Origin of the sequence: Yersinia rohdei ATCC 43380 (assembly GCF_000173775.1) — a bacterium.
Taxonomy (GTDB): domain Bacteria; phylum Pseudomonadota; class Gammaproteobacteria; order Enterobacterales; family Enterobacteriaceae; genus Yersinia; species Yersinia rohdei.
Map to the genome: position 1 here is coordinate 1 of NZ_ACCD01000033.1, position 42,350 is coordinate 42,350.

A 42,350-nucleotide genomic window follows, 5' to 3' on the forward strand; every position below is an offset into this window, starting at 1 on the left:
TCACCCGAATCACTTACTTGAGTAAGCTCATCGGGATGAATTTGCTGGCTGCCTACCCGCAACTCCAATTACTTTGGGCGTAATTTGGCTGCAATAGGGCGGGAGTATTAGTATTGCCAGTTCAGGTTAAAGCCGACGGTCACCGAGTCAGTTTTGAAACCATCGGGTTTCGACAAGGGTTTACCGGCAAACAGGTCATATTGGGTATGGAATACCTGGCCACGGACACCGACGACACTGCCCGCCAAGTGCTGACCCAGTAAATAAGGGTCGCTACGACCGCCGACTTCGCCATAATCCACGCCGACATACAGTTCATGCCCCGGTAGCGGGGTATACCAGCCGAAATCATTGCGCACTGTCCAGCCGCGGTCGGCATTGAGGGTGCGCTCACCATCAAACCCGCGCACCGTCCAGCGGCCACCAATAGAGAACTGATCCTGTGGCGTTAGCGGGGTATTGGAGGCCTGACGTTGGTATTGCAGGTTGTAATGGAAGTTTTGTTTTTGAATGACAAAAGGAATATCCAGCTGCGCATTCAACCGTAGAATTTTGCTCAGCGCGGTGGCCTCGCCAAAATATTCTTCCTGTGCGGGCATCGCGCCAAACCAGCGAGTGCCGCGCTGGTAACTGATACCCGCATCCAGTGTGGCTTGTGAGATAAAATGGCGATGTTGCAGCCCAACGCGCCAGGCTGAGGTGCGGCGGCGCTGTACTTCTACTTCAGTATCATTGATATAGTTTTTCGACGAGCGGGTCAGCACATCATAGGTGAGGGTGGTTTTCTGGCTGGCATTGCGGTGTAACAGGCGGCTGAGTTGCAGTGAGACATTTTCACTGTCTCCACGATAGCTGTAGTCGCCATTCAGGCCAGCGATGGTTTGGTGATAGTCATAACTGCTGGCGGTCAGCCCCAGAGTCCAATAACCGAACGGCAGCGAGTAATGGCCAGTCAGGTTATTGGTGCCTTTCTCTCCGCGACTTTTTAATGAGCCACCGGCAGAGACATAAAATAGGTCACTTAGGGATAACGGATTATCCAGAAATAAGGTCGCGCCGCCTTGATAGCGGCCAGTGCTGCGGGTGCCGGAGTCATCGAGAGAGGCCGCCAGCCGCCACATTTTGCTCTGCTGCCAGCGCAGGGCGATATCGGTTTCACCGGGCGCATCCCCTGGGATCAATTCCATACTGGCTTGTACCGTGGGAACCCGCTGTAAATTCTCCAGTCCTTGCTCAATATCACGTAAATCCAACAGGTTACCGGGGCGGGCGGGGAAGGCGCTGAACAACGTGACATGGTGGTCACTGTCTGGCGTCAACTTTACATCGCGAATTTTCCCAGGGACGATTTGCAGGGCTAATGTGCCGCTTTTTAAATCTTGTTGCGGGGCCAGAACACGGGTGGTGACATAGCCATGATCAATTAGACGATTTTGCAATTGGCTCATCAGCAGGTTAATCCCTTTACCGCCCAGACACTGGCCCTGAGCCTGGTCAGCAATGCGCTGGAGCGGTAACCAATGGGGTAATGGCGCATGCCCACTGAGTGTTATTTGATTAATAGTGAAGCAGGGGGTTTCTACCGGAAAGGTGATACGGCCCACAGACGCCGGTGGTGGAGATAAACGCACATCAGGTGTCGGTGGAGCCAGCTGTTCTTCCAGTGCCCGTTGCCGTTCCTGTTGATGAATAGTTTGCTGTTGAGTCGGTATTATTTCCGCGCTATAACTTACCGGTGAAATAACCAGTAGCGGAAATGATAAACCTATAATAAATCGAGAATAACCGGAACGCAGCACAGAACATATCCTTATATGCCCTGTAGGGGCAGATAATATTATAATAAAATTATTTTGGGCATTATGCCTGCGGTAAGGTTATTTTCAACATGTTTTTTAATTCTTATTAAAATATGGGAATAATACTTTTGTTTGTATGAAATATCGTACGGGAAGGGGTTTGTTGTGGGAAATATCTTATATTTATATTATTTTCCAAGTATTAAATAAAAGTAAGATGTTGATAATTATTGCCATAAGTAATATGCCCCTCACCGGAGGGGCGGAAAATATTAGAACTTAAGACGAAAGCCAATATTAGCTGTTATCGGTGTTTCAATTTTGGAACCATTGAGATAATCCACTTCAGCAAAAATGGAGGAGTTTCTGGCTACTCTGGCATCAATACCCACACCATATTTACCGACATTACCGGAAAAGTTATTATCGAAGCCAATACCATTAATTGCTACAGCATTGTTTTTTATAAACTCACGGGCAATAGCCAGTTTAATATAAGGTTTAACTGCTATTTGATTCAGGGTATAAGAGGCCGCCAATATTGTACCTAACTCAGCTTGCGCACTGTCCGCTTTCGCTACATCGGCGGTCATACCATTACTGAGAGTATAATTTACGCTACCAATACGTGAATAACTCACTTTGCCATAGGGTTCCAGTGCCAGATTAGAATAAACAGGCAGCTGGTAACCACTTTCGACCGAAGCGGTAAGCGCATTCTGGCTGTATTCCGTCTGTGCGTTTTGAACACTTAACTCATTATTAAAACGGTTAGCTTTCAATACGCTATCAATATAAAAGCCACTTTTATCCAGATAGGTCAGATACAGACCGCCGCTGTAACTGCGAATATCACCCTTTGTCTCGGCGCGGTGAGTGGCTTTGACATCAGATGAACTGTAGCCCGTAAATGCCCCAACCAGTACATTACCCCGGCTCAATCCCAGTTGCTTATCTGCCCCAATTTCCATACCACTTAAGGTATTCTTGAAAGCGGTATTTATATGGTCAGACAACCGGCTATCATCGGTAAGATAACGAGCCCAAACACCGACGCTGCCATCAATATCTGTTTTTAATTCCCCTTGACGTTGGCGCAATGTACTTAATTCCACGTTCAGAATATGCCGTGGTGCCGCCGCCATATTCAGCACCCCTTGTGCGGCAGAACTGAGTACTGGAGCGGCTATATCTTGTGTTATTCCGGGGAGGTCAGCGACATTGTTGGCCAAATACCAATCAGTGCTACCATTGGTTTCTTCGCTGTATAATCTGTATTGGTAGACACCTAAATCCACCACGCCGCCAGCATTCAGTAAACTGAATTGGGCATTACCACTATTCACATGCACTAATGCCAGGCTGCTGGCAGATTGCGGTTCTTTACCGCTGTCCTTGACTGTAATACCAAAGCGGCCGCTAGCCTGCTGAGAGACATTAATAAAATCCCCGGCATTGCTGGCAAGCTGGGTTGTCATGCCAAAATTACCCTGACCAGACAGATTTTCTATCTCCAGCCGGTTAAATTGCCCAGCGGAAGAATAGGACATCAAATTAATATCCCCCCCTTGCAGAGTTACATTATTGATTCGGGTAACCAGTACTGGCCCCATGGTTTCAGGGGCCGGGATCATGGAATTAGATATTCCTATCCATGAAGGGCCAATTTCGACCAGGCCCGCCACATTGAGGTTTTCAATCATCACATTGGCAGGCTGTACCGGGTTATGGGTGGTCACGTCGGTGGTATATAAATCATTATTGGTAATAAAAAGTTCCGCCCCCGCCGCGATATTGAGGTAGCCTTTAGACTGGCTATTGAGTCCCAGACTCATATGTCCGCCCGCATTAATCTGGCTATTTATCACGGTGCCCGCCATTTTAACCTCAAGCAACCCGCCCTGATTAACAACAGTGTCGGTCGCCAAAGCCCCCTCAACCTGCATCCAGCCAGCATAATCAACGGTCGTGTTATTGGCTGTGCCAGCACTGATGAGCTTATTGACAGTAATCCTGGATCTTGACATTACTCCATTAATATCACGGCCATAAACCCGCCCATTATTAATCACCCCACCGTCACGCACTGTCTGGTTGCCACTCGTGATAACTTCATTGTCGACGGTTATTCCCACAACATTCGGTGTATAAGCCAATACCTGAGCAGGTAAAGTGAATAAAGATAGACTGATAGCACCGGCCAATAATGTTTTGTCCATAAAACCTCAAGAATATTAAACGTAATGAAATGATGTAATATCGCTCATTGCCAAAAAAGATATACCGTCCTTGGAACGGTTTTAAAATTATGTTTATCAGTAGTGAGTTACATTGGGGATAAATACACAAGCACTTGGTTTACTAAGTATTAAGGGGGATATGCCTAAAGGTAATAATGCATATTTGTGTTTTATCCTGATAAAAATAGCACAGTTACTCTATGGGGTATAATAGGGCGAGAGCTGTTTTTGAGATATTGGTCGGCAAAAAAATAAACAGTGTTAATTATTAGCAAGAATAGTCTTATTATTTATTGAGACTATTCTTGAGTGGGTGGCACGTCTATTTGATCACAATAAGTGGGGTAATACAGAGGGTGGTAATTAATACTGTCAATATCTAGTGAAAACGGCAATGTTATAACCGAATAAGCGCGCTGTTTTCTTCATTCGACAAAACCGCTTTCCTGCAAGCTCAGTATTTATATTGATTCGATAATAAAGCCGCGCTGACAACTGATCCAGTTCAGCATTTAGGTTCGATTGTCTCGCTCTTATCTGGTATCCCAGTACTGGGTGAGAGTAACCGGCCGCTTGTATTCTGATAAGTATTGCCGGTCGGTGACAGCCATTATGGGCTTAGGATATTAAGTAACACTAATGCCAGTAGCACGTAGCTCAGCATTTTACTGTGGTTGTTGGCAGAGGATGGCAGAATATAACCAGAAATTAAGAAACCCCCAAATAGGGGGGTAACGGGTGTTAATGTAACTTGTTCTTAACTGCCACACTCAATATAAGTGGCGCTGTTAGTTTATTAGTTTTTTGCAGTCTGTCCTGCTGTGTTGGTGTTTTGGCCTTGGCTGATAGAATAGGTACCTTGATAGCTGTCATGGTCACCGATATTTGCCATTGAAACTGTTGGAGCTAAGATTGCTGCGATCAGTGCGAGTGCTGCGATGGTGGTTTTCATAATAAATTCTCTGTTGTTTGTTTATGTGAAAGCAGGTTGCTTTCGATAAGAGAAATGTTACTCCGATCACATAATTTGAATATCGAAGAGAATTGCTGATCTTGGTCAAAAAATATGAACAATATTCGCTATTAGTAAAAGATCTGAAATCGCCCGCCTGATTAGGCCATTACACTGATACGTGGCAGAATGTAAAAAAACAATGACAGCTATTTCACCTGAGATGACAAGTACCTAAATATGGATCGCTCCCGCTTATTGAAATTTCTCCTGCCTTACCTGTGGCCTAAAAATAACCTAAAACTACGTTATTACTTGATTGCTGCCGTCATATTTATGGTGGCATCTAAGGTCAGTACAACATTTGTCCCGCTCGCCTATAAGGCTATGGTTGACACATTAAGCAGCGATAGCGCCAAGATGATGGCGATTCCAATCGGATTTATTGTTGCTTATGGGGTAGCGAGAATTAGCGCCTCTTTATTTGAAGAGCTGCGCAACGTCATGTTTATACATATCAGCCAAAATGCAACTCGGTTGCTCGGCTTGCGCGTATTTAAACAATTGCATGAGCTTAGTTTGCGTTTTCATTTAGACCGACAAACGGGCGGATTATCTTTATCTATTGAGCGTGGAACACAAGCGGTAGCTACAGTTCTTTCGCGTTTGCTGTTTTCGATCTTCCCCATTTTATTTGAGATAACTTTAGTCTCTTTAATTATGTGGCACTTGTTAGATGGCTGGTTTGCACTAGCCATTCTGGTGACAGTGGCATGTTATATCCTGTTTACCGTAATAGCTGTGAGTTGGCGAATCCGTTTTCGGCGAGCGCTAAATCAAGCCAATGCGGATGCCAATACCAAATCTATCGACAGCTTGATAAATTATGAAACGGTAAAGTATTTTGGTAATGAGGAGTTTGAAGCACAGCGCTTCAATACCTCTCGGCAACTCTATGAATATGCAGCGATAAAAAATCAATTCAGTTTTACTGCACTAAGTCTGGGGCAAACAGCAATTATCTCTGTTGGGCTGGTTGTTATGATGGCTATGGCGGCGAAAGGGATCACGCAAGGTCATATGACCATCGGTGATTTTGTGTTGGTAAACGCCTATCTTCTCCAGTTGTATCAGCCGCTCAATTTCTTTGGGTTTATTTATTCAGAGATCCGGCAGGCATTAATTGATATGGAGAACATGCTCGACTTATTGATGGTTAAGAAAGAAATTACAGATTGTCCTGATGCTCCATCATTACATCTCACTCAAGGTGAAGTACATTTTGATTCAGTCAGTTTTGGTTATGATCCGCGTAGGCCTATTTTAAATAAAGTGAGCTTTACTATTCCTGCGGGTAAAACTGTGGCGGTAGTCGGTGCCTCGGGTGCCGGTAAATCGACACTTGCTCGTCTACTGTTTCGTTTTTACGATGTGACCGGTGGCGCGATTTATATTGATGGTCAGGATATCCGCAATGTAACTCAGTCGAGTCTGCGCGCAGCTATTGGTATTGTGCCGCAAGATACCGTGCTATTTAACGATACGCTGCGTTATAACATTGCCTATGGTAGAACTTCTTCCAGTTTTTCCGAGATAGAGCGCGCCGCAAAGCTTGCACATATTCATGATTTTATCATGAGCTTGCCCGACGGCTATGACACCAGGGTAGGGGAGCGAGGGCTTAAGTTATCCGGTGGCGAGAAACAGCGGGTAGCAATTGCACGTACTATTTTGAAGAACCCAGCCATTTTAGTTTTTGATGAGGCTACCAGTGCATTGGATACACATACTGAACGTGAAATTCAAGCACACCTGCGGGAAGTCAGCCGCGACCATACCACATTGGTAATTGCTCATCGTTTATCCACCATCATTGATGCTGATGAAATTCTCGTGATGGAAGCAGGTGAGATTGTTGAACGTGGCCGTCATGAGACATTATTATTGAGCAATGGCAGATATTCAGCCATGTGGAAAAATCAATATCATGAAGAAGAGCAACCCGTTGAGTGACGTGCTGCCCAAGCAGCTATTCAAAGGAATGCATCATAATAAAAGTGCATTCCTTACGCTGGTATTGGTTTATTTGCGGTACTAATTGTCTGAAGTGCGTTGTCGCGCAGTGGGTATCCAAAGCAGCTTGGTCTGGCCACTCCTCAATAAAAATAAAGTGGCCAGGATCTTTATGGTCGATAAATAAATCATAGGAAATACAAAGCGGTTCAAGTTTTGTTTGCGCCACTAACTCTTTATAAAGTGGCATAACATCACTGACATGCTCCGGTTTTATAAAATCTTGAGCAATAACTTTTAGCATAAATTTAGCTACCCTTAAGCTCCGGTAAAGTGATTGTAAGCAAATACCGCCAGCGCTATAGCTATCATAACTATTGTTATTTTTCTCATTTTGTCCGTTCTCGTTATATCGCTATCTTTTCCAATGTACAGGGTTATCACTGGCCTGAAACATGAAATCTATTAGGGATGTATGGTTAATGTTTGATTGGTTGCTAAAGAAGATAACGGAAAGTCAGCTAAAAAACACCGTCAGTAACAAAATATCTGTGAAGATCTAACTCTAATGAAATCAACAACAGACTTAAATTTGGGTTTTCCTGCAGTAATTAATCCTGTACAAGTTGATTTTTGTCGCTACTTTAAGATAATAACTTGTGTTATTGTTTTTATCGTGCTAAGCCGCATGAGGAGGTTAACATGTCAGCACTTGAGAAGCTTGTTTCAGTCTATTGCCATACCAGCCTGGACTTTGTGGCATCCACGGTTGCTTTTATGGAAAACCAAAAAAAGAAAATTAATGTTGATCAAATTGAAGCCAAACTGTCGCCGGATGAATGCAATTTCTTCCGGGATAGATTAGCTCATTATAGAGATATCTATCGGCCATTATAATTTGGTGGTTAGCGTATCAACATTATTAATTAAGTAAGCCGCCGAAGAGCGGCTTACTCTATCTTGATGTATTTCCATGTGAAAATACAAAATTAAAACAATTATCTTCAGGGCTTTTGGGTTGCAATAATCACACTTGATGCTTTAAATAACGCAGTGACTTCACTCCCTATCGATAAAGCCATTTCTTCCAGACTTTCATTGGTAATCACAGAGATAAGTGCCAGCCCATTTTTAGTAACTACTTGAACTGTAGAGTTTATTGCACCTTCTGTGATGGCATCTACTTTACCGATAAATTGGTTACGAGCAGAGAAATTCAAACCACAATCCAATGAGGCTAAAATAACCCAAGGCGCTTTTATCAACGCGATTGCGGGTTTACCGACTGCCAGCCCCAATGCTTTGCAGCTAGTTTTGGTAATAACAGTGGTGAGCTTTTCGCCACCGTTTAAAGATAGGACTACCTCATCATTGACCGAGCCTTCAACAATGGAATGTACTGTTCCAGCTAATTGATTTCGTGCGGAGATAGACATCTTATTCCCTCATGACTATGTCATATTGAATTAGAGTCAGCTAAGACACCGACTCGAAATGTTATTTGACCAAATACCCGCATCGGAGTACAGGCATGACTTATGTGGATCACATAATAAAAATGCACATGTGCAACTGGTCACAATATGCCTCTTATTTTTACTGACCGACTGCCTTTGTTGCTCATAAAACGTTCAAATCAGCTAAGATTAAAATAGGCAATTCACTGAAGGTGGGGCCTATATGTATCATAAAATTAATGGAAACGAATACCGACGAATCTTTGTTGTTGGTGATCTTCATGGCTGCTATAAAAAGCTGATGGATGTTTTAATTCGTGTGCAATTTGAGCGTTCTACTGATCTCGTTGTTTCTGTGGGAGATCTTGCTGATCGAGGTTCACAGAATATTGAATGCTATGAGCTGCTGAATGCATATTGGTTTCATGCTGTTCGTGGCAATCATGAACAAATGGCCATTGATGTGCTGGCTGGAGGGGAGTTTGATACGTGGATAGCCAACGGTGGACGGTGGTTTTTCTCACTAGATGAATGCAAAAAACGTCAGGTTGAACAGTTAATTAAGCTAGCGGAAAAGCTGCCGTTGGTCATTGAGGTCAATACTGATAACGGGAAATATGTTATCGCTCATGCCGATTACCCATCTGATGAATATGTATACGGAAAAACAGTTAATCAGCAATTAGTCTTATGGAATCGCAAACGTCTGAATGCGGCCATGAAGGGCGAAAGCCAGGAGATTACCGGAGCAGATAAATGTATTTTCGGTCATACGCCATTGGTAAGACCGTCGTTATTTAAGAATCAGCTTTATATCGACACCGGTGCGGTGTTTGGTAACAGGCTGACTCTGATTCAGATTCAATAATACAAATTATTCCTAACCCCTTTCAATATATAGGATTATGGATTGTTAGCATAACTTGACCAGTTTGCTCAAGTTATTGAATAATTTAAATTACTTTTATACATCTGTATGTGTTCAGAAGCCTATCTATCAAAACGAAATAAAGCGCGAAGTATACTTATTCAGTAATAGGATTCGAGATAACAAGACGGAAGCCGCGAATACTGATAACAGTAGCGTAAACCTCAGAGTAACATCTGATAAGTTATATGCGCTGGAAATAAAGTAGAAAATTCCATCATGTAGGATATAAACCCCGATCATCGATGGGCTGATATAGGCTAATAATTTTTTTATCCATTCATGTTTAGTGTCAAAATTATCAAATATCACAAATAAACATAAACTCAGTATTAAAACATGCAAGTTATCTAGAAAATAGCTAGCATTCACTGTTTTATACACATAAATCGACATAAAACTTTCGTAGTAATACATGGAAATTGCTGTTGGGAGAAGAAGTATTTTGGCTACTAAACGGACTCTCGGTATTTTTGTTATTTTTTGACAAACCTTTGAGTAGAGGAATCTACCGGCCATATAATAGAAAATCCAAGTCCATAGTCTAAAGTATTGAGGGAAATCAATTAGATATGGCCTTTCACTGAATGCACTGAAGAGGTCGATAGAAATGGAGAATATGACCAAACATGAGAGTGTTATCAGTGTTGTTCTGTTATTTTTTAACACCTTAGATATTATAGGGTTAATTAGGTAGATAATGGCAATGCTGAATAAAAGCCAACTTTGCAGGAAGTATCCCCGCTTGAAGCCATCTTCATTGATAAAGTAGAAGAGTACGTTCCAGAAGATAATAATACTTATTATTGATTTTAGTTTTCTTAAGATATCTTTTTGATCTATTTCATCATTTGAGTCTATGTAGCCAATGATCATAAAGAATAATGGGGTGGCGATAATGGATAAAAAATACAAAACACTCATTACTTCACCACCTAAAAAACACTGTTCAGTACAGGTTTTACTGGCAGAGTAAAAAGTAACGGCAGAAAAACAACTTAATGTTTTGAGGGCATGTAAACCGACATTTCTCATAGAGTTGTCTGACTTAGGAAAAGGTTAGATAAGACACGCAGTGTTATATGGCTTTGGGAGAGCATCTGAACTTTCCTATTAGGTTACTAATTATTATATATTTTTACATACAATCTCAATACTGTCACGTTCGGTACATTTAACGATGAATAAAGTATCAGGAAATATCTTGTAAATAAAAGGACGATTCCTACACTTTTTGGTAATGGCTTCCTATTTATCTCACTCTTTCCCTGTGGTCTACTTAAATGTAGGGTGGGAGCTCCGCTATCTTTATAATTATTAATACTTTTTTTATCATAAAGAGATATGAGTGAACAATTCATAGGGTGCTAAAGCACTAACGGGTGTGGCCAATATGATAAGTTGTATGATAGTTGATAACGATAAATATCAAACATTAGGTATGGTAGCTATCGTAAAAAAGATATTCAGATCCTTAGGGGTTAACAAAGAGATTAAATTCTATCGGAAAGCTTTTTATTCTGCCAATGTCATTTTTATTGGAGTCGATGAGTTCAGTTTCTTTGACGCGCTAAAACGTCTTGATAAAACACCTCCAGAAGCCGATGTTTTCTTGATTTGCGATGCCAGACTAAATAGCTTTTTACAGGGCATACCTCGATTCAGTAATGTGACCATGATTTTCAGAGAAGATTCTGTCGATACCGCCACGAACAAGATTACTTCGGTGCTTAAACGCAAGCTCCGTGGGCTTAAAGATAATTTAGCCGAGTGTAAAGCCGCTAAGATATTGAGCCAGGAATCATCTGAGCGGCAGTATTTAACGCCAAATGAAAATATTGTGCTGAAGTTATTTAATGAAGGTTTTTCGGGCGGTGATATTGCCAAAATTTTGAAAAAAAGTGAAAAGACAGTGAGTGGGCAAAAACGCTCAGCTATGAAAAAATTGGGTGCCAGAACGGATGTTGAGTTAATTAAAATGTTTATGTTCAGATAGTTAATATAAAAAATGAACTGGATTTTTTGGTTACTTTTTTCGTCTACACCAGAGAATATCAAAGGGATTTTTTGTGCTAGCGGGCAGGGATGCTAGCAATCAACACTGCGGGGAAGAGGCCCGGACAGCCCCAAGTTTATCTGGGGCTGTTTATTGGCAGCGATATCAAATAGCTTCAGTAACAACAGAATTAGTATTAAATGCTTTTTAGCTTCGCTAATGTGCTGTCGATATCAACTTCATGATCAGAAAATGTGTAAGTGACATTTTGGAATGTGGTAATTGACAACATTCTCAATGGCACAGTTTTCTCTGAAATATCTTCTTCCTGTGGTCGGATTTTATTCATCAGTAAATTTACTGAGAGTACCGTATTGGCTTTATCAACTTCAGCCTGTGCAGGAACTTCTTTAGTAAAGGTATTAAATGATTTGATGCTAGTGAGTTTGATTCTCTCATTGGCAATGAATATATACTTGCTCTCAATTGCCACTTTCACCGCAAAAGCTGATAACCCTTTAGTATTGGTTGTTGGTTCGAAGGTAACTTCCGCACCTTTTTTGATCATCTCGGGATTAGCAACTTTAATAACGTGAAAATAACGGTTATCTCCGTTCTCATCGGTGATAAAACCAAAGCCTTTATCTTCAAAAAAAGTTGTTATTCTACCGTTCATCATGCATCTCATATTTGCGTATCCAATAGATAAGTATAATACAGGGGAATCGCTTGCAGATACAGTCTGGCGGTTTTGTGACGTTTTTTCGCCACAGTATCGCTGGGGGGTAAAACGAGAAAACATGGGTTTATGTGCTATAAATTGAGCGGTAAAGGTGGGTTTTTCACTTTTTCTCTATTTTTTGTGATCTCTGCCGTGGACAAAAAACGGTTCTATTGCTGTACTGTATCTGACACACATTTTGTGTCCAACATTCACGTAAAGGTAAGTTTGATGTCTAAGATTAAAGGTAGCGTTAAGTGGTTCAATGAAGCTAAAGGCTTTGGTTTCATCACCCCTGAAGATGGCAGTAAGGACGTTTTCGTTCATTTCTCAGCCATCGCTAGCAATGGTTTCAAAACGCTTGCTGAAGGCCAGCGTGTAGAGTTTGAAATCACGAGCGGTGCCAAAGGGCCATCTGCTGCTAATGTTATCGCTATCTAAGTAGCCCATATTTCTTAAAACCCGCCTAATGGGCGGGTTTTTTATTGCTAGCATTGAATTAGCGCCAGAAAGAATGTGGGCTAAAAGAGATATGTTTTTAAGAAAGTGAGAGTGATAAGCAGGCAAAAAAACACTGTCAGCCACTCGATTCGGGTCTTAGGTAAACTAAACATCGAGCCTTTTTCGTGCATCAGTCACCCCAATGGTTCACTGTTCTCTGCTAAATAATTATCCGTCGCGAAGATTAAGAAAACATTAAGGCGCGGCAATCAGTGTGTAGCAATCAGTGTGTGGCAAAATAATTGACCAACACAAAAGCTAGCATCGTCATCGCGAGTGACCCCGCCAGATTAATTAGGACAGTTCCAGCAGCCCATGCCAATTTCCCATCCTGAATTAAATAGACGACCTCAACTGAGAAAGTCGAAAATGTGGTCAAACCGCCACAGAACCCGGTAGTTATCAGTAATTTCCAAACAGGATCAATATGCGTAATACGGGTAAATAGTGCTAAGGTTAGACCGATAATAAAAGCACCCGTCAGGTTTACAATAAGTGTTCCTATCGGAATATTACTTGAAAGGGGGTTTAGTTTTATACTGAGTAGCCAGCGAGCCACGCTACCCATTCCTCCCCCAATAAATACTGCAAACAATGTATTAAACATAAATACCTTTCTTATGGTTACCCGCGATGCGAGTACCTGGTTGCCGTTTCTCTGCATATTGAAACTATTTAATATTTAACTCGCTAATTCAATACGATTACGGCCATTATCTTTTGCCAAATAGAGTGCTGAGTCTGCGGCTTTTAACCACTGTTGATAGTTAATCATGTCGTGCCGGTAGTCGGCAATACCTGCGCTAACTCTGAGTTGCAGGAGGGGGGCTTGGGTAAACACTAAACCGGCCAGTTTTTCCTGGATTCTGACTAATACTTCACGTGTTTGTTCAGCTGTTGTGTTGGGTAAAATAGCACCAAACTCATCGCCGCCATAACGGCCCACAATATCAATAGCACGTAACCCCAGCAATAATTCTTCGGCAAGCACCGTAATGGCCTCATCGCCCACCGCATGGCCAAAGGTATCATTAATAGATTTGAAGTTATCAATATCGAGTAGAATCAGTGTGGCTCCGTGCTGATAGCGCCGACAACTATCAAATTGATTATGTAATTGATGCTCCCAATGCCTGCGGTTATACAATCCGGTTAATCCATCTCTTACGCTAATACGTAATAGCTCTTCTTTGTTTTCGGCCAGACGTCTGGCAGTCCTATAGGTGACTAATCCGAGCAGGGAAGGATAGATGACTATCATGGGGAGGCAGGCATAGACTTGGAGCGATGAGGTTTCGGGTTTAAAGGGTAAATTAAATATCCATGCGGTCAGTAAACTACAGGCGATTTGTAATGCCAGGCCTTTATAAAAAACGGTTTTTCCACCAGATGCAATATTGTTCATGCTCATCATGGAGAGAATAACGACGGAGGGCAGGGCATTAAATGACATTATTGCGACCCAAACACCACCCAGTGCTGAGTCTATTTTCATATTTGTTATTTCTTGATCAAAGGGCTGTTCAGAACGTAGAGCGAGAAGATAGGCTATATGTGGCCAAGCTAGCCCATTGATGACCAGCATCAACCATAGCCATATCTCAGCATTCTGTGCGTAGAGCACGGAGCCAACACACAAAACACCAATACCTAAGCCAAATATTCGCGGTAAATACGTCCTTTTAGCAAAACTTAATCCAGCTCGGCGGGTATTTATCCTAATTGAATAAGGCAATTGGCGACTCCCTCATTTTTATGATTTGGGGGGATGTTAACGGCAATGTCTCATCCGGAGTGACTCAAAACTAAGTCAAGGCAGTCTCTTAAGTAAATCATAGTTCACTAACTAAATCTGTTACATATTACTGTTGTTTTATTCGATAATTTATTCGTAAATAGCGCATTATTTAATAAACAGTGCTAACCAAGAAGGTGAGTATGGAAGGTATCAGTATTACCAAATTACTGGTTGTCGGCATATTGATTGTGTTGTTGTTCGGTACCAGCAAATTACGCACGTTAGGTGCAGATTTAGGCGCTGCGCTGAAAGGTTTCAAAAAAGCTATGGGTAATGATGATGTGCCCCCAGCGAGTACCACCGCTGAATCTAAAGCGATACCGCCTATCGAGCATAAAGACTGATAAAAAAATGGATCTTCAATGAAGATCCATTTTTGTCTGCTGTGGGTTGAAATGTAATAAATTATTTCAGCCGGTTCGGCCTGAACACCCGTCCAGGCTTAGCTTCTTTATTTTACTTCTAACCCTTTTGCTTGCAGATCAGCATGATAAGAGGAGCGCACAAACGGGCCGCAAGCTGCATGGGTAAAGCCCATCGCCATGGCTTCTGCTTTCATCTCGTCAAACTCCGCCGGGCTGACATAACGCTGTACCGGTAAATGGTGGCGGCTAGGCTGCAAATATTGCCCTAGCGTCAACATAGTGACTCCGTGACGGCGTAAATCGCGCATTACTTCTACGATTTCGGCATTTGTCTCACCCAAACCGACCATTAAACCAGATTTAGTTGGGATCTCTGGGTGAGCTTCTTTAAAGCGCTCTAATAATTTCAGCGACCATTCATAGTTAGCCCCTGGACGAACCTGGCGATATACCCGAGGAACGTTTTCCAGATTGTGGTTAAACACATCTGGTGGCGTTACAGTCAAGATATCTAACGCGCGATCCATACGGCCACGGAAATCGGGCACCAGTGTTTCAATCTTAATCGTTGGATTTTTGGCACGAATAGCCGCGATGCAATCTGCAAAGTGCTGGGCACCGCCATCGCGCAGGTCATCACGGTCAACAGAGGTGATAACCACGTAGCGCAGCCCCATATCTTTAATGGTCTGAGCCAGTTTCTCTGGTTCATTGGCATCCGGTGTTACCGGGCGGCCATGGGCCACGTCGCAGAATGGGCAACGGCGAGTACAAATTGCGCCGAGGATCATAAAGGTCGCGGTACCGTGGTTAAAGCACTCCGACAGGTTAGGGCAAGATGCCTCTTCGCAAACCGAGTGCAGACCGTTTTTACGCATTGCTGCTTTAATACCCTGAATACGGCTGGAGTCAGCGGGGAGCTTGATTTTCATCCATTCGGGTTTACGTAGTAGCTCCTGGCGTTCAGTAACCACGGTTTTAATCGGGATTAACGCCATTTTATCTGCGTCGCGGTATTTGACGCCGCGTTCCATCTGAATCGGTTTGCTCATAATCTTGCTGGTTCCAGTTCTGAATCTCTCAATTTGAGATTTTTCATTAAATTCAACGGGATGTGGCGTTCGTTAAAAAATATTTGAAAATTGTTTAAAAATTATATCATCTTTAGCCCACCCCATTCAGCCCTAATTATTTTGTGTATACTGAAAGTGGTGCATTATTAGTGGCTTAAGTTGGGTAATTTACACTCGGTCAGATGAGACATAATCAGCCAGTGACCAAGGCTGTGATTCTACCTCGGGATAACCTAACTGACGGGTGAATTCGTGCACTAATACCGGTTGGATATCCGCAACAGTGACTCCGGCAGTTAGCGCACTGACTTGGGTCATTTGCATGCCGGCATATCCACAAGGATTAATCCGCTGAAAGGGCTCAAGATCCATATTAATGTTTAATGCCAGACCATGAAACGAACAACCCCGACGAATGCGTAATCCTAACGAACATATCTTCTGTTGGCCGACATATACCCCCGGTGCATCCGGGCGAGCTTGTGACTCAATATCAAAATGGGCCAGTGTTTGTATCACGGTATTCTCAATCGCGGTGACTAATTGGCGCACACCTACTTTGGCACGTTTGAGGTCAATCATGACATACATAACTTGCTGACCTGGGCCGTGGTAGGTGACCTGACCCCCGCGATCACTTTGAATAACCGGTATGTTACCGGGCATGAGAACATGTTCGGCTTTCCCCGCCTGACCCTGAGTAAAAACGTGCTGATGTTCAACCAGCCAGATTTCATCTGCACTGGACTCAGTGCGAAACTCAGTGAAATTATGCATGGCTTGAGATACAGGGACATAGGGTTGTAACCCGAGCTGGCGTAAAATTAACTTATGTTGTTGCAAGCGAGGCATCTTCTGGTTACAGAAAGGTTGGCGTCAGTATACCAGTCCAGCAGTATGGGGCTAGTATTTTGATATTTTAAAAATAGATTTGGCTTTTTAAAATAAGCTTAATGGCACAGGATTGTGGGGTGAAAGACAAAAATAAGGCCCGGAGAGAATAATCTGTCCAGGCCATTATGGGGCGGTTTTGAATCAATGGGATGTTTTACCTATGGGCTATTTAATAAAAAACCTAAAGTAAAATGAGCTGAATTACAGCACCATCCGCACCAGTTCTAAATTACCCAACTCTTCATACAGTGTTTCAACCTGATCAATATGGGTTGCTGTAATCGTGATGGAAACAGAGTGATAATTGCCTTTGCTGCTCGGTTTTACTTGCGGGGTATAATCACCCGGAGCATGGCGCTGTACCACTTCAACCACCTGGTTAACTAGTTGAGGTTCAGCAATGCCCATTACCTTGTAGGTAAAAGAGCAAGGGAACTCAAGCAGTTCGTTCAGTTTAGTTTTCATGTTCGCTCCTGGGTTGTCGCCGGAAGAATCAGTATGAAGTATATCCGACTCTCAAATTATAACTCCCGCAGTGCGGGAGTTTCACATTATTTTTAATATGGGGTCGGTTTGCTGATTTTCAAGTCAGGACATTAACCGAACCAGCGGTGGAACATCAACTTGATGTAGTCCACCATGCGGCCAAAGATACCGCCTTCTTTTACTTCGTTCATCACCACTAGTGGGCGTTGGTCGATAGTTTTGCCATCCAATTGGAAGTTAATCATCCCGACTACCTGATTTTTCGCCAATGGGGCATGAATTTCAGGTGTGTTCAGGGTGTAGCTGGCTTTCAAGTCTTTCATTCGGCCACGTGGAATTGTCAGGTAAACGTCTTTATCAACCCCTAGCTGAACACGGTCACTATCACCGAACCAGACAGGTTCTGAAGCAAATTCTTTACCCACTTTCAGCGGTGCGACAGTTTCAAAGAAACGGAAACCCCATGTCAGCAGTTTTTTGCTTTCGGTTTCACGCCCTTTATAGGTGTGGCCGCCGAGCACCGTTGAAATCAAACGCATCTGCCCATCAGTTGCTGAAGCAACCAGATTATAGCCAGCAGCATCGGTATGACCGGTTTTGATGCCATCGACATTCAGACTGGTATCCCACAGTAAACCATTGCGGTTCGTCTGGCGGATATTATTGAATGTAAACTCTTTTTCTTTATAAATTGCGTATTCATCTGGCACATCACGGATAAGGGCTTGACCAATCAGAGCCATATCCCGTGCCGAACTGAACTGCCCATCAGCATCTAAGCCGTGAACTGTTTTGAAATGGGTGTTTTTCAAGCCCAAAGCATTAACGTAGTTATTCATCAGGTTAACGAATGAATCTTGGCTGCCTGCGACGTAATCGGCCATAGCAACACAAGCATCGTTACCCGATTGCAGGTTGATACCACGGGTCAGTTTAGACACTGGCACCCGGTCGCCGGGTTTCAGGAACATCAAGGATGAACCCCTGAACTCCGGGTTGCCGGTTGCCCAAGCATCTTTACCCACGGTAACCATATCTTCCGGCCCGATTTTACCTGCTTTGATAGCCTGCCCAATAACATAGCTGGTCATCATTTTAGTCAGGCTGGCGGGGTTACGCCGCGTATCCGCATTCATTTCTGCCAATACTTTACCGGAGTTGTAATCAATCAGAACATAGGCTTCCGCGTCGATTTGTGGCACGCCGGGGATCATGGTTTTCAGATTGACGTCATCAGCGTTTGCAGCAGAGGCTGCGCTCATAACAATAACAGTGCCGAGCGCCAGGCTCTTGATAATGCGAGAAGTAGTTACATATTTCATGATCAGGACAACAACATCCGTGGAAGTAAGTTAAGAACATGCCACATTATAACATACCCTTGTCATTGGCATCGCAGGTTAGGGGGCACCCCTCCCGACAAAACTGATGATTTTGGGTATCTACCCATGTGGCGTTTATATATTTCTACCGGCGAATTTATCCGCGCGGTTACTGTGATGCTTTCAACCGTAACACTCTGTTTGTACAGAGAGTTACGGTTATTTTTGTCAGACTGACCTTAAATTGCTACAAGGTATGTCCCTACCTTTGATGCAAATTAAGGTGCCGCGACCACAAATGATTGCTGCTGAGCTTCGCTCGACAGGCGCTGTTGCAGTGCTACCGCTTGTTCTCGGCTGCTAAATGGCCCCAGTTGAACACGGTGTACACTGCCATTGGTAGCGACTTTGCCCGGCACACCAAAACGTTGGCTCAAACTTTGCTGCCAGGTTTGTGCGCGCTGCGCATCACTCAAAGCACCAACTTGAACTACATAACCATAACTGCCCGATGTTGCGGCGCCAGCTGTGGTTGAGGTCGATGTGACGGGGCCTGGGTTGGCAACAACCGGTGGTCTAACGGGTTCAGAACCCATGGTTGAAGCTGAGCTAACAACGGGTTCAGAACTTTCCAGTACGCCTGCCGGCACTGCGGTTGATGCTCGCAAAAAACCACTGCTTTGTGGTGCTACCGGTTGGGCGGCATCAGCACCAGACAAATTACTGTTGTCGATAGGGCGCACTGGCGCACTCGCTGCCGGAGCATCTTGCTGCATTGGTGTTCCCATACCGCTGGAGGTCAAGTCCGGGCGGCTCGGTAGGGCGTAGCTTTGTTTGGCGATAGTCGTGCCGACCATGCCGGGGCCTGACAATGAACCATCTGGGGCGACATTGATAAAATCAATTTTCACCTTGGTATTATTCGAGATATTCAAGCGATCAGCCGCAGCTTTGGATAAATCAATTACTCGGCCCGGAGTATAGGGCCCTCGGTCATTCACTCGAACTACAATTTGACGGCCATTGCTGACGTTAGTCACCCGCACATAGCTTGGAATTGGCAGCGTCGGGTGGGCCGCAGTCAAGGCGTTGGGGTCAAAGATTTCGCCCGTCGCGGTAGAGTTGCCATTAGCTTCTTCACCATACCAGGCAGCCAGGCCAATCTGGGAGAAGTTTTGTGGATCCTTGACGATGGTGTATGACTGGCCATTCGCTTTATAATCCTGATTAAAGTTAGGATTAAAAGGCTCATAGCGCGGTTCAGCACCGCCGATTTCTTCAACCGGGCCATTGTATGTTTGCTGTACTTGTTGCTGGGGAGCCGGTGGTTGACTGGTACATGCTGATAACAGCACACCTGCGATGCCGACCCAAAGCCATTCCTTACGCATTGCTCACCTCTATAAATTCTTAGATAACATTTTTCGATGAGTATGTATCGACATCACGATACCAAACCCGGCCATCAGAACTATCAGCGCCGAGCCTCCGTAGCTGACCAAAGGCAAAGGTACGCCAACCACAGGTAAAATTCCACTTACCATGCCTATGTTAACAAACACATAGACAAAGAGTATCAGCATTAACCCGCCAACCATCACTCGGCCAAAGGTCGTTTGTGCATGGGCGGCAATCACCAGGCCGCGCATGATAAGGCATAAATAAAGGGCTAACAGCACCAGTACGCCAATTAAGCCCAGCTCTTCTGCCAGCACGGCAAAGATAAAGTCAGTGTGGCGTTCTGGTAAAAACTCTAGCTGTGACTGTGTGCCGTGTAACCAGCCTTTGCCCGATAGTCCGCCAGAACCAATGGCTATTTTAGACTGAATAATATGATAACCCGCACCCAGCGGGTCACTTTCTGGATCCAGCAGCATCATCACGCGATCCCGCTGATAGCCGTGCATCAGGAAAAACCAGAGAATAGGAATAAACCCAGCAACCAACACCGCAGCAATGGCGATTAAACGCCAACTCATGCCCGACAGGAAGAGGACAAACAGGCCAGAAGCTGCAATCAGGATAGAGGTACCAAGGTCGGGCTGAGCGGCGACCAATAAGGTAGGTAAAAAGATTAAAATCAGTGCGATAGCTGTATTTTTCAACGAAGGCGGACAGACGTCACGGTTCATGAAACGTGCGACCATTAATGGCACAGCAATTTTAGCAATTTCAGAGGGTTGGAAGCGAATAAAACCCAAGTCTAACCAGCGCTGTGCTCCTTTACTTATTTGGCCAAAGGCATCAACCAATATCAATAAGATAACGCAGACGAAATAGAGGTAAGGAGCCCAGCTTTCATAGACGCGTGGTGGTATTTGCGCCATCACCAGCATAACCACCAGACCCATGGCAATCTGGGCGATTTTGCGCTCCATCATGCCCATGTCTTGCCCGCTGGCGCTCCACATCACGAAGGCGCTATAAGCCAGTAGCGCCAGTACGCAAATCAGAAACGGCAGGTCAATGTGCATTTTGTACCACAAAGAACCTTTTTTTTGATTATCAGTCATGAGTTACCTTAATCCGCTTCAACTAATCTGCCTCAACTAATCTGCTTCAACACCTGGAGGCAGAGGGGCTGCATCCGGTAATTCAGTATTGTTATCGCCTAATAGAATATGGTCGAGGATTTGACGAGTAATCGTCCCCACCGCGGGCCCAGCACCGCCATTTTCTAAAATCATCGCGACAGAGACTGTCGGGTTTTCGTATGGCGCGAAGGCGACCATCAACTTATGGTCACGTAAATGCTCTGCCACTTTGTGGGCATTATAGGTTTCGTAGCTGTATACCTGTGCAGTACCTGATTTTGCTGCCGCTTTGTACGGCGTGCCTTCAAAGAACTTACGGCCGGTTCCATTTGGGCGGTTGGCAACACCATACATACCGTCTTTGGCAATTTCCCAATAACCGGAATGAATATCACCAATATGGGTATCATCTTCTTGTTTATAAGGGACTAAAACGCCATCAACACGCGTGCTTTGCAGTAAATGAGGCGTTTTAACCACCCCATCATTTATCAGCGTCACTAAGGCTTTCGCCATCTGGATTGGCGTCGCCGTCCAGTATCCCTGACCGATGCCTACAGGGATGGTATCCCCTTGATACCAAGGTTTTTTATGACGTTTTTGTTTCCATTCACGGGTTGGCATCAGCCCGGCCCGCTCTTCGGATAAATCAATGCCGGTATATTCACCATAACCGAATTTACTCATCCATGAAGATAAACGGTCAATTCCCATATCATATGCAACCTGATAGAAGAAGGTGTCCGCCGATTCTTCCAGAGCCTTGGTGATATTCAACCGGCCATGCCCCCATTTTTTCCAGTCGCGGAAGCGTTTTTCTGAACCGGGCAATTGCCACCAACCGGGATCAAACAGGCTGGTATTTTTGTTGATGACGCCAGCACTGAGCGCGGAAACTGCAATATAGGGTTTTACCGTCGAAGCTGGGGGGTAAACGCCTTGCGTCGCTCGGTTTATCAATGGGCGGTTCGGGTCGTTCAATAGCCCCTGATAATCTTTACTAGAGATTCCATCGACGAATAAGTTAGGGTCGTAGCTTGGATTAGACACCAAGGCCAAAATTCCACCTGTACGCGGGTCAGAAACTACTACTGCGGCACGGCTGCCGCTAAGTAATTGTTCAATATAGATTTGTAGGTGTAGATCGAGCGTCAGATAAATATCTTTACCGGCTTGAGGTGGCTGCTCATGTAACTGGCGGATAACCCGGCCACGGTTATTGACTTCAACTTCTTCATAACCGGTTTTGCCGTGCAAGACGGATTCATAATAACGTTCAATACCCAACTTGCCGATATCGTGAGTCGCGGCATAGTTGGCTAAAATGCCTTCTTTATCCAACCGCTCGACATCTTTATCGTTAATTTTAGAAACATAGCCAATAACGTGGGTCAGCGCTGAGCCGTACGGATAGAAGCGGCGTTGATAGCCTTTGACTTCAATGCCGGGGAAGCGGAATTGGTTAACGGCAAAGCGGGCGACCTGTACCTCAGTGAGCGGTGTTTTAACCGCAATGGAGGTAAAGCGACGTGAGCGCTTACGTTCTTTTTCAAAATTGGCGATATCTTCATCCGTCAAATCCACTATCGGGCGCAGTGCATTGAGGGTTGCAGGGAGGTCTTCAATTTTTTCCGGCATCAGTTCTAGCTGGTAGATGGTCCGGTTCATCGCCAGCGGTGTGCCGTTGCGGTCAAAAATCATGCCACGACTCGGGGCGATGGGTACCAGCTTAATGCGGTTTTCATTGGAGCGAGTGCGATAGTCTTCGAAACGAACTATCTGCAAATTGTACATGTTGGCGACCAATATCCCGCTTAGCAGCAGGATACCGAGGAAAGCCACCAGGGCGCGCCGGACAAACAGGGCTGATTCAGCCGAATAGTCGCGAAAAGGGTTAGGTTCTTTTTTCATCCCGCTACTTACTTCATTCTATTCAGGGTCATCATGTTACTCAGGTTCATCGCCTGTTTATTCCCGGTGATAGGGGTGATTGGTCGTAATACTCCAGGCACGGTAAAGGCTCTCCGCCACTAAAACGCGCACTAAAGGATGTGGTAGCGTGAGCGGAGAGAGCGACCAGCTCTGTTCTGCTGCAGCTTTACAGGCCGGGGCTAACCCCTCCGGCCCGCCAATCAAGAGACTGACATCACGGCCATCCTGCTTCCAGCGTTCTAATTGCTGTGCCAGCTGCGGAGTTTCCCAGGGCGTCCCTGGGATATCCAGCGTGACAATGCGGTTATTCTTGCCCACCGCCGCCAGCATTAATTCGCCTTCTTTTTCCAAAATGCGTTTAATATCCGCATTCTTACCCCGTTTTCCGGCCGGTATTTCTACCAGCTCGAAGGGCATGTCTTTGGGAAAGCGGCGCAGGTAATCGATAAAACCTGTCTGCACCCAGTCTGGCATTTTGGTGCCGACGGCTACCAGTTGCAGTTTCACCGCTTAGCTCCAGAGTTTTTCCAGTTCATACATACGGCGGCTTTCTTCTTGCATGACATGGACAATGACTTCGCCCAGATCAACAACTATCCAGTCAGATACGCCCTGACCTTCGATACCCAGAGGTATCATGCCGGCCTTGCGAGATTCTTGAACCAGATTATCTGCCAGCGCCATAACATGGCGAGTGGAAGTACCGGTACAAATAATCATGCAATCGGTGATGCTAGATTTACCCTGAACATCCAGGGCGAGAATATCTTGGCCTTTCAAATCATCGAGTTTGTCGATAACAAATTCTTGGAGTGCTTTACCTTGCAAAGGTTCCCCCTCGGGTGGTTTCTGTCTATAACGTTCTCAGGTACTGTTTCACGGGAAAATCCGTCGACAGTGACCGGTAATGAACTGTTATGATTTATTTATCGGCAGGATGCCGCTGAAAGCCTGCTGTTCACAATGTTTCACAGGGGTTTTCAGCGAATACCTGAAATTTAGCGGCGGAGTATAACATGGGTCAATGCGTCGCGATATAAACCCTCAGCCGCGATACAAACCTTGTAACTCAATATATCGCTGAACAGCTCGTGGCAGCAGATCATCACAATTTTCACCATTATGACGCCGCTGGCGAATATCGGTAGCAGAAATGTTCAACAATGGCGTGTTTGCCAGATAGATAGCCCCATGTGGCCGCGTGCTTAGCAGTTGTGGATCTAAGACCTGATGGGCTTCGAGCCATTGTTGTAACTCTGCTGTGTCTAGTGTTTGCGCATAGCCAGGGCGGGCACAAACTAGCAGGTGGCACATCTCTAACAGTGATTCCCAGCGATGCCATTTATGCAGTGATAATAATGAGTCCTGCCCAATAATAAACGCTAAAGGCTGTTTGGCACCACGTTCTTTACGTAGTAATTCCAGTGTGTCGACGGTGAATGATGGGCTGTCACGCAATAATTCACGTGAATCAACGCTAAACAACGGATTACCTGCAATCGCCAGTTCTACCATTTTTAGCCGTTGTTGGGCATTGGCCTCGGGTTGGGGGCGATGGGGAGGGACATTATTGGGTAATAATATAATTTGCTGCAAACCCACTTCTTGAGCCAATGCTTCAACTGGCTTTAAATGGCCATAATGAATCGGGTCAAATGTACCGCCGAACAAGGCATGCAGGGTGCGAGTCGGTGATTTATTAGGCATCAAGAAAGCTCTCAGGTAATAATTTTCCACACATCAGCATAGATAGCGTTTCTAACTCAGGCCAGATTGATTGGCCATAATCCTGTTTCAGACGCACTTCTATCTGTGCCAATAAATGAACGGCTTGTTGCAGTTGCTGCATAGAAAGACGTTGCAGCGCCTGAGTCATCAGTGGGCGGCGGTTCTGCCAAACTTTAAACTGGTCAAATAACGTGCGCAAAGGGACTTGTTCCATTCGGCGCTTTAGCGTTAATAACTGTAATAACTCACGTTGCAGGGTGCGCAGCAAAATCACCGGTTCGCTGTCTTCTTGCTGTAATTGTTGCAGAATATGCCAGGCGCGTTTGCTTTTTCCTGCCAGTAGGGCATCAAGCCAGTGATATGGGGTGAAATGCGCGGCATCGTTGACCGCTTGTTCGACTTTCGGCAGTGTTAGTTTCCCGTCAGGATAAAGCAACGATAGCCGCTCTAATGCCTGAGATAGCGCCAGTAGGTTACCTTCGTAGCAATAACACAGCAGTTGAATTGCGGCATCATCGACCTCCAGGTTGAGGCTTTTGGCACGGGAATTAACCCAGCGCGGAAGTTGGGCCTGTTCGGGGGTTTGGCAACTGACTAAAACGCCATTCTTGCTGAGAGCTTTAAACCAGAGGCTGTTTTCTTGTGCTTTGGTCAGCTTATTGGCTCGTAATATCAGCAGAATATCTGGATGTAATAGGCCCGATAACTTGACTAATTGCTCATTCATCGGTGCCGTTAACCCACTGTCAGGGAAATTGAGCAGCAGTGTCTGGCGGCTGGCAAACAGACTCAGTGCCTGACAGAGGCTAAATATAGTGTCCCATTCGGTGTGGGCATCTAGTGCAAAGCTAAAATGCTCACTGAAATCATGTTGGGCTGCAACACGGCGAATATTATCTTGGCTTTCTTGTAGCAATAGCGGTTCGTTGCCACACAGCAGATAGCAAGCGCGCAGCCCCTCATGGAGCTGCGCGACAAGTTGTTCAGGATAAATTCGGATCATTTCGCAGAGGTACTGACAGCCGGTTTACCAATGTTGATTTCTTTAACATTGGCTGTTTTGTTACCGCCGGTGGTCACTGTTTTATTACCGTCTTCCTGTGCATTTTTGACTTCCGCAGCATGTACGGCAAGGAGCTGACGTACTAACTGTTGTGCTGCCTGGTCACGCATTTCTTGGCGAAGTACATCGGCTTCTGCATCTTTCGCGAGCGCCGTTAACGGGTTATCGAAGAAGCTGCGGAAGACATTGACCCGCAATGGGTAAATATCATGGCCAGGAATCAATACTTGCGCCTGCACATGCAACACTAACTGGTACTCAGCCGTTACACCGTTTTGAAAGATTGACACTGTCGTCTGATTTTCTGACGAGCCGATAATCCGTAGCGTCGGTAAATCTTTACGCATCGGATCATCAACAATGGTGACGTTACTTAGGCGTAATTGTTGACGTACTGCTCGGGTCAATGGGCCATAAGGGTCACTACTTTCCAGCAACAGTTTTTGCAGTTCAGTTGGCACCTGAGTGGTGCCCCGCAAATTAAAGCCACAGCCAGCGGTGACCAGCACCGCCAACCCTAGCAACAACGTCAGAATACGATGTCGCACAACTCCTCCTTGTCTTAACCCACAACCAGGTTAAGCAGTTTGCCAGGGACATAGATTACTTTACGCACGGTAACCCCATCCAGGTATTTAGCCACCAAGTGCTCTTGAGCCGCACGTTCACGAACGAGCTCCTCAGTAGCATCGGCCGGCACAGTAATTCGGCCACGCACTTTACCATTAACCTGTACAACCACTAATTTAGAGTCTTCGACCATCGCTTGTTCATCAGCAACTGGCCATGGTGCGGTATCAACATCACCTTCACCACCCAGAGCCTGCCACAAACTGAAGCAAACATGAGGAGTGAACGGATAAAGCATACGAACCACTGCCAGTAATGCTTCTTGCAGCAGAGCACGGTCTTGTGCTGTTTCTTGCGGTGCGCGGCCCAGCTTGTTCATCAATTCCATCACTGCGGCGATTGCAGTGTTGAAGGTTTGACGGCGGCCCACGTCATCCGTGACTTTGGCAATGGTTTTATGCAGATCACGGCGTAAGGATTTTTGCTCTTCCGTCAGGCTGGCAATATCCAGCGGCGCTGTTGCCCCTTTTGCCGTGTGATCAAAGGCCAGACGCCAAACACGTTTCAGGAAGCGGTTTGCCCCTTCAACGCCAGACTCTTGCCATTCCAAGGTCATTTCTGCCGGTGAAGCAAACATCATAAAGAGACGCACGGTGTCTGCACCGTATTTTTCTACCATGATTTGTGGGTCGATACCGTTATTTTTCGATTTCGACATTTTGCTCATACCGGCGTAAACCAGTTCATGGCCTTCGGCATCTTGTGCTTTAACAATGCGGCCTTTGTCATCACGCTCAACAATGGCATCAACTGGGGAAACCCAGATACGCTCACCATTAGGCCCGGTGTAGTAGAAGGCATCAGCCAGAACCATACCCTGACATAACAGGCGCTTGGCCGGTTCATCAGAATCAACTAACCCGGCATCCCGCAGCAGTTTATGGAAGAAGCGGAAGTACATCAGATGCATGATGGCATGTTCAATACCACCCACATATTGGTCGACGGGCAGCCAGTAGTTAGCCGCAGCTGGGTCTAGCATGCCTTCGTCAAACTGTGGGCAGGTGTAGCGCGCGTAATACCAGGATGATTCCATAAAGGTATCGAAGGTATCGGTTTCACGCAGGCCAGGAATACCATTTACAGTGGTTTTCGCCCACTCAGGGTCTGCTTTGATTGGGCTAGAAATCCCATCCATCACCACATCTTCTGGCAGGATAACGGGCAGTTGATCTTCGGGCGTTGGAACCACGGTACCATCTTCCAAGGTTACCATCGGGATAGGCGCACCCCAATAACGTTGGCGGGATACACCCCAGTCACGCAGGCGGTAATTGACTTTACGCTCACCGACACCCAGTGCCACCAGTTTATCGGCTATGGCATTAAAACCATCTTCATAACTCAGGCCATCAAATTCGCCAGAGTTAAACAAGGTGCCTTTCTCGGTCATGGCTTCCTGACTCAAGTCTGGCTCACTGCCATCAGCGGCTAAAATAACCGGTTTGATTGGCAGGTTATATTTGGTCGCAAATTCATAGTCACGCGCATCGTGGCCAGGAACTGCCATGACAGCGCCAGTGCCGTAATCCATCAAGACAAAGTTAGCCGCCCAGATAGGCAGTTTTTCACCGGTCAGTGGATGGATTGCATACAGGCCGGTTGCCATGCCTTTTTTCTCCATGGTCGCCATTTCAGCCTCGGCAACCTTGGTATTACGGCATTCAGCAACAAAATCAGCCAGCGCAGGATTAGCGGCAGCGGCTTGCAATGACAATGGATGACCCGCAGCAACAGCCAGGTAAGTCACACCCATAAAGGTGTCTGGACGTGTGGTATAAACGGAGAGTTTCTCTTCGCTATCGGCGACGTCGAAAACGATATCAACCCCTTCAGAGCGGCCAATCCAGTTACGCTGCATGGTCTTAACTTGCTCTGGCCAGCTTTCCAGCGTATCCAGGTCGTTCAGCAATTGGTCAGCATAATCTGTGATTTTGATAAACCACTGTGGGATTTCTTTGCGTTCAACCTTGGTATCACAGCGCCAGCAGCAGCCGTCGATCACTTGTTCGTTGGCCAGCACAGTTTGGTCATGTGGGCACCAGTTAACCGCAGAGGTCTTTTTGTAGACCATGCCTTTTTCATACAACTTGGTGAAGAACCACTGTTCCCAACGATAGTAATCTGGTTTACAGGTGGCAATCTCACGATCCCAGTCATAGCCGAAGCCCAGTAATTTTAACTGGTTCTTCATGTATTCGATATTGTCGTAAGTCCAAGGGGCCGGTGCGGTGTTATTTTTTACCGCAGCGCCTTCTGCAGGCAGGCCAAATGCATCCCAGCCAATGGGCTGTAACACGTTTTTACCCAGCATCCGCTGGTAACGGGAGATAACATCGCCAATGGTATAGTTACGAACGTGCCCCATATGTAGGCGTCCTGAAGGGTACGGCAGCATTGATAGGCAGTAATATTTTTCTTTGCTGGTATCTTCAGTGACTTTAAAAGTTTGCTTCTCTTGCCAGTGAAGCTGTACTTGCGATTCGATTTCTTCTGGGCGGTATTGCTCTTGCATGGCGGCCGGTGGTCCTATAGTGAAAAACAGCTACGCCTGTAGCATCATCTGTTTCATATCATAAAGAGAGATCCGCATAGCATAGCTGATAAGCGGCAGCGGCAACAACACTCTGCGTCCTACTGAAGGGTTTTTCTGCGCAGTGAATGGCAGAAATAACGAAAGTGGGGGAGATAATGACCTGATGATGACGTGACTTCAGTCATTTACGACTAAAATAATTAACGTTAACTTTAGTATCAGAGTAAGGACAGACAGAGAACAGAAAGGAATAAGCACCATGAGCCGATAAAATTAGCTTTAATGCTGTTTTATTCGGCACAACTTTACTTTATCACAACCGTGGATCGAGGAGATTATATGAACAAGGTAGCTCAATATTATCGTGAGTTAGTGGCATCACTGACTGAACGCTTGAAAAATGGTGAACGTGATATCGATAAGCTGGTGGAGAGCGCCGAACAGAAGTTGAATGCAGCCGAAGACTTAACGCGTGATGAAGTTGAGCAAATCATTCAGGCGGTGCGCCGTGATGTGGAAGAGTTCGCCCGCAGTTATGAAGAAAGTAAAGATGAATTCACTGACAGTGTCTTTATGCGAGTTATCAAAGAAAGCCTATGGCAGGAACTGGCTGATATTACAGATAAAACACAATTAGAATGGCGCGAGGTGTTTAAAGATGTCAGCCATCATGGCGTTTATCACAGCGGTGAGGTGGTTGGGTTAGGTAATCTGGTCTGTGAAAAATGCCATTATCACATGGCTTTTTATACCCCAGAGGTGCTGCCACGTTGCCCTAAATGCGGACATGACCAGTTTACTCGCCGGCCATTCCATCCTTAAAGGTTTTTTTGGCTGCTCAGAGCAGCCAGTCAGGCACATTATTAATGATTTTAAGGGAGAACAACCTATCCACAGCGGGATAGGTTGTAATGCTATTATTCAATTAATGCAGAATTTTCGCCAGGAAGTCTTTGGCGCGATCTGATTTAGGATTGTTAAAGAAATCATCTTTGTTGCTGTCTTCGACAATTTTCCCTTCATCCATAAAAATAACCCGGTTAGCCACTTTGCGGGCGAAGCCCATTTCGTGGGTTACGACCATCATGGTCATGCCTTCCAGCGCCAGTTTGACCATCACGTCCAGCACTTCATTGATCATTTCTGGGTCAAGGGCTGAAGTCGGTTCGTCAAACAGCATTGCAATCGGGTCCATACAGAGTGCGCGGGCAATAGCAACACGTTGTTGCTGACCGCCAGATAACTGAGAAGGAAATTTATCCGCATGAGTGGTTAGACCAACGCGCTCCAGCAGTTTTAGACCCTTTTCCCGTGCTTGTGCTTTATCGCGTTTTAACACTTTGATTTGCGCCAGTGTTAGGTTTTCAATAATAGACAAGTGAGGGAATAGTTCAAAATGCTGGAACACCATGCCAACTTTGGAACGTAACTGTGCCAGATTGGTTCCTTTATCATTCACGCTGATGCCATTAACTGTAATATTGCCTTTTTGGATAGGTTCTAGCCCATTAACGGTTTTTATTAAGGTGGATTTGCCTGAACCTGAAGGGCCGCAGACTACCACGACCTCGCCTTTTTTAACTTCAGTGGTGCAATCAGCCAGCACCTGAAATTGGCCGTACCACTTAGAAACATTTTTCAGGGAAATCATCAAACAGTCCTTTTCTTCAAATAGTTAACCAGCATCGACGCGCCAAAACTGATAACGAAATACACAAAACCAGCAAACAGCACCATTTCAACCTGAGTACCGTCCCGCTCGCCAATGGTCGTTGCGGTGCGGAAGAAATCGGCCAGGCTGAGGACATACACCAGCGATGTATCCTGAAATAACACGATCCCTTGGGTTAACAGCAATGGCACCATGGCACGGAAAGCTTGTGGCAGGATAACCAGTCTCATTGACTGGCCCTGAGTCATGCCCAGCGCTAACGCCGCAGAGGATTGCCCACGAGAGATACTTTGGATCCCAGCACGGATAATTTCTGAGTAATAAGCAGCTTCAAATAGTGAGAAGGCTACCATGGCAGAGATGAGGCGAATATCAGTTTTTGGCGATAAACCCAGTACATTTTGTAAGAAGCTTGGAACCACCAAATAAAACCACAGCAGCACCATCACCAACGGAATCGAGCGGAACACGTTGACATAAGCGGTGGCAAACCAACTGATTGCTTTAACTGGTGACAGGCGCATCACGGCCAAAATCGTTCCCCAAAGGATACCAAACACAATGGCGATAATGGTGATTTTGGCAGTAATAGCCAAGCCTTGCAGCAGGTATGGCAGGCTAGGGGCGATGGAACTCCAATCAAATTCGTACATTATTTACTCCCCAGATTGCCGGGTAACTGCACTTTCTTTTCAACTAATCGCATTAACAACATGATTACGGCGTTGATAAGTACATAACCAAGGGTGATAGCGGTGAATGACTCATAGGCGTGAGCTGAATAATCCAGCAGCTTACCGGCCTGTGCCGCCATATCCACCAGCCCGATTGTTGAGGCAATCGCTGAGTTTTTTACCAGGTTGAGCATTTCTGAGGTCATCGGGGGAATAATCACCCGATAAGCATTCGGCAGTAAAACATAACGATAAGTTTGTGGCAGGGTTAATCCCATTGCCAGGCCAGCGGCTTTCTGACCACGAGGCAGAGACTGGATCCCCGCGCGTACCTGTTCGCAAACTCGGGCAGCAGTAAATAAGCCAAGGCAAATCATTGATGAGAGGAAGAACTGAATATTCGGATCCAACTCACTTTTAAACCACATGCCAATATCAACCGGCAACAGTTCAGGGACCACCAAATACCAAGTAAAGAATTGCACAATCAGTGGGACGTTACGAAACAGCTCGACGTAGCAGGCCCCAATCCCTGACAGGATCCGATTGGGCACGGTTCTGAGAATACCGAACAGTGAACCGATGAGAAAGGCAATCACCCATGCGCAAAGCGATAATGCGACAGTGACTTGAAAACCAGCCCAAATCCAGCCGAGATAGGTGGTATTACCGAAAGGGGCGGGTTGTAGAAAAATACCCCAATTCCAGTCTATTGACATAACTAACTCCCTTAAAAGGATGGACAAGCCACCCTGATGACTGATGATTCAATGCGTTGCCGCCTCCCGAGGATGAACAAAAAAACGCGGAGTGGGGAACGGCCACCCCGCATCCTGTCTCCCAATCGGGCCATCATCAATCGAGCGGGTAGACACCGCCTACCCTGATTATTATTGTTAGTTCAACGCTTTATCGTTAGGGGCTTTGAACAGCACTTTCATTTCATCAGACAGTTCGAAATTCAAGTTAAGGTTTTTAGGTGGAATTGGGTTTTTGAACCAACGATCAAATGATTTTTCAGCAACACCAGAGGTTTGTGCGCTAGCAATGGTCTCATCCAGCAGTGCTTTAAAGGCAGGATCGTCTTTACGTAGCATGCAGCCGTAGGCTTCCTGAGACTGTGGTATGCCGACGATTTCCCACTGATCCGGTTTCTTGGCTTTAGCACGTTCGCCAGCCAGCAAAGCATCATCCATCATAAAGGCCACTGCACGGCCACTTTCTAATGTACGGAATGAATCGCCGTGGTCTTTGGCGCTGATGATGCGCATGTTCATTTTGTCTTTTTCATTCAGCTTGTTTAGCAACACTTCAGAGGTTGTCCCCGAGGTTACCACTACAGCTTTATCAGCCAAATCTTTGAAATCTTTAATGTTTGAGTCTTTTTTGGTCAGTAAGCGTGTACCGACGACAAAAATGGTATTGGAGAACGCGGCTTGTTTCTGGCGTTCCAGGTTATTGGTGGTGGAACCACACTCAAAATCAAAAGTACCGTTTTGCAACAATGGAATACGGTTTTGTGAGGTGATCGGGATAAGCTTCACCTGTAAGTCTGGCGCGTTAAGTTTTTTCTTGATCGCATCGACGATCAGATTGGAATAATCTTGTGAATAACCAACCACTTTCTGCTGATTATCGTAATAAGAGAATGGGACAGAAGATTCTCGGTGGCCGACGACAATCACGCCGTTATCTTTAATCTTTTTCAATGTGTCAGCGGAAGCATCTGCCTTTGCTGCGGCTTGCTCTGGTTTTGCTGCTTCTTCTGCATGGGCTACACCACTTGCCATCCCAGCTAACAGTAGTGCTAACGCCAATTTACGCATATGCATAGTCCAACTCCTTTGCTGTTGTTTTTTACCTAATGTGTTCTTGCTCGATGTTGTGATACTTGAAATGTCGTCATGTTAAAAGTGTGAAATGCGAAAATTTGTCTTATTTTGCGGTACTGACGTAACCACGGATATTTGTTGGTTAACACATCATTTTCGCTGTTAGTTGTATCAGATTATCTTTAAAAAATAGCCAATTGTTATGCAAATGATGAATAAATGTTTGTTTTTTGGGACGCAAATCGCACCAAATAAAGGCAATAAAACAGTCTGGCACCATTACGGTGCGTGTCATGCCCTATAAATGTGCGGAACATTACGACGATCCCATGATTTGAAAACCGCTTTTGGGTAGCGACGGCACTAATTCCCACCGATAGCCCAATAATGGCTGACAGCTAACACAATTTAGTTAGAGATAATGCAAGGTCTGTGCCAGTCGCAGGAGAAACATGAGCTAATAGCCCTATAAATTGAGGGCTATGGGGGAGTCAGTGGGGGCGGGGGGCAGCTTGTATCATTAACTAACCCGCAGGTGTTGGCACTGCGGGTTAATTTAATTGTTGCGAGCTTAGCTTAGCTGGTGGTTGTTGATAGCCAGATGGGCCTTAAAAACGTCCAGTGCGGTTGGAACCGCCTCTTTTCCTACATGTTTTTCTGGATTCCACAAGTCGGCAAAGGTAATCGCCCGACCACAGTGGATAAAGACTTCGTCCACTTCAATGACTAACACACTGCGTGCAGGCTGGTTATTTTGGCTAAAGCGCTCGCACAGTTCTGGGTCGACAGATATTTTCGCCCGGCCATTAACCCGAAAACCTTCAGTCCAGCCAGGTATTAAGAACAATATTCCAATGAATGGGTTTTGCAGTAGATTGCGGATACCATCCAGGCGATTGTTTCCTGGCCGGTCTGGCAGAATCAGGGTTTTGCTGTCCTGCACATGGATAAAACCGGGCTCACCGCCTTTCGGTGAGCAGTCGATACCTGAGGCTCCCAGCGTACCCAGCACGGCAAAGGGAGCGGCAGCGATCAGTTTTTTAGCATAATCATCAATGTGATCTATTTGTTTTTTCAGCACATTTTTATTAGGTGCGGCGTAATGTTCGCTTAATTGTGCTTCAGTGGTGAGGATAAATTCAGGATTCAGTGACATAAGGCTCTCAAATTGCAAATCATGCTAATTATTTGTACTAAGCGGCAAGATAACAGCAGTGATAACGATTCGCAATACTGATAATGAGGGAGCAGAAAGTGGGGCATGCGGCTCGCATGCCCCAGATAAGAGCGTAGTCGACTATTTTCTATCAGCGCGGCTGCGAGCCGTCAGCAACAGAGTCAATGCGCCGAAAATCAGGGTAATAATCCACATTGGCCACGAACCAAAACGCGCATAAGGGGTTATCCCTGTGGTTGGTGTGACGGTCACTTCCAGCACCTGCTGGGTGAATTGTGGGATTTGTGCCAGAACCTCACCGCTTGGGCCAATGGCCGCAGTAATGCCATTGTTGGTCGAACGCAGCAGAGGTCGGCCTAATTCCAATGCGCGCATACGCGCCATCTGGAAATGCTGCCACGGCCCAATAGAATGACCAAACCAGGCATCATTGGAGACAGTTAGCAGGAAATTGGTATCAGGGTTGAAGTTATCGCGCACTTGCTGGCCCAATATAATTTCATAACAAATTGCGGCTGTTAGATTAAACCCAGCGACATTGAGCTGTGGCTGTACATAATCGCCTCGACTAAATGATGACATAGGTAAATCGAAGAAAGGTGCCAATGGGCGCAGCAGTGATTCTAACGGCACAAATTCGCCAAATGGAACCAGATGGTGTTTGCTATAGCGATTGCGAGTTGGATACTGATACGGTTCTTTATCCCCTAACACAATGATGCTATTGAAGAAGTGGTAACCTTTACCTTCAGGCCGGGGCTGGGCATCAACAATTCCGGTAATCAGGCTGCTGTGTTTGGCCCGCATCAGATCATCGACCATAGTCAGGAAGGCAATTTGATCGGTTTCAATATCGGGTATCGCTGATTCTGGCCAGATAATAATTGGCGCTTTACCCATAAATGGCCGGGTTTCATCCAGATAAATTTGCAACGTGTTGAGCAGGACTTTCGGGTCCCACTTCATTGACTGCGCAATATTACCTTGCACCATAGCGATATTTACGGCGCGCTCTGGTTGGGGAGTGAACCAATCTAACTGGCGCAGTGGCCAGGGCAGCAATAGCATGGCTACGGCAATAACTGCAGCACTAATACGGCGTTGATAACAGGCGTAGACCAGCAAGCCGCTTATCGACATCAACATAAAAGTGATGCCATCGACCCCTAATATTGGGGCAATGCCACGCAGTGGGCCATTAATCTGGCTATACCCAAATTGCAGCCACGGGAAGCCGGTTAATACCCAGCCCCGCAAAAATTCTGTTAATTGCCATACGACGGGAGCAGCAATCGCCAGCCGCCACCAACTGGCTTTAGGGCACAATCGTGTCAAGACACCGGCGAACAGCATGGTATAGAGTGAAAGGTAGGCCGCCAGTAACACCACTAGGAAAATATTGATAGCCGTTGGCATTCCGCCAAACTCGGAGATACTGACATAGACCCAGTTAATGCCAGTGCCAAATTGCCCCATACCCCAACAAAAACCAATGAATGCGGCCTGTTTAGTGCTGCGATTCAATGTCAGGCTGAGTAAGCCAAATAGCGAAATAATGGCTGCCGGCCAACTATCAAATGGCGAATACGCCAGCGTACCGCAGGCGCCAAAAAATAGCGCCAGTAGGGCGCGAACCCACTGGCGTTGAAGGTATGAAGCGATAGGCATCGAGGGTTATTCTTCCAATTTTGGTTGCGGAGCATCATCCGGGATTTTCACATGAACCTGAATAATACGACGGCTATCCGCCATGGCAACTTTAAATAAGTAACCTTCAATTTCAATGGTTTCACCGCGAGCAGGTAAATGACCAAAGGCCTGCATCACTAAACCACCGATAGTGTCGACTTCATCGTCGCTGAAATGGGTATTGAACACTTCATTAAAATCTTCAATTTGTGTCAGCGCACGAATGGTATAAGTGTGGCGACTGAGCTGACGGACATCTCTGTCTTCTTCATCGTCATACTCATCTTCTATTTCGCCAACGATCAGCTCAAGAATATCTTCAATGGTCACCAGGCCTGAAACGCCACCAAACTCATCAATGACAATTGCCATATGATAGCGCTGGGAACGGAACTCCTTTAGCATCCGATCAACACGCTTACTTTCGGGCACTACAACCGCCGTCCGTAAGACTTTATCAATACTGAATGGCTCGGAATCTGTGCGCATAAACGGCAGCAGATCTTTGGCCATCAGGATGCCTTCGATATGATCTTTATCTTCGCTGATCACCGGAAAGCGGGAGTGAGCCGATTCAATAATGACATCCAAGCACTCATCCAGCGTTTGATTACGCTTTAATGTGACCATCTGAGAGCGGGGGATCATGATGTCCCGCACGCGCTGTTCGGCGATATCCATCACGCCTTCCAGCATGTCTCGGGTATCGGGATCGATCAGATCGTTTTGCTCAGAATCACGGATAAGCTCTACCAGATCGCCACGGTTTTTAGGTTCACCGTGGAATAACTGGTTAAGGATGAGAGTAAAGAACCCTTTCTTGGGACTGGGGCTATCGTTGTTTTGTGAGTGGTCGTCGCTCATGGCGTTTTAGTTAAGTTTACCCATGTTTACCCGCCGCATTTGAGATCGCAGTAATGTTAGCTAACTTCATACATCTTAATGAGTTGTAAGCTCATTGGGATGAATTATTTTGCCAGCTACCTGCAATTTCACGTTCTTTGGGTTTAGATTAATATTATCGGCAGCGGTAAATTCACACCGCCGACAGCTCTTACTTATTCCTATCAATATGACAGGCTTACTCGGGGTCTTTCTCTGAAATATAAGGGTCTGGATAACCCAAACTTTGCATTATTTCAGTTTCAATCGACTCCATTTCTTCAGCTTCATCGTCAACGATGTGGTCATACCCTAGCAGATGGAGACTGCCGTGAACAACCATATGCGCCCAATGAGCTAATAGTGCTTTCTCTTGTTCAATCGCTTCTTGTTCAACCACCTGGCGGCAAATGATTAAATCGCCCAGCAATGGCAGTTCAATTTCAGGTGGGGCCTCAAAAGGAAAAGACAAGACATTGGTCGATTTATCTTTACCACGATAAGTCAGATTTAGCTCATGGCTTTCTGCTTCATCGACAATGCGGATAGTCACTTCAGAGACTTCCTGAAATTGGGGCAATACCGCCTCTAACCAATGTTGAAAATCTGCTTCAGTCGGTAAACCCTGGCTATCGGCGCAGGCAATTTGTAAATCGAGTATAACTTGGCTCACGGAGCCTCCTGCTCAGACGGGGTATGAGTTTCCCGCTTACGTTGTTCGGCAATCGCCTCTTTGCGTTTTTGTTCCGCAGCTTCCCAGGCCTCATAGGCAATAACTACACGGGCGACCACGGGATGGCGTACTACATCTTCACTATGGAAGAAGTTAAAACTCAGTTCTTCGACTTCAGATAACACTTCAATTGCATGGCTTAAGCCCGATTTTTGGTGGCGGGGTAAGTCCGTTTGCGTGATATCACCGGTTATCACCGCTTTGGAGTTGAAACCAATGCGAGTCAGGAACATTTTCATCTGTTCGATAGTGGTGTTCTGGCTTTCATCCAAAATGATAAACGCGTCATTCAGTGTGCGGCCACGCATATATGCCAGCGGTGCCACTTCAATTACATTGCGCTCAATCAGTTTTTCAACCCGTTCAAAACCGAGCATTTCGAACAACGCATCATAAAGTGGGCGCAGATAAGGGTCGACTTTTTGGCTGAGATCACCGGGCAAGAACCCCAGTTTCTCACCGGCTTCAACTGCCGGGCGTGTCAACAAAATACGCCGTACATTTTGGCGTTCTAAAGCATCTACCGCCGCCGCTACCGCCAGATAGGTTTTCCCGGTACCGGCCGGACCAATCCCGAAAGTGATATCGTGGTCGAGAATATTGGCGATGTATTGTGCCTGATTTGGCGTGCGAGGCTTGACCATGCCGCGTTTGGTTCGGATATTCACGGCTTTGCCGTAATCCGGCACACTCTCGGCGGTTTGTTCCAAAACACGGCTCTCTTTCACCGCGAGGTGGATATCCTCGGGGTCGATATCCGGGATAACACCTCGGATGGGGGCCGTATCAACATACAGATGGCGCAGGATATCTGCCGCTGCAACAACGCAGATATTCTTACCGACTAATTTAAAACGGTTATCACGACGATTAATTTCAATACCTAAGCGGCGTTCCAACTGTTTGATATTATCATCAAAAGGGCCGCACAAACTCAGCAGACGCTGATTATCGGCGGGCTCCAGCAAGATTTCTTGTGTCACTACGTGCAAACTGTTTCTCTGAGTCACTGCGTTCCTCTGGGTCACTTAGGGCCGGTTTGTTTGAAACCTGAGTGCAATTCCGGTCATCTTTCAACTGATCGGGGCGCTATCTGCACCTGTTCAAGCTATTGATTTATCTTAATTGCTTGGGGAATTCAATCGCCGCCTACGTCAATTGCTGCCTACAATGTATTGGGCATGTCCCACACATTAATATTATTAGTATGATTTATTCATATAACGTCAATCATACATGTCATTTCTAAATTATTCATGGCGCATGGTGCTGACGCAAGTTTACCGCGTATTAATCTGTGCCTTTTTCTCTATTCAAATAGCGACAACTACATTCAAATAGCGACAACCCCGAGGTGCAACTTAAAAAGCTGGAATCTGCGCAGTTGCTCGCCAAAATAAAACAGGCACTGACAATGCAGCACCTGCTGATGCGAGTTAACTCGAGGAATTGACACTAAGGTTGATACAGACCGACCCCGATTTCATTCTCTTTGCGAGTACGCGCAATCACTGATTGCGGAGACTCATGAACCCGCAGATTCATTTGATCTTCGGTGCGTAGCAAAACACCGCGTAATGAACTGGCATGTACATCAATAATTTCTACGTCAACGAATTTGCCAATCAGTTCTGGCATGCCTTCAAAGTTCACTACGCGGTTATTTTCGGTACGCCCGGCCAGTTCCATGACATTTTTGCGTGAAGTGCCTTCCACTAAAATGCGTTGTACTGTGCCAACCATTTCGCGGCTGATTTCCATCGCTTGCTGGGTAATGCGCTGTTGCAGGATATGCAGTCGCTGTTTTTTCTCCTCTTCGGACACATCGTCCGGTAGGTCTGCCGCCGGTGTGCCGGGGCGCGAGGAGTAAATAAAGCTGTAGCTGGTATCAAACCGAATATCTGCCACCAGTTTCATGGTTTGCTCAAAATCCAGCTGAGTTTCACCGGGGAAACCAATAATAAAATCAGAGCTAATTTGAATATCAGGCCGCGCCTGACGCAGTTTGCGGATGATGGCTTTGTACTCAAGCGCGGTATGGGCGCGTTTCATCATCGTTAAAATGCGGTCAGAACCACTTTGCACCGGCAGGTGCAGGAAGCTCACTAACTCTGGCGTGTCCCGATAAACATCAATAATATCATCAGTAAATTCAATCGGATGGCTGGTGGTAAAGCGCACGCGGTCAATGCCATCAATAGCAGCAACTAGCCGTAATAGTTCGGCAAAACTACAGATATCGCCGTCATAGGTGGCACCGCGATACGCATTCACATTCTGACCGAGCAGATTAACTTCTCGCACACCTTGAGCAGCTAACTGTGCGATTTCAAACAAGATATCGTCACTTGGCCGGCTAACTTCCTCACCACGGGTGTAGGGCACCACACAGAATGTGCAGTATTTATTACAGCCTTCCATAATGGAGACAAATGCAGTAGGGCCTTCCGCGCGGGGTTCAGGTAGGCGGTCGAATTTTTCAATTTCAGGAAAACTGATATCGACAATTGGGCTGTGGGAGCCTTGCACATGGTTAATCATTTCCGGCAGGCGGTGCAGGGTTTGCGGCCCAAAAACGACATCAACACAAGGTGCGCGCTGGCGCAGATGTTCACCTTCCTGTGACGCCACACAACCGCCGACGCCAATAATTAATTCGGGGTTTTTCTCTTTCAGTAGCTTCCAGTGGCCCAGTAAGCTGAACACTTTTTCTTGCGCTTTTTCACGGATAGAGCAGGTGTTTAGCAGCAGTAAATCTGCTTCTTCCGGGTTCTCGGTCAACTGATAACCATGGGTGCTGGCCAGCAAATCAGCCATTTTTGATGAATCATATTCATTCATCTGGCAGCCCCAAGTTTTGATGTGCAGTTTTTTAGTCATTGAATTATTCATCTTAAAAATCACAGCGCGTCGTGATGAACAGCGTTGCGCTCTGTAATAAAAGTTTTCTGCAATAGAATTGCGGGTAGCACTAAGGCTGCGTGGTTATGGGAGTATTGTAGTCATTTGCCTGTGCGATGACCACCGCATAACGGTTTTCTTATTCTGCTGGGTGATGAAAAATCCGGTACACTTAGGACGGATATTAATTTTCACCTTTAAAGCATGGCCAAAATGAATAAATCGCAACCAAATTATGATGTTGTGGTGGTCGGCGGTGGCATGGTCGGTGCCGCTGCGGCGCTAGGATTAGCCCAAGCGGGCTGGTCGGTGGCATTACTGGAACATGAGGCACCCGCGGCGTTTGATGCCAATAGCGCACCGGATTTACGCGTTTCTGCTATTGGGTGCACGTCAGTATCACTGCTAAAGCAGCTCAAGGTCTGGCCACGGGTGCAGCAGATGCGCTATGCGCCTTATCGCCGGCTTGAGACGTGGGAACAGCCGGGTTCTGAGGTCGTCTTTGATGCGGCTTCGCTGTCTTTGCCAGAATTAGGTTTTATGGTAGAGAATCGGGTTTTGCAACTCGCACTGTGGCAACAAATGGCAGAATGCCCAAATTTGGCGTTGCTGTGCCCGTCACGGCTGCAAACTATGGTTAGAATAGACGAGTGCTGGAATATCACCCTAGATGCTCAGCAAGTGATACAGGGCCGTTTAGTGATAGGGGCCGATGGTGCCAATTCCTTGGTGCGTCGTTTAGCCGGGATTGGGACTAGTGGCTGGCAGTATCGTCAGTCTTGTCTGTTAATTACGGTCGCAACTGACACTGCCCAGCAAGACACCACCTGGCAACAGTTCTTCCCAACAGGGCCGCGTGCTTTTCTGCCGTTGTTTGATAATTGGGCCTCATTGGTCTGGTATGACAGCCCGCAACGCATACGCCAGCTTCAGGCGATGCCAATGGCACAATTAAATCAGGAAATCGCTGCGGCCTTCCCATCACGCCTGGGGGCTGTCAAAGCAATTGCGGCCGGTTCTTTCCCATTGGTTCGCCGTCATGCGCAGCAGTATGTGCAGCCGGGGCTGGTATTACTCGGAGATGCCGCCCATACCATCAACCCATTGGCCGGGCAGGGGGTTAATCTGGGGTATCGGGATGTTGATGCCCTGCTGGAGGTATTAAATCAGGCGCGTGAACAGGCCGAGATTTGGTATAGCGAGCCGGTATTACTGCGTTATCAGCGCCGCCGCCGTACAGATAACCTGATTATGCAAAGTGGGATGGATGTGTTTTACACCACATTCAGTAATAACCTGCCAGCAGTGAAATTTGTCCGTAATTTAGCGCTAATGGCCGCGCAGCGGGCTGGTAAGCTTAAAGAGCATGCACTGAAGTATGCACTAGGTTTGTAGGTGATAGAATTAGGGATGTAGGTGACTCGCGGTTATAGCCAGTAGGCAGACATTGGTTTTGCTTACCGGCTATAGGAGCGTAACTCATCAATTATCTTTGGATTTCGTTCAATAATCATCAGTAACCTCAATGCGGCCCCAGCAGTAATTCCCCGATGTTGTTCCCAACTTGGCACCAATCCCTTGCTGACCCTCACAATTTTGGCGAATAATGGGCGTTGCTACAAACTCAAGGAAACCCATTCCTGTGACTCCATGTCATTGCCATGAATTGAGTCTGTGGTACGACAACTGTTTTGGAAAAGAATGAAGCCAGGGACAATGAAGAGAGTGAAACGCTGAAAAGCAAAAAGCCCGCCGAAGCGAGCTTTTCTAAATTTGGCTGGGGTACGAGGATTCGAACCTCGGATGCTGGAATCAGAATCCA

Annotated in this window: 41 protein-coding genes; 8 read left to right on the top strand and 33 right to left on the bottom strand. The window is 46.0% G+C overall.

The features are described 5' to 3' along the window. Window positions 1-107 precede the first annotated feature (107 nt). The 3 genes from YROHD0001_RS02575 to YROHD0001_RS20595 all read right to left on the bottom strand — a co-directional run bounded on the left by YROHD0001_RS02575 (window position 108) and on the right by YROHD0001_RS20595 (window position 4,991). Window positions 108-1,796 (bottom strand): ShlB/FhaC/HecB family hemolysin secretion/activation protein, encoded by a 1,689-nt coding sequence (locus YROHD0001_RS02575; RefSeq protein WP_407703709.1) that lies wholly within the window; start codon window positions 1,794-1,796, stop codon window positions 108-110. Between the two features lie 275 nt (window positions 1,797-2,071). Further along, a complete protein-coding gene (locus tag YROHD0001_RS02570) occupies window positions 2,072-4,018 on the bottom strand; it encodes an autotransporter outer membrane beta-barrel domain-containing protein (RefSeq protein ID WP_004716288.1) in 1,947 nt (648 codons plus the stop codon). A gap of 817 nt (window positions 4,019-4,835) precedes the next feature. Then, complete coding sequence (locus YROHD0001_RS20595; protein ID WP_004716290.1) at window positions 4,836-4,991, bottom strand: hypothetical protein; 156 nt, start codon at window positions 4,989-4,991, stop codon at window positions 4,836-4,838. A gap of 240 nt (window positions 4,992-5,231) precedes the next feature. Here YROHD0001_RS20595 and YROHD0001_RS02565 point away from each other — a divergent pair, with 240 nt between their 5' ends. Then, on the top strand, window positions 5,232-7,004 hold the full coding sequence (locus tag YROHD0001_RS02565; RefSeq protein ID WP_004716291.1) for an ABCB family ABC transporter ATP-binding protein/permease: 1,773 nt from the start codon (window positions 5,232-5,234) through the stop codon (window positions 7,002-7,004). A gap of 16 nt (window positions 7,005-7,020) precedes the next feature. On the opposite strand, the gene YROHD0001_RS02560 is transcribed toward YROHD0001_RS02565, so the two are convergent. Continuing rightward, the gene (locus tag YROHD0001_RS02560) at window positions 7,021-7,308 is read right to left on the bottom strand and encodes a putative quinol monooxygenase (protein WP_004716292.1); all 288 of its coding nucleotides are present in this window, start codon (window positions 7,306-7,308) and stop codon (window positions 7,021-7,023) included. Window positions 7,309-7,706: 398 nt separating this feature from the next. Between YROHD0001_RS02560 and YROHD0001_RS02555 the strand changes: the two genes are divergently transcribed. Next, entirely contained in the window at window positions 7,707-7,901 is a 195-nt protein-coding gene (locus tag YROHD0001_RS02555; RefSeq protein ID WP_004716294.1) for a glycogen synthase, read from the top strand. Window positions 7,902-8,008: 107 nt separating this feature from the next. Here the strand turns inward: YROHD0001_RS02555 and YROHD0001_RS02550 are convergent, their stop codons facing one another. Then, window positions 8,009-8,440 (bottom strand): TOBE domain-containing protein, encoded by a 432-nt coding sequence (locus YROHD0001_RS02550; RefSeq protein ID WP_004716295.1) that lies wholly within the window; start codon window positions 8,438-8,440, stop codon window positions 8,009-8,011. 244 nt (window positions 8,441-8,684) lie between these two features. On the opposite strand from YROHD0001_RS02550, the gene YROHD0001_RS02545 reads away from it, so the two are divergent. After that, on the top strand, window positions 8,685-9,329 hold the full coding sequence (locus tag YROHD0001_RS02545) for a metallophosphoesterase (RefSeq protein WP_004716296.1): 645 nt from the start codon (window positions 8,685-8,687) through the stop codon (window positions 9,327-9,329). Between the two features lie 129 nt (window positions 9,330-9,458). Here the strand turns inward: YROHD0001_RS02545 and YROHD0001_RS02540 are convergent, their stop codons facing one another. Continuing rightward, window positions 9,459-10,424: an acyltransferase family protein gene (locus YROHD0001_RS02540; protein ID WP_004716297.1), complete on the bottom strand. Its 966-nt coding sequence runs from the start codon at window positions 10,422-10,424 to the stop codon at window positions 9,459-9,461. Window positions 10,425-10,794: 370 nt separating this feature from the next. On the opposite strand from YROHD0001_RS02540, the gene YROHD0001_RS02535 reads away from it, so the two are divergent. Beyond that, on the top strand, window positions 10,795-11,385 hold the full coding sequence (locus tag YROHD0001_RS02535) for a helix-turn-helix transcriptional regulator (protein ID WP_004716298.1): 591 nt from the start codon (window positions 10,795-10,797) through the stop codon (window positions 11,383-11,385). A gap of 196 nt (window positions 11,386-11,581) precedes the next feature. On the opposite strand, the gene YROHD0001_RS02530 is transcribed toward YROHD0001_RS02535, so the two are convergent. Beyond that, window positions 11,582-12,061, bottom strand: a complete 480-nt coding sequence (locus tag YROHD0001_RS02530) for a cold-shock protein (protein ID WP_032818000.1) — start codon at window positions 12,059-12,061, stop codon at window positions 11,582-11,584. A 276-nt stretch (window positions 12,062-12,337) separates the two neighbouring features. Between YROHD0001_RS02530 and cspE the strand changes: the two genes are divergently transcribed. Then, window positions 12,338-12,547 carry a transcription antiterminator/RNA stability regulator CspE gene (gene cspE, locus YROHD0001_RS02525; RefSeq protein WP_004716300.1) on the top strand — a complete coding sequence of 70 codons (210 nt, stop codon included), beginning with the start codon at window positions 12,338-12,340 and terminating at the stop codon, window positions 12,545-12,547. 283 nt (window positions 12,548-12,830) lie between these two features. Here the strand turns inward: cspE and crcB are convergent, their stop codons facing one another. Further along, on the bottom strand, window positions 12,831-13,214 hold the full coding sequence (crcB, locus tag YROHD0001_RS02520; RefSeq protein WP_004716301.1) for a fluoride efflux transporter CrcB: 384 nt from the start codon (window positions 13,212-13,214) through the stop codon (window positions 12,831-12,833). Between the two features lie 75 nt (window positions 13,215-13,289). Continuing rightward, window positions 13,290-14,342 (bottom strand): diguanylate cyclase, encoded by a 1,053-nt coding sequence (locus YROHD0001_RS02515; protein ID WP_004716302.1) that lies wholly within the window; start codon window positions 14,340-14,342, stop codon window positions 13,290-13,292. 203 nt (window positions 14,343-14,545) lie between these two features. On the opposite strand from YROHD0001_RS02515, the gene tatA reads away from it, so the two are divergent. Further along, a complete protein-coding gene (tatA, locus tag YROHD0001_RS02510) occupies window positions 14,546-14,749 on the top strand; it encodes a Sec-independent protein translocase subunit TatA (RefSeq protein ID WP_004716303.1) in 204 nt (67 codons plus the stop codon). Window positions 14,750-14,856: 107 nt separating this feature from the next. On the opposite strand, the gene lipA is transcribed toward tatA, so the two are convergent. From lipA to leuS, 13 genes are all read right to left on the bottom strand, one after another. Then, the gene (lipA, locus tag YROHD0001_RS02505) at window positions 14,857-15,822 is read right to left on the bottom strand and encodes a lipoyl synthase (protein ID WP_004716304.1); all 966 of its coding nucleotides are present in this window, start codon (window positions 15,820-15,822) and stop codon (window positions 14,857-14,859) included. Between the two features lie 189 nt (window positions 15,823-16,011). Next, window positions 16,012-16,695 (bottom strand): lipoyl(octanoyl) transferase LipB, encoded by a 684-nt coding sequence (gene lipB, locus YROHD0001_RS02500; protein ID WP_004716305.1) that lies wholly within the window; start codon window positions 16,693-16,695, stop codon window positions 16,012-16,014. Between the two features lie 243 nt (window positions 16,696-16,938). Next, a complete protein-coding gene (ybeD, locus tag YROHD0001_RS0118605) occupies window positions 16,939-17,202 on the bottom strand; it encodes a DUF493 family protein YbeD (protein WP_032818005.1) in 264 nt (87 codons plus the stop codon). Between the two features lie 131 nt (window positions 17,203-17,333). Then, window positions 17,334-18,545, bottom strand: coding sequence for a D-alanyl-D-alanine carboxypeptidase DacA (gene dacA, locus YROHD0001_RS02495; protein ID WP_032818008.1), 1,212 nt, complete (start codon window positions 18,543-18,545; stop codon window positions 17,334-17,336). A gap of 278 nt (window positions 18,546-18,823) precedes the next feature. Beyond that, on the bottom strand, window positions 18,824-19,936 hold the full coding sequence (rlpA, locus tag YROHD0001_RS02490) for an endolytic peptidoglycan transglycosylase RlpA (RefSeq protein WP_004716308.1): 1,113 nt from the start codon (window positions 19,934-19,936) through the stop codon (window positions 18,824-18,826). A gap of 9 nt (window positions 19,937-19,945) precedes the next feature. Continuing rightward, window positions 19,946-21,058, bottom strand: a complete 1,113-nt coding sequence (mrdB, locus tag YROHD0001_RS02485) for a peptidoglycan glycosyltransferase MrdB (RefSeq protein ID WP_004716309.1) — start codon at window positions 21,056-21,058, stop codon at window positions 19,946-19,948. 36 nt (window positions 21,059-21,094) lie between these two features. Continuing rightward, window positions 21,095-22,990: a peptidoglycan DD-transpeptidase MrdA gene (mrdA, locus tag YROHD0001_RS02480; RefSeq protein ID WP_004716310.1), complete on the bottom strand. Its 1,896-nt coding sequence runs from the start codon at window positions 22,988-22,990 to the stop codon at window positions 21,095-21,097. 57 nt (window positions 22,991-23,047) lie between these two features. Continuing rightward, window positions 23,048-23,518, bottom strand: a complete 471-nt coding sequence (rlmH, locus tag YROHD0001_RS02475) for a 23S rRNA (pseudouridine(1915)-N(3))-methyltransferase RlmH (RefSeq protein ID WP_004390602.1) — start codon at window positions 23,516-23,518, stop codon at window positions 23,048-23,050. A gap of 3 nt (window positions 23,519-23,521) precedes the next feature. Continuing rightward, on the bottom strand, window positions 23,522-23,839 hold the full coding sequence (rsfS, locus tag YROHD0001_RS02470; RefSeq protein WP_004716311.1) for a ribosome silencing factor: 318 nt from the start codon (window positions 23,837-23,839) through the stop codon (window positions 23,522-23,524). Between the two features lie 216 nt (window positions 23,840-24,055). Then, the gene (gene nadD, locus YROHD0001_RS02465) at window positions 24,056-24,718 is read right to left on the bottom strand and encodes a nicotinate-nucleotide adenylyltransferase (RefSeq protein ID WP_032818010.1); all 663 of its coding nucleotides are present in this window, start codon (window positions 24,716-24,718) and stop codon (window positions 24,056-24,058) included. After that, on the bottom strand, window positions 24,711-25,742 hold the full coding sequence (gene holA, locus YROHD0001_RS02460) for a DNA polymerase III subunit delta (protein ID WP_032818012.1): 1,032 nt from the start codon (window positions 25,740-25,742) through the stop codon (window positions 24,711-24,713). Before holA ends, nadD begins: the two co-directional genes overlap by 8 nt. Then, window positions 25,739-26,350, bottom strand: a complete 612-nt coding sequence (gene lptE, locus YROHD0001_RS02455; protein WP_032818015.1) for an LPS assembly lipoprotein LptE — start codon at window positions 26,348-26,350, stop codon at window positions 25,739-25,741. Before lptE ends, holA begins: the two co-directional genes overlap by 4 nt. A 14-nt stretch (window positions 26,351-26,364) precedes the next feature. Next, window positions 26,365-28,947, bottom strand: a complete 2,583-nt coding sequence (leuS, locus tag YROHD0001_RS02450; RefSeq protein WP_004716315.1) for a leucine--tRNA ligase — start codon at window positions 28,945-28,947, stop codon at window positions 26,365-26,367. Window positions 28,948-29,307: 360 nt separating this feature from the next. On the opposite strand from leuS, the gene YROHD0001_RS02445 reads away from it, so the two are divergent. Beyond that, on the top strand, window positions 29,308-29,790 hold the full coding sequence (locus YROHD0001_RS02445; protein ID WP_032818018.1) for a zinc ribbon-containing protein: 483 nt from the start codon (window positions 29,308-29,310) through the stop codon (window positions 29,788-29,790). Between the two features lie 103 nt (window positions 29,791-29,893). On the opposite strand, the gene YROHD0001_RS02440 is transcribed toward YROHD0001_RS02445, so the two are convergent. From YROHD0001_RS02440 to miaB, 10 genes are all read right to left on the bottom strand, one after another. Beyond that, on the bottom strand, window positions 29,894-30,619 hold the full coding sequence (locus YROHD0001_RS02440; RefSeq protein WP_004716317.1) for an amino acid ABC transporter ATP-binding protein: 726 nt from the start codon (window positions 30,617-30,619) through the stop codon (window positions 29,894-29,896). After that, window positions 30,619-31,293 carry a glutamate/aspartate ABC transporter permease GltK gene (gene gltK / locus YROHD0001_RS0118610; protein WP_032818020.1) on the bottom strand — a complete coding sequence of 225 codons (675 nt, stop codon included), beginning with the start codon at window positions 31,291-31,293 and terminating at the stop codon, window positions 30,619-30,621. The genes YROHD0001_RS02440 and gltK overlap by 1 nt, the downstream gene beginning before the upstream one ends. After that, the gene (locus YROHD0001_RS02435) at window positions 31,293-32,033 is read right to left on the bottom strand and encodes an amino acid ABC transporter permease (protein ID WP_004716318.1); all 741 of its coding nucleotides are present in this window, start codon (window positions 32,031-32,033) and stop codon (window positions 31,293-31,295) included. The genes gltK and YROHD0001_RS02435 overlap by 1 nt, the downstream gene beginning before the upstream one ends. 177 nt (window positions 32,034-32,210) lie before the next feature. Continuing rightward, the gene (locus YROHD0001_RS02430) at window positions 32,211-33,146 is read right to left on the bottom strand and encodes an amino acid ABC transporter substrate-binding protein (RefSeq protein WP_004716319.1); all 936 of its coding nucleotides are present in this window, start codon (window positions 33,144-33,146) and stop codon (window positions 32,211-32,213) included. A gap of 571 nt (window positions 33,147-33,717) precedes the next feature. Next, complete coding sequence (locus YROHD0001_RS02425) at window positions 33,718-34,302, bottom strand: MSMEG_1061 family FMN-dependent PPOX-type flavoprotein (protein ID WP_004716321.1); 585 nt, start codon at window positions 34,300-34,302, stop codon at window positions 33,718-33,720. Window positions 34,303-34,443: 141 nt separating this feature from the next. Continuing rightward, window positions 34,444-35,991, bottom strand: a complete 1,548-nt coding sequence (lnt, locus tag YROHD0001_RS02420) for an apolipoprotein N-acyltransferase (RefSeq protein ID WP_004716322.1) — start codon at window positions 35,989-35,991, stop codon at window positions 34,444-34,446. Window positions 35,992-35,997: 6 nt separating this feature from the next. Further along, window positions 35,998-36,876, bottom strand: a complete 879-nt coding sequence (gene corC, locus YROHD0001_RS02415) for a CNNM family magnesium/cobalt transport protein CorC (protein ID WP_004716323.1) — start codon at window positions 36,874-36,876, stop codon at window positions 35,998-36,000. Window positions 36,877-37,093: 217 nt separating this feature from the next. After that, window positions 37,094-37,567, bottom strand: coding sequence for an rRNA maturation RNase YbeY (ybeY, locus tag YROHD0001_RS0118615; RefSeq protein ID WP_032818022.1), 474 nt, complete (start codon window positions 37,565-37,567; stop codon window positions 37,094-37,096). Next, window positions 37,564-38,637, bottom strand: coding sequence for a PhoH family protein (locus YROHD0001_RS02410; RefSeq protein WP_186373630.1), 1,074 nt, complete (start codon window positions 38,635-38,637; stop codon window positions 37,564-37,566). Before YROHD0001_RS02410 ends, ybeY begins: the two co-directional genes overlap by 4 nt. A 445-nt stretch (window positions 38,638-39,082) precedes the next feature. Continuing rightward, on the bottom strand, window positions 39,083-40,507 hold the full coding sequence (gene miaB / locus YROHD0001_RS02405; protein ID WP_032818025.1) for a tRNA (N6-isopentenyl adenosine(37)-C2)-methylthiotransferase MiaB: 1,425 nt from the start codon (window positions 40,505-40,507) through the stop codon (window positions 39,083-39,085). A 234-nt stretch (window positions 40,508-40,741) separates the two neighbouring features. Here miaB and ubiF point away from each other — a divergent pair, with 234 nt between their 5' ends. Continuing rightward, window positions 40,742-41,923 (top strand): 3-demethoxyubiquinol 3-hydroxylase, encoded by a 1,182-nt coding sequence (gene ubiF, locus YROHD0001_RS02400; protein WP_032818031.1) that lies wholly within the window; start codon window positions 40,742-40,744, stop codon window positions 41,921-41,923. Between the two features lie 108 nt (window positions 41,924-42,031). On the opposite strand, the gene YROHD0001_RS20840 is transcribed toward ubiF, so the two are convergent. After that, window positions 42,032-42,166, bottom strand: a complete 135-nt coding sequence (locus YROHD0001_RS20840) for a hypothetical protein (RefSeq protein WP_004716328.1) — start codon at window positions 42,164-42,166, stop codon at window positions 42,032-42,034. Window positions 42,167-42,350: the final 184 nt, after the last annotated feature.

Bases quoted from the DNA above. Each gene is read 5' to 3' on its own strand.
- YROHD0001_RS02570 (WP_004716288.1), bottom strand. From the start codon at position 4,018: ATGGACAAAACATTATTGGCCGGTGCTATCAGTCTATCTTTATTCACT.
- YROHD0001_RS20595 (WP_004716290.1), bottom strand. From the start codon at position 4,991: ATGAAAACCACCATCGCAGCACTCGCACTGATCGCAGCAATCTTAGCT.
- YROHD0001_RS02565 (WP_004716291.1), top strand. From the start codon at position 5,232: ATGGATCGCTCCCGCTTATTGAAATTTCTCCTGCCTTACCTGTGGCCT.
- YROHD0001_RS02560 (WP_004716292.1), bottom strand. From the start codon at position 7,308: ATGCTAAAAGTTATTGCTCAAGATTTTATAAAACCGGAGCATGTCAGT.
- YROHD0001_RS02555 (WP_004716294.1), top strand. From the start codon at position 7,707: ATGTCAGCACTTGAGAAGCTTGTTTCAGTCTATTGCCATACCAGCCTG.
- YROHD0001_RS02550 (WP_004716295.1), bottom strand. From the start codon at position 8,440: ATGTCTATCTCCGCACGAAATCAATTAGCTGGAACAGTACATTCCATT.
- YROHD0001_RS02545 (WP_004716296.1), top strand. From the start codon at position 8,685: ATGTATCATAAAATTAATGGAAACGAATACCGACGAATCTTTGTTGTT.
- YROHD0001_RS02540 (WP_004716297.1), bottom strand. From the start codon at position 10,424: ATGAGAAATGTCGGTTTACATGCCCTCAAAACATTAAGTTGTTTTTCT.
- YROHD0001_RS02535 (WP_004716298.1), top strand. From the start codon at position 10,795: ATGATAGTTGATAACGATAAATATCAAACATTAGGTATGGTAGCTATC.
- YROHD0001_RS02530 (WP_032818000.1), bottom strand. From the start codon at position 12,061: ATGAACGGTAGAATAACAACTTTTTTTGAAGATAAAGGCTTTGGTTTT.
- cspE (WP_004716300.1), top strand. From the start codon at position 12,338: ATGTCTAAGATTAAAGGTAGCGTTAAGTGGTTCAATGAAGCTAAAGGC.
- crcB (WP_004716301.1), bottom strand. From the start codon at position 13,214: ATGTTTAATACATTGTTTGCAGTATTTATTGGGGGAGGAATGGGTAGC.
- tatA (WP_004716303.1), top strand. From the start codon at position 14,546: ATGGAAGGTATCAGTATTACCAAATTACTGGTTGTCGGCATATTGATT.
- lipA (WP_004716304.1), bottom strand. From the start codon at position 15,822: ATGAGCAAACCGATTCAGATGGAACGCGGCGTCAAATACCGCGACGCA.
- lipB (WP_004716305.1), bottom strand. From the start codon at position 16,695: ATGCCTCGCTTGCAACAACATAAGTTAATTTTACGCCAGCTCGGGTTA.
- ybeD (WP_032818005.1), bottom strand. From the start codon at position 17,202: ATGAAAACTAAACTGAACGAACTGCTTGAGTTCCCTTGCTCTTTTACC.
- dacA (WP_032818008.1), bottom strand. From the start codon at position 18,545: ATGAAATATGTAACTACTTCTCGCATTATCAAGAGCCTGGCGCTCGGC.
- rlpA (WP_004716308.1), bottom strand. From the start codon at position 19,936: ATGCGTAAGGAATGGCTTTGGGTCGGCATCGCAGGTGTGCTGTTATCA.
- mrdB (WP_004716309.1), bottom strand. From the start codon at position 21,058: ATGACTGATAATCAAAAAAAAGGTTCTTTGTGGTACAAAATGCACATT.
- mrdA (WP_004716310.1), bottom strand. From the start codon at position 22,990: ATGAAAAAAGAACCTAACCCTTTTCGCGACTATTCGGCTGAATCAGCC.
- nadD (WP_032818010.1), bottom strand. From the start codon at position 24,718: ATGCCTAATAAATCACCGACTCGCACCCTGCATGCCTTGTTCGGCGGT.
- holA (WP_032818012.1), bottom strand. From the start codon at position 25,742: ATGATCCGAATTTATCCTGAACAACTTGTCGCGCAGCTCCATGAGGGG.
- leuS (WP_004716315.1), bottom strand. From the start codon at position 28,947: ATGCAAGAGCAATACCGCCCAGAAGAAATCGAATCGCAAGTACAGCTT.
- YROHD0001_RS02445 (WP_032818018.1), top strand. From the start codon at position 29,308: ATGAACAAGGTAGCTCAATATTATCGTGAGTTAGTGGCATCACTGACT.
- YROHD0001_RS02440 (WP_004716317.1), bottom strand. From the start codon at position 30,619: ATGATTTCCCTGAAAAATGTTTCTAAGTGGTACGGCCAATTTCAGGTG.
- gltK (WP_032818020.1), bottom strand. From the start codon at position 31,293: ATGTACGAATTTGATTGGAGTTCCATCGCCCCTAGCCTGCCATACCTG.
- YROHD0001_RS02435 (WP_004716318.1), bottom strand. From the start codon at position 32,033: ATGTCAATAGACTGGAATTGGGGTATTTTTCTACAACCCGCCCCTTTC.
- YROHD0001_RS02430 (WP_004716319.1), bottom strand. From the start codon at position 33,146: ATGCATATGCGTAAATTGGCGTTAGCACTACTGTTAGCTGGGATGGCA.
- YROHD0001_RS02425 (WP_004716321.1), bottom strand. From the start codon at position 34,302: ATGTCACTGAATCCTGAATTTATCCTCACCACTGAAGCACAATTAAGC.
- lnt (WP_004716322.1), bottom strand. From the start codon at position 35,991: ATGCCTATCGCTTCATACCTTCAACGCCAGTGGGTTCGCGCCCTACTG.
- corC (WP_004716323.1), bottom strand. From the start codon at position 36,876: ATGAGCGACGACCACTCACAAAACAACGATAGCCCCAGTCCCAAGAAA.
- miaB (WP_032818025.1), bottom strand. From the start codon at position 40,507: ATGACTAAAAAACTGCACATCAAAACTTGGGGCTGCCAGATGAATGAA.
- ubiF (WP_032818031.1), top strand. From the start codon at position 40,742: ATGAATAAATCGCAACCAAATTATGATGTTGTGGTGGTCGGCGGTGGC.
- YROHD0001_RS20840 (WP_004716328.1), bottom strand. From the start codon at position 42,166: ATGGGTTTCCTTGAGTTTGTAGCAACGCCCATTATTCGCCAAAATTGT.